The sequence below is a fragment of the Nostoc sp. FACHB-152 genome (assembly GCF_014697475.1).
GTDB lineage: Bacteria > Cyanobacteriota > Cyanobacteriia > Cyanobacteriales > Nostocaceae > Nostoc_B.
In genome coordinates, this window is record NZ_JACJRV010000003.1 from 115,343 (window position 1) to 173,013 (window position 57,671).

Consider the following 57,671-nt stretch of genomic DNA (forward strand, 5'->3'; position numbering starts at 1 on the left):
AAATGCCAGCAATCAAGCCAATAACTATTGAACTAGGAATGCTGACGTAAGCACAAGATGCTGTAATGCCTACCAAACCAGCCAAAATACCGTTAATAATCATCGATAAGTCTGGCTTACCTAAGTACAACCAAGCGGTGATAGTAGCTGCAATCCCACCAACTGCACCTGCCATGTTGGTTGTTAAAGCAATGTGAGTAATTGCACTTGGGTCAGCAGCCATGACAGAGCCAGGGTTGAAACCAAACCAGCCCAACCACAAAATCAAGCAACCCAGGGTGGCAATACTCATGTTATGCCCTGGTAAGGCCACCACTTGTTTATCTTGATATCTACCGATGCGTGGCCCAAGAAATGCGGCTCCCATCAATGCAGCCCAACCTCCAACGGAGTGAACTACTGTAGAACCAGCAAAATCCCAAAAACCCCTATCTGCCAGCCAACCAGCGCCCCAAATCCAGTGTCCAGTGATGGGGTAGGCAATACCTACAAGTAACAGGCTGAAAATTAAGAAGTCAACAAACTTAATACGTTCGGCAACTGCACCCGACACAATTGTGGCTGCGGTTCCAGCAAATACTAACTGGAATAAGAACTTGGCAGCTAAAGGAACCCCTGCCCAACTGAGTGCGCTAAACACACCTTGATAAGCATCTCCGGTTGCAGGACTGTTATCTGCTCCTGATAGGAACAAGCCATTCAGTCCGATGAAGTCATTGCCGTCGCCAAACATTAAGCCAAAGCCAATCGCCCAAAATGCTACGGTCGATAAGGCAAATACAATTAAATTCTTGGCGAGAACGTTAACAGCATTTTTCTGACGGCAAAACCCGGTTTCTAACATACAAAAACCGGCGTTCATAAAGAATACTAAAAAGGCAGCGATCGCTACCCACAATGTATCAATAGCAACTTTAAGTTCTGCTGTTGTTGGGCCTGCGGGTGCAGGGGTTTGAGCAACGGCTGCATAACCCCAACCTAATACAATTAGACAAGCTAAAGGCAAACAAGCTTGCCAATTTGGAGAAAGTTGCTTAATTGCTAAATTTATTCTCTTGACTTTTGAGTTAAATTGTGTTTTTTTGGCAGAATTTCTGGCAGATAATCGCCTAATTTTTGTTCTCGATTTATTTCTTTGCATGAGTTTGAACACCATCCTCCAAACTATCCTGAAAGTAAAAACATATCGAGCAAAAAAAACTAATGCTCGAAGTTAGATGTAATGGTTTTTGATATTTATCCTTAAACCACTTGTCTCCACGCCAGAAAGCCACATAACCCAAATAGGACTTTAGAAAATTAACGGCACTCTGTAAAATTTGCTTACTGTTATCCTTAAGCAATTATTATGTATTATCCGAAACAGTCAAGTATACTTCACCTAATCTTTAATTATTGGGCTTAACTGCTTAATGGCTGACAACTGTCAACAGAATTCCTGACAAAAATTACAGAAAAAGTGGCACATTGGCGGCACAATACATCAAAACTATTGAAACTTTATACTATGAACTTATTAAGCATTAGCTGAGAATAATTATTAAAATGCATCTAAATTGGCAACATTGGTGAACTCATGAATAAATTTGATTGATTTTCTATTTATCAATAAGGCAATTCTGTATCTTTAGATACGGTTTTCTGAAGCTAGTTTTTTTTATTACTCTGAAGTGATTAGAGTCAGCAACTACATCCTTTACCATGAAGGGTTTTATCCTCATCCATAAGGAGTTTTAACAAAAAATATTAAGTTTTCATACAAAAAATAAATTGATTGTTACTTTAATTATGTAGTAACAATCATTGCTTAAATATATTTATCAGGGTTTATGCACGGATATTGTGTGTCAAAACTCAGTGCATAAATATCAAGGTTAATGCACTCAAATCACGTCTAAATGCGCTTATAATTCCTCTTTTAAATATTGTTCATAGCCTAGCTGTTCTAATTTGGCTTGTTTTGACATAACTAATTGGGATAGAGATTGGCGATATTGCTGTACTTTTTCGAGTAATTCTGGTTGGTGAGTGGCAAGAATTTGCACAGCTAACAGCCCCGCATTTTTAGCGTTACCAATCGCTACCGTTGCTACTGGGATACCTGCTGGCATCTGCACGATAGAATATAGAGAATCAACACCTTGTAAATTACGGGTGGCAACAGGTACACCAATTACAGGTAAGGGTGTGAGAGAGGCTACCATTCCGGGGAGATGAGCGGCACCGCCTGCACCTGCAATAATGACCTTAATACCCCGTTGATGGGCTGTTTGGGCATATTGCACCATCCGTTCTGGGGTACGATGGGCAGAGACTATCGCCACTTCCGTTTCGACACCAAACTCTGCACAAACTGCGATCGCATCTTTCATAGTGGGCAAATCAGAATCGCTGCCCATGATAATACCGACAAGGGGAGACATAAAATTTTGGCTTTTTGATTTTGGATTTTTGATTAGAGGCTGATTGCTAGATCTACAATCGTTTCAGACTAAGCTACTTTCAGTCCAAAGTAATGACTCAAGCAAAAACACCTATCGTTACAAACGTAGATATTATCAATGCGCGTGTACCTGGTTATCAAGATTTACAGAGGCTATTAGTTAATCACGAAGGTGTAATTGAACAAATCTTGCCAATGGGAACAGTATTTAAACGGGTTCCTACCCCTGATTTACAAGTATGGGATGTAGCTGGGGATTGGATTTCATTAGGTGGCGTTGATTTACAGATTAACGGTGCGTTAGGTTTGGCTTTTCCAGAATTAACAAAGAAAAATGCCCAGAAATTGCCGGAAATATCTCAATATTTGTGGGATTTAGGGGTTGATGCTTATTTGCCGACATTAGTAACTACTTCAGTCGAAAATTTAGGGCGATCGCTTGCTATTATTGCTGATTTTGCTTCTAGTCAAACAGCAGGCGCGAAAATTTTAGGCGCACATCTGGAAGGCCCATTTTTGAATTACGGAAAGCGCGGCGCACATCCGGCAGAGTATCTCTTACCTCTAACAATTGACGAAATAAAACGGGTATTGGGTGATTATGCCTCTGTGGTGAAAGTCATCACCCTAGCACCAGAATTAGACTCTACAGGCAAAGTCATACCATATTTGCGTTCTTTAGGAATCACCGTCAGTTTAGGACATTCTCAGGCAACAGCAGCCCAAGCACAACAAGCTTTTGATTTAGGCGCAACGATGGTGACTCATGCTTTCAACGTCATGCCGCCTTTACATCACCGTGAACCAGGATTATTAGGGGCAGCAATTGTGAATCCCAATGTAATGTGTGGTTTTATTGCCGACGGACAACACGTTGCACCGACAATGCTGAAAATTCTGCTGCGGGCTACTGAAGAACTTTTTCTAGTCAGTGATGCCCTCGCGCCACTAGGATTACCTGATGGTTTGTATCCTTGGGACAACCGCCAAATTGAAGTGAAAAACGGTACAGCCCGACTGCGAGATGGCACATTATCAGGCACAACTTTATCGTTATTAGTGGGGGTACAAAACTTGGTGAAATGGGGAATTTGTGACGTAGAAAAAGCGATCACGCTGGCTACTAACGCACCTAGAAAAGCCATAGGTTTGCCAATAATTTCCCCACATCAACGCGCCAATTTATTACGTTGGCATTGGGATGACTCCACAAAAGCACTAACTTGGCAACGATTATAGTTCTACAAATTTGAAGAATGATTTTGATATATGGATTGCTTAAAAAGTTATAAATTAACTTTCTGGCAATCCAAAATCTTAAATCAACAATTTTAATAGCCCCTTAGTTTGGGATCATCGCATCTTGTATCTGTCTCAGTTGGCTGCCAATCCAACTACCGCCTCTACTTATACATTCAGGACAAACATCGCCATAGCTATCACCCTGATTGCTACACACAACTAATCTTGCTGCTCCCATCTGAAACGGGTGATGACATATTAAGCACATTTGCTGTTTTTTTAAAGTGTTACATTCAATTGCGAATTGCATACTTTCTTATCCTAAAAAATTCGCTTTGATTTATGAAAAAAATATTTCTTAGTTTTTAAAATATATCTATGGCTATTAAAAAAGCATCTATCAAAGGAAGTGAAGCTAATAAGTTGAACTCGCTTTAATTAACAGAAAAAACCCCATCATGAAAATGATGGGGTGCTGAGGTTTGTATTTGCTATAAAGTGGTAATATTAAATTTAATTTATGCTTGAACTAATTGTATCTTCCTATTTGAATTATTATTCTCTACATCTAGAATGGTTCACAGTAAAATTTATAAGTTATCCAGAATACAATAAAGTACACCAGACAAATTGGTTTGTATCGATTTAGATAGTCAATCAACTGGTGAAATTGCTGTGTCTTGAAAACTATTCTAAAAAATCTGTGGAAGCGATCGCTCTTGTCGGTTCGCTTCAATGATAACTTTAAGGATCGGGAACCCTTAAAAATCGAAGTTTATGAACGCAGCCGACGATAAAACGATTGTACGCGAATATTTCAATTCCACAGGGTTTGACCGCTGGAAGCGGATCTATGGTGATGGCGAAGTCAACAAAGTTCAACTAGACATTCGCTATGGACACCAGCAAACAGTGGATAAAGTTATCGGCTGGCTGAAAAATGATGGCAATTTATCTGAGCTATCAATCTGCGATGCTGGGTGTGGTGTAGGTAGTCTGAGCATTCCCCTAGCTACAGAAGGCGCAAAAGTTTATGCCAGCGATATTTCCGAAAAAATGGTGGAAGAAGGCAAAAAAAGAGCCTTAGAAACCTTGGGTAACTCCACAAATCCTAACTTTGCCGTACAAGATTTAGAATCTTTAAGCGGTAGCTATCACACTGTGATTTGCTTGGATGTTCTTATCCACTATCCCCAAGAAAAAGCTGATGAGATGATTTCTCACCTTTGTTCTTTGGCACAGTCACGGATAATTATTAGCTTTGCCCCAAAAACCTGCGCCCTCAGCCTACTCAAAAAAATTGGCAGTTTCTTTCCGGGAGCAAGTAAGACAACTCGCGCCTATTTGCATCGGGAAGCTGATGTGCTGAAAATTTTAGAAAAGAATGGCTTTGCAGTGCAACGCCAAGAAATGACTAAAACGCGCTTTTATTTCTCCCGCCTACTAGAAGCGACTCGTCAGTAAAATCTTAAGGGTAGTGAAATTATTCTTGAGAAGATAGATCCCCGACTTCTTTGATAAGTCAGGGATCTGGACACCTTTAATCGCTGCTATATAAATTTCGCCGCCCTTTAAATCTCATCTGGGTTAATACCCAACTCCCGTAATCTTTGCGCCAGTCGTTCAGCACGTTGTTGTTCTTGTTGTGCGCGTTCCCTTTCTTGCTGCACTAACTCCTCTGGTGTGGGTAATCTCTGTTCAGCTTCGTCATACCAATATAACCACTCGCGCGTTCTTCCCAAGTAAGTACCGCGTTCTCGACCAAGTGCTAAACCAATTTCTGGCATCCACACCCGCGAACCTGGTTGTAAGATGTATTCACTATTTTCTAAACGATAAACTTCTAAAGGTTCTCGTTTACGCCGATATCTACGGCTGGGTACATAAATTGCATAATATAAAATCCCTAATTTCGCGTAGTCGATTTTTTTCTTTTCGTATTCGCCGCCGTAAGTTTGCGAAACAACTTCTAAGGCAAAAATAGGAACAATCCCATCTTCTTCCCATAGGACATAGCTTAAACGCCCCTCTTCACCAATAAAACGTTCTACACCCAAGCTGAGGAACCCATCAGGTACTAATTGCGGAGTGTTGGGTGCATAATAAATCCCCATATCAACACCGAAAAACCAATCGGTGCGTTGACTCCAGGCTAAAGCTAAAATGGCATCCAGTAAATTGGGAATCAGGTTTTGTAGTTCGTTATCCACTGGTGTATCATCAGAGTCGGGCAATTCTGCCGAGGATGGAAGACAGCTGAGGGGGTTGTACTGTACCATGAAATTCCTCAGTTAGATTAGCTAGTTATATTTTAAGGCTAAAATAATCAAGCCTTTGGGAATCTCTTTCTCAACAGCCACATTTCGCCTGTGACAGATAATATTTATATGAACGCTACACAAGAACAACTAAAGGTAAAATTTGGGCAGGCAATGGTTGCTGCTTTTGGCGATGATTACGCCACAGTAGATCCGATTTTAGTTCCTGCTAGTAATCCTAAATTTGGTGATTATCAAGCGAATGTTGCTTTGTCACTGAGTAAGAAATTAGGACAGCAACCAAGAGCGATCGCCTCTGCTATTGTTGAGAAATTAGATGTCTCGGAACTCTGCGAACAACCAGAAATAGCTGGCCCTGGATTTATCAACCTGAAACTAAAAACAGCATATCTCGAAGCGCAACTGGAGGGAATTTACACAGATTCACGCTTGGGAGTACCTAAAGCGAAAACACCACAAAAAGAAATTGTCGATTTTTCCAGTCCGAATATTGCGAAAGAAATGCACGTCGGACACTTGCGATCGACAATTATTGGTGATTCTATCGCTCGGATTTTAGAATTTCGCGGCCATGCTGTATTGCGGTTAAATCATGTAGGTGATTGGGGTACGCAATTTGGAATGTTAATTGCTTATCTACGCGAAGTTTACCCAGAAGCATTAACCACCGCCAACGCTTTAGATATTGGCGATTTAGTTAGTTTTTACCGCAAAGCTAAACAGCGATTTGATGCGGATGAAGCTTTTCAAGAAACGGCCAGACAAGAAGTTGTCAGATTACAAGCAGGTGCAGAAGATACGCTTCATGCTTGGAAATTGTTGTGTGAACAATCGCGGCAAGAATTTCAAGTTATTTATGATTTGCTGAATATTCAAATAAATGAACGCGGCGAATCTTTTTATAACCCCCTGCTATCTACAGTAGTGGAAGATTTAGAAAAATCTGGCTTACTAGTAGAAGACCAAGGCGCAAAAGTTGTCTTTCTGGAAGGGTTTACTAACAGAGAAGGTGAACCTTTACCATTAATTGTGCAGAAATCTGATGGTGGCTATAACTACGCGACAACAGATTTAGCTGCGTTGCGCTACCGGATTCAACAAGATGAAGCAAAACGCATCATTTATGTCACCGATGCGGGACAAAGCAATCACTTTGCTCAGTTCCTCCAAGTTGCGCGCAAAGCTGGCTGGATTCCTGATGATGTGGAATTAGTTCACGTTCCCTTTGGTTTAGTATTAGGGGAAGATGGTAAGAAGTTCAAAACTCGTTCTGGTGACACAGTACGGCTACGAGATTTGCTAGATGAAGCCGTTGTTCGCGCCCGTGCTGATTTAGAAGCAAGATTAGAAGCAGATAGTCGCCCAGAATCACCAGAATTTATTGCTAATGTTGCCGAAGTTATTGGGATTAGTGCGGTTAAGTATGCTGATTTAAGCCAAAATCGCACCAGTAACTACATTTTCAGCTATGACAAAATGCTGGATTTGAAAGGTAATACTGCGCCTTATATGCTTTATGCTTATGCCCGGATTCAAGGTATTAGCCGTAAGGGTGAAATTAACTTTGAGGAGTTGGGTGATAATGCTCAGGTTTTATTAGAGCATGAAACAGAATTCGCTTTAGCAAAGTATTTAATTCAATTTGGTGAAGTGATTAGTACAGTGGAGGAAGATTTATTGCCGCATCGTTTATGTGAATATCTTTACGAGTTGAGTAAAAAGTTTAATGTGTTCTATGATCGCAATCACGGTGTGCGGGTGTTAGATGCAGAAGAACCACAACGCACATCCCGCTTAGTTTTGTGTAATTTGACGGCTAGAACTTTGAAACTAGGATTGTCTTTGTTGGGGATTGAAGTACTGGAGAGAATGTAATTAATGGAATAACGAACCACAAAGGGCGCAAAAGACGCTAAGAAATGAGAGTTTGAGAGAGTTTTTGCGTAATACCAATTCTCTATCAAGATACGCCTAATTATTTTGGACAGAGCGAATAAAACCTCCGCGCAACTCTGCGTTAACCTCAGCGTACCTTTGCGTTAAAAAACTACGATTTGGCGTAGCTTCACACAGAAACGCCATACACTCTATCTCCCCAACAGATTGGGAATATCCCCACAACCACCAGGAATGGTAGACCTAGTTTTTTCCCCACCCCAAGCACAACAATAATAACGATTAGCCTCAGACATCCGTTGTACATCGCTGAAATCAGCATTCTCGATGACAGCACCAGTATGTTCACCAGTTTGGTAATTTGGTGCTTGGGTGCGGCTGCGGGGTGAGGCTTTCTCTACAGAAGCATAAAATAGACGCACCCCATTTAAGTCAGCACCGTTGAGATTGGCATCATATAGAATGGTACGGGAAAGGTTGGCTTTTACTAAATCACAACCACTCAGGTTTGCGCGCACAAGATTGGCTTCGCTGAGGTCAGTCCAACGCAAATCTGTATTAGAAAGGTCGGCGGCGGCTAACATGACACCTAAATCAATGACGCGCACCCCTTCTAAACGGTCTTCTGCATAACCACCCACACCATTGAGAATCGCTCGACCTAAACGCCGATCGCGTTTTAGGGGTGTCAGCAATTTAGAACGGGAGAGAAAGCGGAGAATTTTGGCTTTACCATTGCCATCAACACTACTAAAAATGGCTGCTGTACGTCCTTCAGCGATCGCTCTTTCTTGCGGCCAGTCTTCTAGTAATCCTTCTTCATCTAAGACTAAATCAGAAATCCCTTGAAAATACGAATCTATTGTCTGCTGTTGGGTAATGATGTTTTGTTGAACTGTCAGCAGGTTTTGTTGAATTGTCAGGTCTTTGGAAATTACATACTGTCGCCACGCTACGTAAACGGCAATAATTGCAATTGAGATTTGTCCCAACGCCCCAAACCATTCTGCTAGAGTCCCCGAAGCTTCCCAGTTAATTTTGCGTCCTAAAATTAACAGGCGATCGCCAATACCACTAAATTTAATTACGCCCACAATAGCGGCGATGATTCCCAAGAAGCCCACAAACACACTTCTATCTTCCGGCGAGAACCATTCTTTGAGGACATACTGTAACCAAGGTAACAAGATTACAAAAGATAACACCACATCCAGCAGAGTTCCACAAATACCAATGATCCAGTTATTGAGGATAACTCCTACTAAAGTAATGGCGATCGCTACTAGCGTAATCAACAAAGCCCTGGGCTTAACTATAAGTTGAAAAGCTGGGCGTTGCTGAATACCACGGGCTTGTTGCATGGCTGCGTTACTCTGCGCCGACTGCAACGATGAAATCGCAGCTAAAGCCTGTTGTGCTGCCAATGCTTCTGAACTTAAGCGATCGTTATTATTACCGTTATCAAAATCATCTGGTTGCTGTTCGTGTTCTGGTAACGGTTCTGGGGTTGGTAGATTAGGAGAGTTAGATTCAATCGTCATGCTTTCTATTTTGCCCCAGTAGGCTCAGGTCAACAGCTGTTCTATGTTAACCGCTACTAGGTAAAAAGTTGCCTTTAATCAACAGTTATCATACAGCAGCCACAATAATTAGTGGCACTAGTTTCACCATTGTCATCCACAAATTGTGATAAATCAAACTGTAAAATTTACCGAAATTTGGGGATAAATTTTTTTTCTAAACCTTGACTATGTTATGAATAGTAGACCTTATAAGATATTTAAAATATTAATCATTCATTTATCTTGATTAGTATTAACTTTTAGGCAATGATTGGTCATGATAAATCACAACCGCGAATTATTCATTATTCTGGAGGGTTGAATTCACCTATAACTTCTATATCTTAGGTATTAATTCATTATATAAATGTAATTTTTAGCCGGATTTGTGCAGATGAATGAAGCGAAATCAAAGTAATAATTTAATTTTTATCAACCTCATGTGGTAAAATTTTGCACAATCGCTTTGAAAATAGCTCAATATAGCCAAATTATGGTTATCGAAGTCATAAGCAAATTAATCAAAAAAAAGAGTGTTTCCTGATACTATTAGGAAATATCAAAATGATTTAACATCAAACAAAGGGTTCTGTAGGTATAGCATGGTCTTTTGGCGCTGCTTCGCTGCATCTAGCTTAATTACTGGCTTACTATATGGCTGCGGTAATGGGACATACTTATCAACAGAAAATACCAAACAGGTAGTGCAAGAAATCAATGTTTCGCAACTACTAACAGAAGCAAAAGCTAGTCAGAAAGCAGAAGATTTCTTTAATCAGGGCAATAGATTATTAGATGAGCAACGCTATCAAGATGCGATCGCATCATATGACAAAGCGATCGCTTTTAAACCAGAAAGTGCTGATGCATGGATTAACCGAGGCATCGCTCTCACAAAATTACAAAAACATACAGAAGCATTAGCATCATACGACAAAGCGATCGCTATCAATAACGATAAAGACGAAGCTTGGTATAACAGAGGCAATACCTTAGTTTCCTTGCAAAGATACACAGAAGCATTAGCATCATACAATAAAGCGATCGCTATTAAACCAAACAAGCACGAAGCCTGGATTAATCGCGGTATTGCTTTGACAAAACTGCAACGCTATTCAGAAGCACTAGCATCATACGATAAAGCGATCGCCATTAAACCAAACAAGCCAGAAGCTTATTACAACAGAGCTTGTACTTATGCCCTGCAAGGCAAAGTAGAATTAGCAATTAAGAACTTGAAAGCAGCAACACAGTTAGTTCCCAAAAAATTCCAGAAGTTAGCTAAAACTGATCCAGACTTCAAAAAAGTACGTAGTGATCAAAGATTTCAGGAATTAATTCAATAGCCGATTTTCATCGCTATCAAGCAGAAAGCAAGATACAATCTCTGTCAACTTCTAAGGTATGATTTGGATTAATTTAATCTAAATATCTGCATTAGACTCATCCGCAAATGGCAAATGCTTACGGGTACAGGGTTTGACAAATTTGGTTAGAATAGGCGATCGCTAAAAGTAGTGACGAAAAAATCGGTCTTTGAGAGCATTCAGAGGCAAAAAATTAACTTGCTTGAAACTCCGTTCTTAAGAACGGAGTCCCTACACCCCACATCCCTTCATCTTCCCACTGTAAACAAATATTTTTAATCTTGACTAAATACTAGTATTTACCGGAGAATAAATCTCACTTATACAAATAAGCAAGGAGCTATACCTTGAGTAACACAAATTTGGCACTCAAGAAAATTACGAATGAGATTAGTGGGACAGTTTTTTCACTGCCTTACTATGTAGCTCGCGATCAAGGCTACTTTGCGGAAGAAGGGCTAGAGATCGAATTTATCAAACGGAACTATGGCGATCGCCCTCCCAATATCACATTAATTGAAGATCACCGTCTGGTCAGTTCTTTTGGTGGCCCCTCTCTTTTTGAGCAAGGACAAAGCACCCTTTATCGCGCTTGCGAGTGGGGACAAGTACGCCGCACCTACGACAGTTCCCGTGGTGGACAGGTAATAGCCAAGCGTGCTGCGATTGCAAGCCAAGCCATCATTGTACGTCCAGACTCGCCCTATAACATTCCTCAAGACCTAGCTAACGTCCCCGTTGGTGTGAACTTCCATCACGGTTCTCACTATATCGCTATCCAAACTCTTGAAGGTTTCCTCCCACAAGAAGAGATAAAAGTAGTACACATTGAGGGTGGTAGTCAACCCAAACAATTCAACCGCTTTGTGGCTTTGCGTGATGGTCTTGTTGATGCGGTTGCTGTGATGGAACCTTGGATTACAGTTGCCGAAAAACTGGGCTACAAGATTATTGCCGAGGCTCATTATGTAGGTCTAGAAATTGCTAGTCCTGACCTAGATAAAGAAAGCTTCGAGGCTATTAACAAAGCCATCCGCCGAGCAGTTCAGGATCTGCAAAAAGACCCAATCCGCTACGTACAATATCTAATAGATGACGTATCTGACGAGATTGTACACTTAGAGCCATCGGACTTCCGCAAGAATCGCCTGCGCTACGCAGACCCCGCACCATATTCAGAAAAAGACTTTTCTCGGACATACAATTGGATGGTGAAGTGGGGACTTATTCAACCTGATGCTACATTCCAACAAATAGTTGATAACCGAGTTTTGACAGTTGGTTAAGTGTTTAATTTGCCCTACAAACGTGGGCTTACCCGAATCCGGCAAACCCACGTTTTTTGTTGATTGGGTAGTGCTGATTGAATAAATCTTGGATAAGCAAATGCACACACGTAGAGATTTTTTAAAATATGCTTCTCTAGGAGTCACAACTGCTCTAGCTACACAAGCTTGTAATAGCATTAATCAGCCTGCTGCTAGTCAAGGAACTATCAGCATTAAATTGGGTGCGGTGAGTGGGATTAACTCTATTGATGTTTGGATTCCAGAGGATTTAGGTTATTTTGATGCGGCTGGTTTGAATGCGGAAGTAATTACTTTTCAAAGTAGTGCCAAAATGCGAGATGCGCTAATTGCTGGAGAGATTGATTTCACAGCCCAAGCACCTTTACACGTCTATCTTTCTCGGTTAAAAGGAGTGCCTTTAAATGTTGTAGCCAATCGGCGTAATCTTGTTGATACTTCCTTAATTGTCCGTTCTGATTTACGTTCTCAAATTAAGAGCGTAGCTGACCTCAAAGGAAGAAAAATTTCAGCAGGTGAAATTGGTACTTGGAGTTGGGCTGTGTTCGTCAAATACCTGCGCCAAAATGGTCTGAGCGATAAAGATGTTGAATATCTTCAAAGTACAACCGCTTCTACTTATACATTAATCAAATCTCGTCAGGTTGATGCAGCGATCGCAGGTGCGCCCGACCTTCATAAACTACTTAAAGAAGGAACTGTTTTTCAACTATTGAATGCGTTAGATCCCAGCGTACATAAAAAATATTTTGGTGCTAACGAGGCGATGACTCGTGCGTGGCTTAGTCATGAGCGCGTTACTTACCAGAAGCCGGAAGCTGTGAAAAGATTGGTCGAAGTTGTAAATCGCACTTTTACGTATATGCATCAAACCCCACCAGAACAAATTCTCAAAGTTGTGGGCAAACATTTTGATAGCCAAAATTTAGACGCTATTCTCACAGGACTGAATACAGAACTTAAACGCTCAGTTCCTAAAGATGCTTCAATCAGTCAGGAAGCTTATCTTGCAGACCAAAGAGTATTTTTTGACACAGGAATTATTAAGAAAATAGTTCCATATGCTGAAGGGGTATTTGACAAATTTTCAGGTCGTCGTGCTTAGTTAGCTTGATAGAGTAATAGGGAGAATAATATGTCAGTCCCGACAATCAATACTCAAAATCTCTGCATTTCTTATTGGAGTAAGAATAAGCGAATTGAAGCCTTACAAAATGTCAGCTTGACTATAAATGCTGGTGAATTCGTGAGCTTAATTGGCCCTAGTGGTTGTGGCAAGAGTACATTACTAAATGTGATTGCAGGACTAATTGGTGTTGGTACAGAAATAAATGGTAGTTTTAATACGAGTGGTATTAAAGAAATAGGTTATTTATTTCAAAAGCAAACTTTGTTACCTTGGCGAACAGTCATCGATAATGTGACTGCACCTCTGGAAATTCGTGGTGTACCTCGGACGGAAAGAAGAAGAAAAGCCTTGGCAATGTTAGAAAAATATGGCTTATCAGGGTTTGAAAATAGTTTTCCTAGAGAACTATCGGGAGGAATGCAGCAGCGCGTGTTGCTAATTCGGACGTTGATTTATGAACCCGATGTAGTATTACTTGACGAGCCTCTGAGTAGTTTGGATGCCCAAACACGCGCGCTCTTACAAGATGAATTTCTGCGATTATGGCGTGATACGGGATGCACCTTTATTTTGGTAACTCATGACTTGGATGAAGCGATCGCACTTTCAGAGCGTGTATTTTTACTAAGTGCGCGTCCTGGCAGAATAGTTAAGGAATTTAAGATTGATTTACCCACAGAACGATCTGCGATCGCAATTCGTACCGATCCTAGATTTCAGCAAATCCAGCGTGAAATGTGGTCAGAGTTAACCACACAAGTATTACAACAACAAGATCGAGGATTTGCTATTTTTAAAACTTAATTGAATAATATGAAAACTACCCGCCATAAAACATTAACAATCGGACAGTCGGCTCTTTCTGCTAACAATAACAAACCAAAAAATTACAGTTCTTTACCCAATCAAGTTAGTTGGAAAAAGCGCATACTTCAAATAGCAATTCAGCTAACACCTCTGGCTGTGATTTTGCTGGTATGGGAAATTGGTACAGGCGCATTTAATAGTCCTCCGTTTATTGAACCGTCCCTTGTCGGTAAGCCGAGTGCTATTGTTCAAGAAATAGGGCAACTATTAGCTAGCGGTAGTATATTTCAACATATCTTTGTTACCTTTCAAGAAGCGATGACTGGACTAGCCTTAGCAATGTTTGGTGGTATCAGTCTCGGAATTGTTTTAGCATATTCTCCATCAGGAGCAAAAATTACTCTTCCTTACGTTCAGATATTTAATTCTCTTCCTCGCATTGCTCTAGCTCCTTTTTTTATTGTCTGGTTTGGCATAGGATTACTCTCAAAAGTATTATTAGCAGCTTTAGCCGCTTTTTTTCCGATATTTTTTACAACTTATCAGGGACTCCAAAGTATTGAGCGCGAGTTAGTTTCGGCTTTTCAAGTCATGGGTGCAAATCGTTGGCAGATGTTGTATATGGTTGTATTGCCTTCAGTTCTGAGTTGGGTAATTGCCGGAATTCGCACAAGTTTGGGTATGGCTTTAGTGGGGGCTTTAGTAGCTGAATATATCGGTTCAACCCAGGGGTTAGGTTATTTATTAATGGCAGCACAGGGAACTTTGAATGTTGATAAAGCTTGGGCAATATTGGTAGTTTTGGCATTCATTAGCGTATTCCTCGATTGGGGCGTACGTGTTCTAGAAGCTTACGTTTTACGTTGGCGACCCAATCCTAAACAATTATAATCACTCCGATAAAATTATTAGTTTTAACAAGTGCGATCGCTAAAAATCATACTTGAATCTCCAAAAATAGTTTCATCAAAAAAATGCCCTCACCAAAAGGCAAGGGGCTACGCTACGCGCCTAGGAAAAGAGAACGCTGACTATAAGATTCAAATTTCAGATTTATCACCGATTTTATACTCCTTATAATATATCGGAATACCGGAGTTGACAATCTATAATTTGGATGAAATTTTAGTAAAACCCAAGCCCATTAAACTTCGATGTTGTAATTGAGTTGATGCTCATCTCCTGGTAGACCTCGAAAACCCCAGTTGTGTTTAGGAGTTTCAAAAATAGTTATCTCTAAATCTTGTGTAGATATTCCTAGTGGCTGTACACGCTCAAATAGTAAACGAATCAACTGCTTTTTCGCTTCAACACTGCGTCCCTCGATCATACTAAATTCAATGATTGTATAACGCTCGGTTCTCCCCTGTGGATAGAAAAAATCATCTCTTTCCAAAGGAAAAAATCGGTGTGCGCGTTTTTCTGGGGGATATTTAAGTGCATCTATTATACAGGAATGAATAATATCGGAGAGTTTTGGCTTAATCGGGTTAAGATGTTCTCTCAATCCATAAATTTTGGTCTGTACCATAATATGAATAACCTCTTTTAGCAATGGGAACGGCAATTCTACCTGTACCAATACCAGTTTCATAAAACTTAGTTTCTGGTGTTGGCGAAACTAAGTTCAAAATAAAGTCAGTCACCTGCTCAGAAACCCCTGGTGGAAAGCCTCTGGTAGCATCGTAAATATCAGAAACTCTGTCAAAGGAAACAGTCGTGGTCATATATATCCTTAATACAGCTTGCTTAGAAATAAGTTAAAAATGCCATCATCATCCGGCTTCGGAATAAATTTCAAATCTTGTAGTGCAACCTATTGGAAGTGGAGATAACGAAAAATTATATAGATTTTTGATTTAATTGCACATTAGATAAATTAATTAGCAACTGGGTTTGTTCCTAATTGGATTAATTTCACCATTTGGGGCAATTGTTGTATGAATAGCAATGAACCTGAAATACAGACTACACCACCTAAAATCAACGTATTGGGAGCCTGAAAGTAATTGGCGAGAGTTCCTGCTAAGAGATTACCGAAAGGAGCCATACCCATAAAACACATAGCATAAAAACTCATTACTCTGCCCCGCTTGCTATCTTCCACAATAAATTGCAGCAATGTGTTACTTGCAGCTACCTGAAGTGTAGAACTCCAACCAACTAATACCAAAGCTAACTGAGAAATCCAAAAGACTTGAGAGATAGAAAAAAAGATAAATCCAATTCCCATCATGCCAGGGCAGAAGGCAATTAGACGCTCTAAACCTGCCACATTTTGCCGAAAACTCAGATAAACACAGGCGAAAACCGAACCCATAGCTGCGGCGGCAGAGAGAAACCCTAATGTTTCTGAGCCTCCGTGCAGAATTTCGACGGCAAAGATGGGTAGAAGTGTTGTATATGACATACCAACTAAACTAGCTGTTGCCAGTAACAGCAGGATAGAACGCACAGGTAGAAAATGGTAAGCATATTGAAACCCTTCTTGCAAATTCCGCCAAGGATTACTTGTCTGTATTGCTACTGTACGAGGTGTAATATCCATTGTAGCGATCGCCCAAATAGCCACAAGATAGCTGAGACTATCGTAGAGAAAGCAATAGCCTGCGCCAAACTTAGCAATAAAAATCCCACCCAGAGCAGGGCCAATCAGACGCGCTCCGTTCAGAAAGGCTGCATTGAGCGCGATCGCATTTGCCATCAGTTCACGACTAACCATATCACTGACAAATGCGTGACGAACAGGAACATCTAACCCTTTGAGCAACCCTAACAATGTACTCAGGATCAGCAATGTCCAAAAATTTGCCCATCCCAAAAATGTGATGACTGTCAAAATTACAGATAAAGAAATCCCCGCCACTTGAAGCAACAACAACAGGTGATGACGGTTGTAGCGATCGGCTAAAATTCCGGAAATTGGAGCTAAAGCAAATACTGGTAACTGCCCAAAAAATCCTGCTATTCCCAGTAGTAAAGCCGAATCTGTTAAGCGATAAATCAACCACAGAACCGCTACTTGTGTCATGAAGTTACCTGTCATCGACAAGGCTTGTCCTGCAAAGTAGAGGCGATAATTACGCGATCGCCACGCAGGCAAATCGAGATGCAAATTTAATCTAAATTTAGACAATAATTTCATGTATAAGATTTCACAACTTCTGAACTCTTCAATTCTCTGCGCCCCTCCCTTCGGGTTCGCCAGTCCCCCATCGTGACGGAGACCGCCAAGACGGGGGCTGGTCTCACCGCGCTAACCTTGCGTACCTCTGCGTTGAAAAAAGGAAGAAATCAAGCAACAGCCTCATTTCTTCCTCAAAACTTACACTGTTACTAATTCCCGTTTTCCAACCACAGACTCAGGCTTAACCCAAATCTGATCTAAACCACCACTCAACAGGCGATATTGTTGGTCGGGGTCTTGTTGAGGAAAATCCATGCGCTTGTGCATCCCTCTAGTTTCTTGGCGTTGCAAACCACTGTTGTACATCCAGCGTGCAGTCGCAACCATCGCCGCCGCTTCACGCGATCGCACAATTTGGCTATCATCTGGTGTGTGGCTATGGCGGATTTCTTGCCAGAGGTTATCTAGTCTTTCTAAAGATTCACCCAATACGGATTCACTGCGGAAGAGGTTGCGGTCATAGGGGAAAACTTCTGCTTGGGTTGCGGCGATCGCTTCATCAGGAGAAAATTTATGATCACCTTCACCACGTAATCCCGTTGTACCAACTGAGCTAACACTGCGCTGGCTGGCTTTTTCACCTAAACTTAGCGCATAGTTAGCCGCAGATTGTCCAGACCAATAGCCAGAAGACATTGCCCAAGCTGCGTTATGGCTACCACCACCCGTAAAACCGCCACAGATTAACTCTCTAGTAGCTGCATCCCCCGCAGCATAAAGTCCGTTCACTGAAGTAGCACAGGTATGCTCAGTAATCCGAATCCCACCAGTACCGCGTACAGTTCCTTCTAAACGCAAAGTTATCGGGAATCGTTGCGTGAAGGGATCAATACCAGCGCGATCAAACACTACAAAGAAGTTAGGCTGAGAGGCTCGCATCCATGCTTTTGTTGCCTCATCCATATTTTGGTCGAGACGTGCATACACTGGCTGAGTCAGCAATGTTTTGGCAATCACTGAACGACCACGCTTAGAACCTGCACCTTCAATAACTGTGCCATCTTCATAGGTGAAAGAAGCCCAATCGTAATAACGTGTCTTCGTGACAGAAGAAAACGCCGGAGAAATCGCATAGGCATTAGAAAATTCCATCCCAGAGAAGTCTGCACCAGCTTCGGCTGCCATTAAATAACCGTCTCCTGTCAGGACATTACAACCCAGAGCCTTACTTAAAAAAGCACAACCACCAGTCGCAATCACAACTGCTCCGGCTCTAACTTTCCAACGTTCCCCAGTTTGGCGATTAACGCCCTTCGCACCAGCTACTGCGCCTTCTGCATCCACTAATAACTCTAAAGCGGGACTATGGTCTAAAATTTTTACGCCTGCTTGCTTAATCTTTCTCCGCATAAAGCGCATATACTCTGGGCCTTGCAAGGAGCGACGAATCACTTTTCCCTCAGCATCCACACTAAAACGGTAGCCTTCATCGGCAAGGGAATTAATGTTGTCGTAGGTACGATCTAATACCCTTTTCATCCACTGCCGATCTGCTAGGAAACCTCCCATCGCTTCTCGGCTTGCCATTGCGGCTTCTCTTTGTTCGGGGTCTGGTGGCACATACCATACACCATTTCCAGATGCGGCAGCTGCACCACTTGTACCGCAGTAACCTTTGTCTACTAAAACAACTTTTGCGCCACTAGTAGCTGCACTCCAAGCTGCCCAAGTTCCAGAGGGGCCACCACCAATAATCAAAACATCAGCAGCCAGATTCAAGTAAGAAGCATTTTGATGAGAATCATTCATGATATTTACTCCTGTAGAAGTAAGAAATGGGGAATGGTGATTCCCCAAAGAGCGAGGTTAAACCGCATATATGACTAGCCAGGTGCATCTAGGCATAACTTTAAAAGACCTGAAAGGCTATTTTTTCATTTAGTACAGAGGGTTTTAGATAAAATACTAATTATTGACCGATTTAATGGGTTTAATTTAGCAGTATTGCATTGCACTCCAGAAAATTCAAGTCCTTAGCGATTTAAATATATGTATCACAAATATTTAGAAAAGCTAAGTATTAAGAACCGAGTCAAGTTAGATTCCTTAATAAGAATGTATATAAGCGTCAGATGTTGAAAACAAAAGATATTTTGCGTAATTCAAGCTTATAGCTAGATTAAATCCGAAAAACAGATATTCTAACTTATAAATGTTTCAATTTAACTTAGGAAGAACTGGTTGATTTTTTTAAAATTATGTGACATTATACTTAACACGACAAACAACGGTATTTCGATAGACTTAATGTAGTTACTCCTCTACTGGCAATTCTGATTTAACTAACTATTTATTAGTTGGTTTAATCAGAACCCCTTCCATGCCTGCGGTTTAAGTTGAAAAACACAACCTATGAGGAATTTTCCTCTCAGTTGAACATTGACCTCAAGAAAGTGAGTTTGGAGAATTTTGTATGGCAGCTATAGCGTTGAGCGTATCTACTGTTAAACCCCTGGGCGATCGCGTTTTTATTAAAATTAGCGAGTCGGAAGAGAAAACTGCGGGTGGCATTCTTCTGCCTGATAGTGCTAAAGAAAAGCCGCAGGTGGGTGAAATTGTCGCAGTCGGCTCTGGTAAACGCAACGATGACGGCACCCATCAATCTATTGATATTAAGATTGGCGATAAAGTTCTGTTCTCTAAGTACGCTGGCACCGACATTAAGCTAGGTACAGAAGAGTATGTCCTATTGTCGGAAAAGGATATTTTGGCAATTGTGTCATAGGCCGCCATATCAAGGAAGTCAGGAGGCAGGAAAGAGGAAAACAGCATAGCTGTAACAGCCCGTACCATCACAACAGGGTGAAACACCTCATCAAATTTTCAATTTGGTGGCTCTTATTAAGGAGGGATCTGAATCTCCTTCTTAATAAAGCCTCCTGCATCCTTCAATATTACTCCCCAAACCAAATAACAAATAATTAACCTACACACTCTAGAGAGAACTGAAATTACTATGGCTAAACGCATCATTTACAACGAAAATGCTCGTCGTGCATTAGAAAGAGGTATTGACATTCTGGCGGAAGCGGTAGCTGTTACCCTTGGCCCTAAAGGTCGTAACGTTGTTTTAGAAAAGAAGTTTGGCGCACCACAAATTGTAAATGATGGAGTCACAATCGCTAAAGAGATTGAATTAGAAGATCATGTGGAAAACACAGGTGTATCTCTAATTCGTCAAGCTGCTTCTAAAACTAACGATGCAGCTGGAGATGGCACAACTACCGCAACGGTTTTGGCTCACGCCATTGTCAAAGAAGGCTTGCGAAATGTTGCGGCTGGTGCGAATGCGATTCAACTCAAACGTGGTATCGACAAAGCTACAGGGTTTCTAGTCGATAAGATTAAAGAACACGCGCGTCCAGTGGAAGACTCAAAAGCGATCGCTCAAGTTGCGGCTATCTCTGCTGGTAATGATGAAGTAGTCGGTGCTTTAATTGCCGAAGCCTTAGATAAGGTTGGTCGTGAAGGTGTAGTATCTCTAGAAGAAGGTAAATCAGTTACCACCGAACTAGAAGTTACAGAAGGATTAAACTTCGACAAGGGTTATATTTCTCCCTATTTTGCTACTGATACGGAACGGTTGGAAGCAGTGCTAGATGAGCCTTTTTTGCTGTTAACCGATAAGAAAATTGCTTTGGTTCAAGACTTAGTGCCGATTCTTGAACAAGTAGCGCGTCAAGGCAAACCCTTAGTAATTATTGCCGAAGACATTGAAAAAGAAGCCCTCGCCACCTTAGTTGTTAACCGTTTGCGTGGTGTGCTGAATGTCGCAGCTGTTAAAGCACCTGGATTTGGCGATCGCCGCAAAGCTATTTTAGAAGATATTGCCATTCTTACAGGTGGACAGCTAATTACTGAAGATGCTGGTTTAAGACTCGATGCAACCAAGCTTGACCAACTCGGTAGAGCGCGCCGCATCACCATCACCAAAGACAGCACCACCCTCGTAGCTGAAGGTAACGAACAAGCTGTTAAGGCCAGAGTCGAGCAAATCCGCCGCCAAATCGAAGAAACCGAGTCTTCTTATGATAAAGAAAAACTGCAAGAACGTTTGGCAAAACTAGCAGGTGGAGTTGCAGTGGTGAAGGTGGGCGCAGCCACAGAAACCGAACTCAAAGACCGCAAACTACGCCTAGAAGATGCTATCAACGCTACAAGAGCAGCTGTTGAAGAAGGTATTGTTCCTGGTGGCGGTACGACATTAGCACATCTAGCACCTGAGTTGGAAAACTGGGCAAAGGCTAACCTAGTGGATGAAGAATTGACAGGAGCATTAATTGTGTCTCGCGCTCTGGCTGCACCTCTAAAACGGATTGCTGAAAATGCAGGACAAAACGGTGCGGTAATTGCAGAACGAGTCAAAGAGAAAGAATTCAATGTGGGTTACGATGCAACAACTAACGAGTTTGTTGATTTGTTTGCCGCCGGAATTGTTGACCCCGCCAAGGTAACTCGTTCCGCCGTACAAAATGCTGCTTCCATTGCAGGTATGGTATTAACTACCGAAGCCATTGTCGTTGACAAACCAGAACCAAAAGATGCTGCTCCTGCTGCACCAGGTGGTGGTGGCTATGGTGGAGACTTCGATTACTAATCCATATTGACTAAATTATAGAGAGGCGATCGCAACATCTCGTGATCGCCTCTCTTCTGTCCGACTTTTCCCGTTCAGTCTCGAAAAGCTTGCTGGCAAAGGCTAAATTCATTTTCTTAATTAATCAGCAATACAAAATTTCTTTTTGTGTCTGTACCTAACATGAAGACAAAACACTTCCCAGTTTTTCACGTCCCAAGCGATCGCAAACTTTACCCTGATCAACAACTCTAACTCCATTAATATAAACTGCTTGCACAATCTCATCTGAACCCCGCTTCACCATCCGAGGTTCCCCATCCAAAATTGGATCTGATATCTCCACTTGCGGACTGATTGGTTGATTTAAACCATTGGGGTTGAGTAAAACTATATCGGCTTTAGCACCAACTCTCAGCACTCCTGTATCCAAACGAAACCATTGGGCTGGTTCTCCCGTAACCCGATAAATCGCCGCCTCCGGTGCAAGGAACTTCGTTGACACCGCTTGTTTGAGTAAAGACAAAGCCCCATCGTAGTAGCCAAGATTACGCACGTGTGCGCCAGCATCCGTGAAGCCAGGGAAAATATAGGGATCTCGCATCATAGCCAAACGTGGTTTTAAGCGATCGTTAGCTCCGGTTGCCACCCAGCGCAAATCTGTATCGTAAGTCTGCAATGCTTGGATAAAGAAATCAACAGGTTCCTGTTGCTTTTTGCGCGCAATCTCTGCAAAGCTTAAACCTCGCCAACTATTTTCAGGACAATCAACAACTTCCATTAAATTTAACTGACGATGGAATGATTTACGCCACTTACTGAGCCATTCTTGACGAAACTGGCGGCAAAAACTGTTCGATTTCCAAAGTTGTTGGCGTTCCTGTCGTGACTCGCAACCATTCAGCTGTGCGCCTGTGGAGAATTCTTCAAATAAAGGTGTGACAGGGCCATCTGAGTAAATCGTAAAAGGTTCAGTCAGAGTTTGAAAGCGTACATTACCATTGAGTATGCGGTTCCAAATAAATAGAATTGGAGAAAATACTCGCCATAGTTTGCGATCGTGTACAGCATCCAAAGCTGAGAGAACAGTTAGCCGCAGAGGCCGTTTTCCAATCCCCAAACCCATCCGCAGAATATCTACAAAGGATGTGAGCTTTTGTAAGTTGGGAGTGACTTGAAAAACGCGATCGCTTTGCCGACAAAGTTTAGCTAACATCGCATATTCTTTAAATTTCGCGTGTTGTGAGGGAATTGTGTAACCTTGCCATTCTCCACTCATCCGATGCCAAGGAAACATATCAATAGAAACCCCAACAAATCCAGCCTCTAAAGCATCTGCCGTAATTCGCTGCATGAGTTTTAGCTCAAATTTGCTGGGTTGAACTGTTAAGCTGCGTTCCAATCCCATAACATGAGCGCGCAAGGCACTATGACCAAACAAAGGCGCAACATTGGGGCCAAGGGGTAACTGTTGCAAATGCTGTAAATATTCTGCTGGTGTCTGCCAAGAAAGCGATTTTTTCAGCCATTTGGCAATCAGACGGTGAGAAAGTGTCTCTACTCGCTGAAAAATATCTGCCAGCATTTGCGGCTCACCGATCGCAATTGATAAACTACAGTTACCAATCACAACACTGGTTACACCATGACGCACTGACTCACTCAATCCTGGTGCAATCTCTAACTCTAAATCGTAGTGGGTGTGAATATCGATGAATCCTGGTGTTACCCACAGATTGGAGGCATCAACCACTGCATGGGCAGGTAGAGTTAATGATGGTGCGATCGCTACAATCCGGCCATTTTGAATCCCAATATCTCCGCGCACAGGTGCAGATCTTAAACCATCAAAAATCAACCCGTTTTGAATCAGCAAATCCAACATGATTCTTTATTGCCCCTTAGTTGTGATTGGATCTGTATTATGGTCAAATAGAAACTCCAATTAATACTAAGCTGTTAAATGACCCGCAAAAATTAGGCGCACTATTACAAAATATTCCGCTTGGTCGTTTGGGTCAACCAAAAAATGTTGCTTCCTTAGTGACGTTTTTAGCTTCTTCTGAAGCTGACTATATTACAAGTAGCACTTTCTTTATGGATGGTGGTCTACTTTGGAACTATCAAGAACAATAAGGGGAAAAATGTGCTAGATTCATCCTTATTTATTCCACTTATTCTTGGCACTGCTCGTCAAAGGCGGCAAAGTGAATATGTTGCGAAAATTATTGTTAAACAAGTTGCCGCACGCAATGGCCTATAAACCGAACTCATCGATATTATAAAAATGGCGATCGCAAGTCAGTCTAGGGAAAAAAGATAGTGCATAAACCAGCATTTACTTACCAATCTTTTTATCAAGTTTAATCAAAACCTCAGCTATACCTAGGAGAAGAACGAGATACTCCAGATAGCAAATGAATAAAAATGCAGTGCTATGATGACACATCTTACCCAAGAAGAAATTAGATTACAAGAAGCCTTGCATCACGTAGCTCATTGGCGCAGATGGGGGCCTTATTTAAGCGATCGCCAGTGGGGAACGGTGCGCGAAGACTATAGCCCAAATGGTTCTGCATGGGACTATTTCACCCATGACCAAGCACGTTCTCGCACCTATCGTTGGGGTGAAGATGGGCTTTTTGGGATTTCTGATAATCATCAACGTCTTTGTTTTGCGATCGCGCTTTGGAATGGCGAAGATTCTATTATCAAAGAAAGGTTTTTCGGCTTAACTGGTAATGAAGGTAATCACGGCGAAGATGTCAAAGAATATTATTTTTATTTAGACAGCACTCCCACCCATTCTTATATGAAGGCGTTGTATAAATATCCTCAAGCCGCCTTTCCCTACTCGCAATTAGTTACAGAAAATCAATGTCGCAATCGTCGAGAACTAGAATTTGAACTTTTAGATACAGGTATATTTGATGACAACCGCTACTTTGATGTTTTTGTGGAATATGCCAAGCATTCTGCTGAAGATATCCTCATTCAAATTAAAGTAGTTAACCGAGGAACTGAATCTAAGACGCTGCACTTATTACCTACTCTCTGGTTTCGTAATACTTGGTGTTGGGACGGAGATACAATTAAACCTACCCTACAACAGATTAAATCAGATAATAGCCTTAACATCATTGAAGCATCTCACCCAACATTAGGAAATCGATGGCTGTATTGCCAAGCAGCAGACGAAATTCTGTTTACAGAAAATGAGACAAATACAGAGCGATTGTTTGGATATTCAAATACGTCACTTTATGTCAAAGATGGCATTAATGACTATATCGTAAATGGTAAACTCTCAGCAGTAAATCCTGACCAAATTGGGACAAAAGCAGCTGCTAATTATTTGTTGACAGTTGGTGCTGGCGAAACTAAAGTTATCAAGTTACGACTTAGTAATGCATCAAATATGATTGCGCCACTGGGCAAAGATTTTGATGCAATATTTGGGAAACGGCAACAAGAAGCAGATGAATTTTATCAGCGCATTACTCCATTTAATTTAAGCGAAGATATGCGGAATGTGCAGCGTCAAGCATTTGCTGGAATGTTGTGGAGTAAGCAATTTTATCATTATATTGTCGAGGATTGGCTTAAAGGCGATCGCAACACGCCACCCCCACCGCCAGAACGTCAAAATGGCAGAAATCAAGAGTGGTTTCATCTCTACAATGAAGACATTCTTTCAATGCCTGATAAGTGGGAATATCCCTGGTTTGCGGCTTGGGATTTAGCATTCCATACGATTCCGTTGGCAATGATTGACCCAGATTTTGCCAAATACCAATTGGATGTTTTAACACGAGAATGGTATATGCATCCCAATGGACAAATTCCTGCTTATGAGTGGAAGTTTAGCGATGTTAATCCACCTGTTCATGCTTGGGCAACTTGGCGCATTTATAAGATTGAACAAAAGATGTATGGACGGGCAGATCGGCAATTTTTAGAGCGAGTATTCCAAAAGCTGATGCTCAATTTTACTTGGTGGGTAAATCGTAAAGATGCCGAGGGTAACAATGTCTTTCAAGGCGGATTTTTAGGATTAGATAATATTGGCGTATTTGACCGGAGTGCAGACCTGCCGACAGGTGGGCATATTGACCAATCTGATGGTACTAGTTGGATGGGAATGTATTGTTTAAATATGCTGGCGATCGCTTTAGAATTAGCTAAGACTAATTCGGTTTACGAAGATATCGCTACTAAGTTTTTTGAACATTTCCTCTACATAGCTGATGCGATGAACAAAATTGGCGAAATGGAAGCCAGCTTATGGAATGAGTCAGATGGTTTTTATTACGATGTATTGCATTTACCAGAAAAGCAAATTACCTTAAAAGTCAGGTCAATGGTAGGCTTAATTCCCTTGTTTGCCGTTGAAACAATTGAACCAGATATTTTAAAAATGCTTCCTGGTTTTAAAAAGCGTTTAGAATGGTTTATCCAAAACCGCCCTGAGTTAAAACAAAATGTAGCTTGTATGGAAACAAAAGGCACAGGTGCTAGAAGATTACTGGCGATTGTTTCCCGCGATAAGCTCAGAAGTATTCTGCAAAAAATGCTAGATGAAAGTGAGTTTTTTAGTCCCTATGGGATTCGCGCTCTTTCTAGATTTCATGCCGAACATCCTTATACTTTTAATGTTAACGGTACTCAATTTCGTGTAGATTATGAACCGGCTGAATCTAGTAGTGGCTTATTTGGTGGTAATTCTAATTGGCGCGGCCCGATTTGGTTTCCAGTTAACTTCTTATTAATTGAATCTCTGCAAAAGTTTCACTATTATCTGGGAGATGATTTTAAAGTAGAATGTCCTACAGGTTCTGGGCAAATGATGACACTTTGGGAAGTCGCATCAGAATTATCTCAAAGGTTAACTAGAATCTTTCTCAAAGATGATTCTGGTCAACGGCCTGTTTATGGTGGAATACAGAAGTTTCAGACTGATCCACACTGGCGAGATTTGATTTTATTCTATGAGTATTTTCATGGTGATAATGGAGCCGGAATTGGAGCCAGCCATCAAACTGGCTGGACAGGTTTAGTTGCTAAATTAATTCAGCAATTTTGTGAATATGAAGCAAAAAACTACGAACCAGAAATTGAGCAGGATAAAGAAGCGATCGCTCTAGTTAAAAGTCAGGCAAAAAGCATAATTAGTTAATTGTAATAAGTACTCAACCTAAAAAATATAAAATGTAGGATGTGTTGTCGCACAGCGCAACGCACCATATCGTCTGCAAAATAAAAACTTACCTAACTGTCAAATTCTCTAGGTTGAAACAAGAAGTAGATGCAAAGACCCTATCGTAATGCTGTTTTCACCTCTAGCTGGAAAACAGGCACTCTAGTATTAAATCGCACGAGAGAATTGTTTATCTCTTGTTTGATTATGAGCATCAAAAACAACGGCAATATTTCTTACTAGCAATCTGCCGATATCTGTAATTTGTATGTGGTTGGAAGTTAACTTTAGCAACCCATCTGCTGCTAAAGGTTGTAATGCTTCTAGTTCGTGGGAGAAATATTGATCAAAATCGATGTGATATTTCTCTGCAATATCTTGTTTATACAGTTGGAAATGAGACATAATACACATGATGACATCTCGGCGGATAATGTCATCTTGAGTTAGTTTGATACCTTTACTTACAGGTAAAACATTATTGGCAACTGCCTGATAATAATCTTTTAATTGTTTGTGGTTCTGGACATAGGCATCGTTTAACATACTGATAGATGTTGCACCAAACCCAAACAAATCTGTGCCAGCGTGGGTAGTATAACCTTGAAAATTACGCTGGAGGGTGCGATTACGTTGAGCGATCGCTAATTCATCGTTAGGTTTGGCAAAGTGATCCATGCCAATAAATAAATACTGACTACTCGTTAATTCCTCAATGGTCATTTTCAAAATTTCTAACTTTTCTTGAGGTTTTGGTAATGCTTCTTGAGGAATATTTTTTTGTGCAGGCTTCAGCCAAGGAACATAGGCAAAGTTAAACACCACAATTCGGTCGGGATCTAATGCAACGGTCTTTTGGATTGTGTCTCGAAATGTTTGCAGAGTTTGATAGGGTAAACCATAAATTAAATCTACATTCACACTGTCAAACTTGGCTTCTTTAATCCAGTCCATGACATTGAATAACAATTCTTCTGGCTGGATACGATTGACAGCTATTTGGACTTCATTATTAAAGTCTTGGATACCAAAACTAACGCGATTAAATCCCAGTTCTCGCAAAAAGAAAATATACTCTTTATCAACGTAGCGGGGATTAATTTCAATGGAAATTTCTGCTTGAGGGTCAAACTCAAAGTGTTGTGTAATCTTCTTCCACAAAAATTCTACTTGCTTTAGTTCTAAGTAATTAGGTGTACCTCCGCCCCAGTGCATTTGTAATACTTTTCTCTCTGGAGAAATCAAGGTAGCCATATTCTTGATTTCTTGAGCCAAGTGTTCTAGATAAGGTATGGCAATATTCTTGTTGTTGGAGATTACTGTATTACAGCCGCAGAAATAGCAAGAACTTTGGCAAAAAGGAATGTGGAAATAAAATGATAGCGGAGAATTTCTTTGATTAGAAGCGGCGATCGCCGCATGAAAATCACTAGTTGTAAATGATTCACTTAACTCTGTAGCAGGCGGATAACTGGTGTATCTCGGTGCAGCCGTATCGTATTTTTTGATCAAATCCAGATCAAATTTGACACCAGGTGATACAAATACCATTAAAACCTCCAATGTATTAGGTAGACTGGATTTTCAAACTTGAAAATCAGCCTGAGTGGTTGGTTGTATTGCAAATAGAGGTTAGAGACTAGAGAAGAACTTTTTGCTGGCATTGCATAAATTCGGGATTAATTTTCTCACGCAGAGGAGCCAGTGCGTTGGGGAGGCAGCGCGTTGGACGGGTTTCCCGGCTTGAAGCGACTGCCGTCGGCTTTGCCGACTTGAAGCAACTGGCGTAGCGCAGAGGCGCGGAGAGTATCAGGAATTTTACATTTGAGTACCTGGAATTTCATCCCTTTTTCCTGTAATTACTTTTTTCCTGTAATTAATTACCTTGAAAGTGCCGAGTACAAATACTAGTCTCTAGTCCCTAGCCTAAGCGTCTCTAATCTCTTTTTCTTCTAGCTGCTGTCTAGTTTAGATATCAGTTGCAGCGCATGATGTGTTGACTCAAACCAAACAGCTTAATTTCGAGAAAATTAATTAGTTGCAGCTGCTTCAGTGCTACCTTGGTTATGAGAACGAGTCAAGTTATTAAATAATACTTGACCGATCGCTTTAATTAAACTTCCTTCTAATTCTTCAGCCATTTGCATATTGAAACTAAAAGCATTATTGGCTTCAACTACAATTTTGTCGGCTGTAACATCATCAACAGGTACGGCGTTTAAAGCATCACGGTATTTATCTTTGAAGGCTTTTTTGTCGGGAATTTGCTCAAAGTTATAAAACGATGTACCTTCGTAGTCAGAAAGCTTGAGGGTTGACTGGGCAATTTTTTGTAACATCTGACCACCAGACAGGTCGCCCATGTAGCGGGTATAAGCATGACCGATTAATAAGGCAGGTTCAGATGCAGATAATTGTTGAATGCGGGTGATATATTTCTTGGCATTGGTGGAAGGCGCGATTAAATTTCGCCAGTCGCTGCCATAGTAAAATACCATGTCTTTTTCTAAAGACGCGCGGCGATTTAATTCGGGAAAGTACACTCCACCAACTACAGGATTGTTTTGATGACTGGCTAATGCTGTTTCTAGTTCGGTGTATACAAAATACAAGTTACCGAGAAACTTCGCAAAGCAGTCTTTATCGACAACACCTTTCAGAAAACATTTCATGAATCCGACATTTTCTGCGGCTGTGTGAGCTTTTTGTGTACCAGCACGCAGTTTTAGGGCTAAGTTACTACTCATTTTTAGTTCCTTCATCACCGACTTACACTAAATCGAGAGGCTAGAGGCTAGGGATTAGAGATTAGGGGCTAGTCTTATTGCACGGGCTAAACGCCCCGCTACCGCTAACAGCACTTTGAAGAGAATTCACGCCAGAGTTAAAGGATTGTTATTCTAGATGGAGAGGGGAAAAGCATCGGCAGCACTTCAGCTAGCACATACCACTGCCGACATAGTTCTTGAGGATTTTTATTCTCCCAAAATTATTTAACTATCAATACTTGTATAACTATACAGCTATTAATATTTCTTTATATTCCTCTATTGGCAAAACGGAATTTCTATAGCAAATTCACATCCTTTACCGCATTCCGACACCAAATTCAGTTGTCCTCCATGCTTTTCTTCAATAATCTGCCGAGCAATTGATAGTCCTAGTCCTGTGCCTTTGCCAGGTGGTTTGGTGGTAAATAACGGCTCAAACAATCGTGACTTAACTTCCTCACAGATTCCCTTACCATTATCTGCAATCCGAATCAAGACCCGTTCTTCAGGAAGTATTTCTGTACAGATGCGGATTTGTGGATTGGGTCGTTCTTCCACAGCATCAACAGCATTAGCTAACACATTCATAAATACTTGATTCAGTAGACTTGGATAACACTCGACTTCTGGTATATTGCTATATTCTTTGATGATTTCAATTGCCGGACGGCAACCTACAGCTTTGAGGCGATGGTGTAAAATTAATAACGTGCTATCAAGTCCATCATGTAAATTTGTTAGCACTTTTGTATTAGTATCCAAGCGAGAGAAATTTCGTAATGATGCTGAGATTTCTTGAATGCGCTTAGTACTCAATTCAATAGTATCGAGCAGCTTCAAAAAGTCTTCTAAGATAAAATCTATGTCAATGTCTTTTAACGCCTGTTTAATTTCTGGTGTCAATGAGACGGAAGATTGTTGATAGAGTCGAATAATTGTAGTTATATCTGTCAGGTATTCGTGAGCGATAGGAATATTACTATAAATACAGCCCATCGGATTATTAATTTCGTGGGCTATTCCTGCCACTAGTTGACCTAGTGTAGCAAGCTTTTCTTGTTGTACCAATTGTATTTGTGCTTTTTGCAGGGCGCTGGTACGCTCTGTAACTCGTTGTTCTAATTGCTCGTTCCATTGCTGGAGGGTTTTGTTAAGAAGACGCATTTGCAAATGGACTCGCACTCTGGCTAAGACTTCTTCGCCTTCAAACGGTTTAGTAATGTAATCTACAGCACCCAGTGACAGCCCTTTGACTTTGCTTTCGGTATCTGTTAAAGCAGTCATAAAAATGACTGGAATATCTTGCGTTGTAGGATTTGCCTTGATTTGGCGGCAGGTTTCAAATCCATCAATTCTTGGCATCTGGACATCAAGGAGGATCAATTCGGGGCGATCGCAGTTGTCTGCAAGTTGTTCCAGCGCACTTTCGCCATCTGTGGCAATGCGGATAGATAAGCCTGCTGCTTTCAGAGTTTGAGCTAATACTGATAAGTTAGTTGGATTATCATCGACGATCAGGATAAAGCTAGTTTCTAAATTGGAAGCGAGCATAAATTTATAGCAGTAAACAGTAAACAGACTGGAGAGTCTTTTAACCTGAGGACATCTGAAGAATTAGGAACATTTAGGGATTAGCCAAATATTCTTTGATAAACTCCCGTAATGGATTAAGTTGAAAGTTCTCTGCTAAGTGAATTAATTTCTGAGCGAAAGGAACCAAAGTATGATCCTGCTGTTTCATTTGATTGGCTTGGTCTACAATTCCGTAAACATCGCCTTTTTTTACCAACTGATACAGATGGTTTAATACTTCTAGTGCTGGCGGGGCGATCGCTTCTGCTAACATCGGATCTGGTGAGGAGGCGATCGCTTGGTCTGATATTTCTTGATACACCCATTCCAATTGTAGATACTTGCAAAGCAGATCTAGCAGACTGTCCATTTGCACAGGTTTTGGCAAAAAGGCATTCGCTCCGACATCCAAACTTTTGTATTGATCTGTCTCAAACACACTGGCAGAAGAGGCAAGAACGACCACATTCTTGAGTTGGGGCGACTGTCGCAGATGTTTGATTAATTCCAAGCCATGCATCACAGGCATTATAAGGTCGGTAATAATTAAGTCAGGTTGCCATTGCATCGCCTGATCTAACCCTTCTTGACCGTTACTTGCCTCAGCGAGTTCAAAACCAATCGGTGCAAGCAAATTCACAATTACAGAGCGGTTTTCCCATTTGTCATCCACAACTAAGATTTTTTGCTTTCTGCCTTGATATCCCGAAATTATGCCTTGCTGTGATAACCTTGCTGCTTCTGCCCAATCAGGAACATTAGGTAACTCCACCTCAAACCAGAAACTAGTGCCTTTACCTAGCTCACTTTGTACCTCAATTTGGCTGTTCATCAACGAAACAATTTTTGAGCTAATTGCCAATCCTAAACCTGTACCTTCAGCTTGTTTCTTAATATCTCCTACTTGCTCAAAAGGTAGGAAAATTTTCTCTACTTGTTCTTTTGCCATCCCCACCCCTGTGTCTTCCACCTCAAACCGAATTTTGTAAATTGCAGATTGTTCTTGGGCTTGGTTGACAACTGGTTGAGATGTGATCCGAAAAACTACGCTGCCTTTATCGGTAAACTTAATAGCATTTCCAAGCAGGTTGATTAAAACCTGTCGCAGGCGCTTTTCATCAGCCCGAACGCCTACAGGTAGTCGAGCATCGCCTTGGTAAATAAATGAAATACCTTTTTGTTCGGCACGGATGCGACAAATTTCAGTAACGCCTTCAAGAAAGGATGGAAAATGAAACTCAATAGGATGGAGTTCCATTTTTTGGGCTTCGATTTTGGAGAGATCTAAAACATCGTTGATCAGGGTTAACAGGTGGGAACCACACTGATAGATGATATCGATGCCGTGAAACCCAGGCTCTGTTAAGGGTTCTGAACGACGGAGAATTTGAGCATAGCCAAGTATACCGTTAAGTGGAGTTCTCAACTCATGGCTCATGTTGGCGAGAAACTCGCTTTTGGCTTTATTGGCACTATCGGCAGCGACTTTAGCTGCATCGGCAGTTTCTAATGCTTGACTTAGCTGTTGGGTGCGTTCTTGTACCCTTTGCTCTAGGTCATCATTTGTCCTTTTGAGTGTTGCTTGTGCTTTGCGGTTTTCATTAATGACAGCGCAAAGGATAAAGGTAGTGATGGCCACAACGCCAATAAAAGATTGTAATAGTAACAGCGATTGATTGACCGACCCCAGTTTTGCAAATGCTCCTACACCACGAGCCGTAGTAAAAACTGCGATCGCTGACACAATAACTACAAGTAAAGTCGATTCTCGTTGTCCAAACCGAAACGCTGACCAAATTAACAGTGGAACTATCATGTACTCTACAGGATACCCTTGCCAAAAGGTAATTCGACTGATGGTAATTAAAGATAACAGCAGCAGTGCTAATTCAATAATTTTGTCTCGGTTGAGCCGTTCTTGTTTCCCTGATTTTTGGAACCATGTTAATAGCATTGGTGTGACAACAAGTGCGCCGCCAATAAGTGCTGTAAACCAACTCCGCCAGAGTTCTGCATAAGCAGTCCAAGGAGTGATGTTACGTAGACAAAGTGTGGTTGCGGCAAGGGTGGTTCCTACGACTGGAGTAGGCACTAAAAGTACTAAAAATTTGAAAGTATCACCAGATCGCTCTAATATATTGCGGTGTTTAATCAAACGATTGATCAAAAAACTTGCTACCAAGGAGTCAACGGTATCCCAAACAGAGATAAGGCTACTTGCCAGAAGGTCATTAGGATACAAGTGTACATACTCGGCAATGATGTCGCCGAAGAAAATTACAGGCCAAATTCGATATCCCAGTAATAAAAAACTAGCTAAAAAAAGACCTGCTGAAGGCCAAATAGCGGCTGATCCATTTTCAAAGGACATCGACACAGATACTTTGCAAAGGTAGAAGTGCATCAAGGGAATTATCAAAGATGCTATAAGTATTTTCCGCCCTGAGAACAATTTATATTTCCACTTCATGAGGCTGAGGCTGCACAAGAACAACTGATAGCGAATGTAGTAAATTTATAGTTCCCAAAAATAAATACAGTGTTTAACTATGATGTAAATTTAGTTACAGATACTTAAAAAGATATTTTTTTAGTTAGCAAATATACATATTAATTCTGTAGAGATGTAGCATTGCTTAGTCTCTCTTGAGCAAAAAATATGTTTTTCTTTTAAAAGAAATTGGTATAACCAGGACTTACGCAGAGAGGCGAAAAATCACCTTTTTGGGAAAGAGTTCAGGTGTGTAGAACTGTAGGTATTTCAAATACTTACACCCTGACGCTAGATTTCAAAAACTAATATTTGTGCGCCAGCCCTGACTTATACAAACTCTACGCAAAAGGTCTTTCAAGTCTGTTTACTGCTATATACCGCTTTTCAATAATTTAACTGATGTGGAATTAATAAAATTTATGCTTATATAACTATTGAAAGATAAAACAACATAAGGAGTCTCATGGTCAATACAGTTGCAACTCCAGAGCCTCAATTGCTGAAGCCAGGTATTAAAGCACCTGTTCAAGAAACATTATTAACACCTCGGTTTTATACCACTGACTTTGATGCGGTGGCGAAATTAGATATATCGACCAATGAGACTGAAATCAGGGCTATTATTGAGGAATTGCGTGCTGACTACAACCGCCATCACTTTGTACGTGATGATGAGTTTAAGCAAACATGGGATCACATTACAGGGGAAAAACGCCGCGCGTTTATTGACTTTTTAGAACGCTCTTGTACTTCGGAGTTTTCTGGATTTCTGCTGTTTAAAGAATTATCCCGTCGTCTGAAAAAAAATAACCCTCTACTATCCCAAGCTTTTGAATACTTGGCGCGAGATGAAGCACGCCATGCAGGATTTTTGAATAAATCAATGGCAGATTTGAACCTTTCTCTAGATTTAAACTTTTTAACTAAGAACCGCACATATACCTTTTTCCCGCCAGAGTGGATTATTTACACAGTTTACCTATCGGAGAAAATTGGTTATTGGCGGTATATTTTAGTGCATCAGCATATGCAGGAGCATCCTGAATATCAGTTTTATCCGTTGTTCCGGAAATTTGAGAGTTGGTGTCAAGACGAAAATCGCCACGGAGATTTCTTTAAAGCATTGTTGCGATCGCAACCCAAACTATGGAAAGATTGGAAAGCAAAACTCTGGGTGCGGTTTTTCTTATTAACTGTGTTTGCTACCCATACAATGACAGTATTTGAACGGGCATCATTCTACGAAACTATTGGTATTCATCCCCGCAAATACAACAACAGAGTTATTCAAGAAACCAACAACACCTCTGCACGGGCGTTTCCCCTCATCTTAAATACAAATCACCCCGAATTTTTCTGGCGTTTAGAACAGTGTTCCGAAAATAACTTGAAAATTGCGGCAATTCAACGAAATAACTTACCCGGTTTTGTGAAATTCTTCCAAAAAATTCCGCCAATTATTGCGATCGTTTGGCATATGCTACAGCTATATCTGATCAAGCCAATTGAAACAGAAGCAACACGCGGCACAGTTCTTTAATTGCTGTATAGCAGGTAACAGGTGATAGGCAACAGGTTACAGGGTTAAAAGCCTATTGGTGTCTGAGTTTTATCTTCTGTTAATGTTCTAACCACCTTGGCTATTTTTATATATTTCACTCTGCGTAAATCATACATTAGCGATCGCTGCCTAAATATATCCACATTGGTTCGGTTTTACCAGCACGCTGAAAACCACATTTTTTATAAAAATAGAGGGCGTTGCTATCTGCAATTAAGATTTGTTGATGAAAGCCTGCGTAACGTGTTGTTAGACGCTGGATAATGCCACTACCGATACCTTGTCGTTGATAATCAGGCAAAACTAGCAAATGTGGGTAATAAACAACTAAAAAACCGTCAGAAATAGCATTACCCAAACCAACTAACTTGTCTCCATCCCAAGCAGAAATCAGCGAGTCAGAGTTCATTAAACCTTTGTAGAGTAAATCTGGCTTTTCTGAGGATGACCAATAATTAGCTTTATACAAAGCAATAATACTATCTTGCTCAATCTCGCGCGTATCTTTAAACTCAATTTCTGCTTGGGCTGTCTTCATTGCTAGATATTATTCGATATTGATGTGTCCTTTCTTATGGCAAACTTCTGTTCCATTTGCAGAAATTGCGGAACGCCGACAAGTTCTTGAAAATCTTGAAAGTTCACCAAGTCAGTAAAATTAGCTGTAGTTCCCTGTTCTTTGAGTTGGCGGAAGCAAGTTGAGATGACTTGTGTGGCTGCAAACAAACCAGTCAGTGGGAAGAACACAATTTTGTAACCTAACTGTTGTAACTCAAAAGCAGAAAGTTGGGGAGTTTTGCCACCTTCAACAATGTTGGCTACTAATGGGATATCAGGAAAAGCAGAGGCGATCGCTTTTAATTCTTCCACAGATTGCGGTGCTTCTACGAATAGTATATCTGCTCCGGCGGCAATGTAAGCACGACCACGGGCGATCGCTTCCTCTAAACCCAGTGGCGCACGCGCATCAGTCCGAGCGATAATTACCAAGCCGCTATCACCACGCGCCTCAACAGCAGCACGAATTTTTCCGGCGTGTTCTGCGGTGGGGATGACTCGCTTTCCTTCAAAATGACCGCACTTTTTTGGCCATTCTTGGTCTTCCAAGAGTACCCCAGCCACACCCAACTGCACAGCATCCTTAATAGTCCGCATCACATTCAGCGCATTGCCATAACCAGTATCCAAATCAGCAATTAAGGGTACACTTACTGACTGAGCAATTCGCCCTACACTATAAAGGATTTCTGTAGCTGTGAGGAAACCGTAATCAGGCACACCTAAGGTAGACGCAGCAATCCCAAAACCACTAGTAGCAATCACATCAAAACCGATATTTTCTGCCAGTTTGGCACTTAGACAGTCATAAACACCAGGAATGATCATAATTTCAGGACGTACAAGTAACTGCCGCAGTTTTTGGCTATGAGACATAAATTAGATAGGTAGTTGGACAAAATTTAATTTTTTGGAATAAAAAATCAACAAGAAGCAATGTATGTAATCAATCAGATGTTCCAGATAAAGCTTGCATATTTAGTGGTGTTTACTGTTGACTGTAAATTCTAATTTATTACAGTCCTGAGCAAATAAAAGCTAAATTTTATTTTTTGAACAGATAAAATATATTTGTCGCGCTTGCGTTCTACTCAAAGCACCACAAGGGTTTTGATTCCCTATTTGCAGCGATTTTATGTAAATTAATTTACTTTTTTAGGAACCAACTATATTCGACTACGGCTTTTTAAACATCCTCTAAATTTTCTCAGTAATTTCTCACTAAAAATATTCATTTCCAGGCTGGCATAAGCTTTTATCTATCATTTTTATAATTAATTTTAATTAAAATCAAACAAATACTGATATAACTCTTCTTAACTGAAAACTTCTAGAGAATCTCTTATGTATTTTCACTATATTTAGTGTCTAACCATTTGCCAGAAAATAATAATTGCATCAATTTTTTTTATTCTCAGACTCTTTTCCGCTCCATTAATAAAGAGTTTGCAAAAACTAATCTTAACTGTAGACGTTCAAAACATAATTGCGTTACAAAGTATTTACCCAGAAAAAAGCCGCTCCCATACAACCAGTTTTATCCAATACTTATCAAGTTAATGATTTTTAGTTCATGACTTGAATACAAAACAAAAAATAACATCAGGTGCAATTACTTAATAGGACATTTATGAACAGAATTTGCGTTGGGTTGATGGCTGCTACTTTCAGTTTTACGCTTTCCACGGTAGCTTCAGCAAGTGCAACAACTTCTAATACTACATCTACAAAAGTCACTCCAATTCAAGAAGCTATCAAAGAAGCATCAGTGGCTGCTCAAAAAGTAAAAGAAAGTGCAGAAGCTCTTAAAAAAGCAGAAGACGCTCTCAAAATTGCTACCCAAGCTGCAACAACGGCTAAACAAAGTGCTAACAAAGCTCTTAGTGTAGCAGAACAGGCATTCCAAAAAGCAGACGCAGATTTTAATACAGCTAAATTAGCTGCTGATACTGCTGCAAAAAATCTAGCTGATGCTAAAACATCTGTTGATACTGCTACCAAAAATTTTGCTAATGCAAAAACACTAGAGGCGGCTGCTAAAACTAAAACTGAAAAAGACTTAGCACAAAAAGCAGTTAAGGATGCAACTACAAACTTGAATGCTGCTAATACAAAGCTGAACGATGCTAATAACAAATTTAATTCTGCAAATACTAAGTTAAATGACGCGACAACTAAGCGTAGTGCAGCTGAACAAGTTAAAAATCAAGCCAGCTTACAAGCAAAGACAGTGACTGAGAACGCAGATAACTCTGTTAAAGCGGCAGATGATTTTAAAAATCAAGCTAAATTAACAGCAGATAACGCCGTTCAGTATTTTTTAAAAGCCCAAGAAGAGGCTAAAAAAGCTAGTGACTGGAGTACAATGAAGCGGCTGACCATTAAAGATAGGTCAGAAGATAAAAATTTCTTACCTTTAATTCCTCAGTTTCAAGCTTTAGTTCAAAAAGAAAGAGTCGGAATTTCTGCTGATAAAGTAGAGGCACAAAAATTAGACTTTACTCAGCTATTTCTCAAACAAAAACACAATGTGCGTGTTTGGTTTATCAATGAAGGTGCTAGCTATAGAAATCAGTTAGCTTATGAAGCAATTAAAGGTGAAAAATATGATAAAGGCATGATTTTTGAAGATGTCTCTTGTAACAGCACAAGAAATAAGTGCCAATTAGGAGAGAAGGATGGTGTTTTAGATATTGGTGATTTTGTAGACTTGGGTAGTTTTAAGGCTGGTACACAGCTGAATTTCTTACTCAAAGCCGATGGTTATAGCAAAACATCAAGAAATGGCGATATTTATGGTGCAGATGCTTCTCTCAACCCAGATGGTTTACAGCACCTAATGGCTTGGAAAGTGGGCAATTACTTGATGATGGGTTTTGAAGATTTACGCAAGGGTGGCGATAAAGACTATAACGATACTGTATTTGTTATGGACTTCGGCAAAAATAATTTCAAAACTGCTGCGGTACCAGAACCTTCAGCTACACTCCCACTATTAGGTTTAGGCGCATTGGGGATGTTGAAGTTGCGTCGTCGTCGAGTTAATTAGACTTCTTGCAGAAGTCGGGAAAAGGGTAAGGGGGAAAGGGGAAAGGGATAAGACAAAACCCTTTCCCTTTTACCTTATCCCTTTCCCCCTCTTGGTTTAATGTTGAGGTATTTCTTGGTCTTCTTCAATGGAAGGAGAACGTAATTCTTCTACCATCGCCTGAATCTCTTCTGGTGGCGGTGGTGTGAGGCGAGACACAACTAAGGTTACTACTAAGTTTATTAGCATCCCCAAAGTGCCGATGCCTTCCGGAGAAACGCCAAAAAACCAAGGTTGCATACCAAAAAACTTCACGCCCATGATGTAGATAATTGTAAAAATTAAACCTGTTAACATCCCAGCGATCGCACCTTCTGCATTGGTACGTTTATCAAAAATACCCAGGACAATCACCGGGAAGAAACTAGCAGCAGCTAACCCGAAAGCAAAAGCTACCACCTGACTCACAAATCCTGGTGGATTTACCCCAAAGTACCCAGCCAGAACTAGGGAAAAACCAACCATGATACGCCCAACAAATACGCGTTTGCGTTCCGAAGCACCGGAATCTAAAATCCGGTAATAAATATCGTGGGCGACAGAACTGGAAATTACCAACAACAAACCTGATGCTGTAGACAAAGCTGCTGCTAAACCACCAGCCGCAACCAAAGCAATTACCCAAGGCGCAAGTTTAGCAACTTCTGGAGTAGATAGCACAATGATATCAGGGTCAATCTTAATCTCACTGGTATCTTTATTTGGCGTTAATTGCAGACGACCATCTTTATTTTTATCGTCAAAAGCCAACAGTCCTGTTTTTTCCCACTTATTTGCCCAGTCTAGCTGTTGCACTTCTGCTACTGTTTTATTTTGCAGGGAATCTATTAAGTTATAGCGTGCAAACATCGAAAGGGCGGGAGCCGTGGTATAAAGAATTGCTATAAATAACAATGCCCAACCTGCCGAAAAACGTGCCGCACGTACACTTGGTACAGTGTAAAACCGGACGATGATATGGGGTAAACCAGCAGTACCTACCATGAGTGCAATAGTTGTGAACAATACATCCAGCATGGACTTGTTCACAAATGGCTGGGTATACTCTTGAAATCCTAAATCAACTTGAATTTGATTGAGTTTGCTGGCAACATCACTAAAGGTAAAGGCTAATTGCGGAATCGGATTACCAGTTAATAACCAAGCGATCGCTACAGCCGGAATCAAGTAAGCCAAAATTAATACAAAATATTGGGCGACTTGCGTCCAAGTAATGCCTTTCATCCCGCCTAGCACTGCAAAAAAGCCGACAATCACCATACCGATGATTACGCCTGTGTTGATGTCTACTTGTAGGAAGCGGCTAAACACAATGCCTACACCGCGCATTTGACCGGCAACATAAGTCAGAGATACAAAAATCGCCGCAACCACAGCTACCAACCGCGCCACATTTGAGTAATAGCGATCGCCTACAAAATCCGGTACTGTATACTTACCAAATTTTCGTAGGTAGGGAGCCAATAACAACGCCAGCAGCACATAGCCACCAGTCCAACCCATCAAATAAATTGAACCGTCGTAGCCCAAAAAAGAAATTAGTCCCGCCATTGAAATAAACGAAGCAGCCGACATCCAATCGGCGGCGGTAGCTGCACCATTAGCAATTGAAGGTATCCCCTGACCAGCAATAAAGAAATCTTTACTATTTTCGACTCGTGATTGCCAACCAATATAAATATAGAGGAGGAAAGAAAGTCCAACTATTAAAATCGTCCAAAGTTCAACTGACACTATTTTTTCTCACTTTTTATTATATTTGCGGTCTATCTTGTCCATTTGAAAGGCGTAAATAAAAATCAATGCCACAAAAATGATGATTGACCCCTGCTGCGCCATCCAAAAGCCAAAAGGTACGCCAAAAAAACGTATTCCATTTAACGGTTGAACCAATAAAATACTAAAAACTAGAGAAACCAACGCCCAAACAATTAAAAGATTACGAATTAAAGCAGTATTAGCACGCCAATAAGAACGGCGTTGATGATCATCCATTGTCGTTTGCCGTAAGTGCATCAAAATGATATCAAGATGTCACCATACTTCTTTCTAATACTTAATATTATTTTTACTAAATTCTCAGTATTTCAAGCTAATGGTAGTGAAAATTACTTATATACGCAGTAATTACAAAAAATACCATTAGCTATTATTGTCTAACTTTAGTTTGCTATTTTATAATAAATATTACCTAAAAATTTAACAAATTGCGTATTTATAACTAAGTAAAAAAATAAATATATTATATTAAATGCTTAACGAAATAACAGTTTTAGCATATTAGCTAATTAGATAAATTCTGGTTATCACAAAAAATATACTAAGAAATACAGTGGTTGTTTAAGTGTCTTTTTAATAGCATTTGTATCAATAGACTGATATAACTACAGACGGTTTATCACAAAAATATCATGATTTGCGATCGCCTGTTTTGGGCTAAAAATCACCTTATTTTATTCATGTAGCCATTAATTAGCGTCTATTTCAGCCTTACTCATACCACAAACCATCATTTATGTTTATCAGGACACTCACCACCGACCCAATTTATTTTTTTCGCATAGTTGCAATTCTCATATTTTCTATCTGTTTGCACGAACTTGCTCACGGTTGGGCAGCGATGAGTCAGGGAGATAACACCCCGCAAAAAACTGGTCATCTCACCCTAAACCCTGTTGTTCATATGGGTTGGGAGTCTATTATTTTTCTTTGCTTTACAGGTATTGCTTGGGGTCAAATGCCCGTTAACCCCTCTAAATTTCGCTTTGCAAAACTCAGCAATATTTTAGTATCCGCAGCTGGGCCACTATTAAATCTTGCACTAGGTCTTGTATTCGTAGTGCTATTAAAAATTTTTTCTCACTCTAATGCGTCAGAACTATTAAGCTTAGACTTTCTTTATTTAGCAGCGCGAATAAATTTGGCATTATTTCTGTTCAACCTTCTACCAATTCCACCTCTTGATGGCTTTCATGTTTTTAGCGAAATTTTTCCTCAATTGAAGCCTTTAGAAAATACCAATTTTGGGATATTTGCAATGATGCTACTCTTCTTGATTCCTGGTGTGGGTATAGGCCTCAGCACTATTGCCAATTTATTTATATATGCAGTAGTCGCTATTTAAATATTTTTAAAACCTCCTCTTAAATTAGACTAGCTATTTAGTCTTAATAACCATTTCCCTGAACGCCACCTGTAGACTGACCTGGAACGTAAAAATTAGACTGTCGTAGCTGATTTCTTATATAGTCATATCTTGAGTTTGTATAACTGGCTGGTGTTGGTGGTGTAATTTGATTTGAATTGATATTTGGATAGACAGGCTGGACAGAGTAAGGTTGAGTATTAGTAGGTGCAGATGGAGTAACAGGCTGTGTTACAGCCGATGCTGGTACTTGGTAAGGTAATGGCTGAACAGGATTGTTGTAAGAATTCGGTAAATAGTTTGGTACAGTTGGCTGAATATAGCCTGTGCTGTTATTTAAGTTTGTGTTAGGTATATAAGTTGGGTTATTAGTAGATAAATTTTGGGGAACTCCGTTATAAGAAGTTTGCCCTGCTGGGTTACTCAAAATTGCAGTCCCACTATTGTTAGATAAATTCTGGGGAACTCCGTTATAAGAAGCTTGCCCTGCTGGGTTACTCAAAATTGCAGTTCCACTATTGTTAGATAAATTCTGGGGAACTCCATTGTAGGAATTTTGTACCAAAACATTACTAGGAGTAGAAACTCCACCATTTGAGTTAGAAAGTGTTGGCGTTGACGATGGTGGCAGAATTGAAGTTGAAGAACTAATTGAGTTGTAGGAATTTGTTGGGCTTTGATTAACTCCATTACTTACTGTGTTGGGGCTTACTGTAACTCCTTGAGGCTGTGACGACGTAGTTAAAGACTGAGTGTTGCTATTTTGTGTGCTGAACTTTAACAGGTTTTCGGTTTGTGTAATAAAAGGATTTCTCTCATCAGATGAAGATGAGTTATTGTTGATGTCTAAACTAGGAGTTAATTTAGTATTTTTAGCAGACTTTTGTTGACTCATTAAATATTGTAAAAAGTCCTTACCCTGATTTGTCTTGGAGTTGTCTTTAGGGGAAAGAATTTTGATTGGCCCAGTTGCTTGTTGAACATCATTATAAAGAACTGGTAAATTATCAATATCTGCTGCGATCGCTTTATCTTCAGCCGACAGGGAATCATCGGTTTTCTGTGTAGTAACTTCGCTGTTTTGCTTACCAATAAACGCATCTGGGTTAGACCAGTATTCTCTAATGACCAGCCCTAGCACAGATAAAAAAATTGCTGTTCCCCAAAAGGCAGGTCTGCTAAGATTCCGTAACCTGGCTTTGAGATAACGTAAGTTGGCGGGTGGATAATGACGATTTGACATGGCCGAGTTTCAAGGATTACTGGTAGATGTTATACCTGAGTGCAAACTTACAGCAAGCATCAATTGTGTAGTGCTTTTGCTTGACTGTTAGCAGAACGTTTTAGCCGCAGTTAGATGCTGCTGTGATCATCGTAGCTTGATCACGGATAAACTATGACATCTAGAGAATAAAATTTCATACTTTACATTCCATATTGTTTTGCTCACTAACACCTGCCACCCATATACCCCTACACCTAGTCTCAACCTTTGATTTTTCGTTTCACTGCGTAACTCCTAAATATGATTATCACGATATTTTACGCTTCGGTTACTTTCGATAACATCATGAATTGAAACCTGGACTAATTTATTGTTGTGGCTGGGCAATTTTCAAAACAAGGGAATAGGGAGTGGGGAGTAGAGAGTAGTGGCTAGGGAATAGACCCCTATTTCCTCTGCACCTTGTCTACCCTGCCTCTTCTACCTCGCCTGATATTTACCAGGAGACTACAGCAATGATGAAAGCTGAAGATATCATGACCAAGGATGTAATTACCATTCGCGGGTCGGCAAGCGTCGCTGAAGCAGTTCGGCTGATGAAGGAAAAAAACTTGCGTGCCTTGGTTGTGGATCGTCGCTATGATAATGATGCCTATGGCATGATTAGTGAAACAGACATTGTTTATAAAGTAATAGCTTACGGTAAAGATCCCAAGCAAGTACGGGTTTATGAAATTATGAGCAAACCCTGCATTGTTGTCAATCCTGAGTTGAGCGTGGAATATGTGGCGCGGTTATTTGCCAACACAGGTATCCGTAGAGCACCAGTTATTCAGGGTAAGCTGTTAGGCATTATCTCAATTACCGATATTCTAACCAAGAGTAATTTTGTGGAAGCTCCAACAGCACCTAGGTTGGAGGAAAAAATTCAAAAATCTATAGCAGCAGCACGGGCCATTTGTACCCAATATGGTGCTTATTCTAAAGCCTGTGCTGCTGCTTGGGATGAAGTAGAAGAGTTACAGGCAGAAGCCGCCCATCAAAAAGCTGAGGGCATGGTTTCGGCTAAAGTTTCTTTTGAAGAATACTGTCGAGAAAATCCCAATGCGCCTGAATGCCGGAATTATAAACCTTGAAATTATGAAGTCTGAAAAATAAATTTCATACTTCATACTTTCCTACTTTCCTACTCTTCGCTGTTGAGGATTTTCGGGACTTTAAAAAATTCACCTTCTTGTTCAGGCGCACTGTTGAGAATGGCATCGCGCTCAGGATAAGGCTGCAATTCATCCTCTCTGGTTACATTGCTGACATCGATTGCTCGTGTAGTTGGTGGCACATCGCTAACATCTAATTCACTCAGCTGTTCTACATAATCCAAAATATTTCCTAGCTGAGTGGTAAATTGCTCTTCTTCTTCTGGTGTTAAGTCTAACCGAGCGAGAAGAGCTACTTTATGAACTTGGTCACGATCAATCATGGTTTGGTTATAAGTCAATAGTCAAAAGTCCATAGTCAAGAGTCAATAGTCTATTGTTTTCGCTGATTATTAACAATTGACCATTGACTAATGACCATTGACTAAAAGAATACGTCAATTTGCATCCGCCCAGTGGTTTTCAGCCAGTTTTGAGCTTCAATATAGTTATTGGGAGCCATACGAATGGCTCTAATCCAATAATCTGCGGCTTGGTCAAACAGGGCTTCACCACCGTCATGATCTCCAGCTTCTTTAGCTTTTTCGCCTTGGTAATGATAAATTACGGCGATGTTATTCAAGGCTTGGGGTATGCGTGGGTTGATTTCAATTGCTCGGTGATAAAGTTCTAAAGCTTTCAGATGATCACCGTTACTGGCGTAAATTAGCCCCATGTTATAGAAAATATAACTGCGATCGTTAGGGTCTTCTTCTAGGGTTAGGGCTTCTTCATAATACTCTAATGCTTCGGCGTATTCTCCTTCTGCCTGTGCCGACATTCCATCTCGGTAATAAACAAATGCTTCTTTAGCTTTTCTGTTAGTTGGCAGAATCTTCAGAATGATATCCGCCATTACTGTAAAAGATTTGTCAATAAAGTTATCGTTTTTCTGTGTTCTTGGCATAACTGCCTCTATGGTTGTACAGCTACTAGCTCAAAAGATGCTCTTGGGAATTTAGTAACCCCAGACAAAAACTTCTGATATTAATTTTCGCTTGTGTGCCATCAGCACTCAATAGTTAATTTAACTGATTTGGCAGGTCATTCTCCTGACTAAGGGGGATAATACATTCTGGGCTGTTATGCTGAGGGCTGTTAACCAAGCTACTAACTGGGTAGGCTGTCATGGCCTCAGCCGGATAGGAATCTAGTAGTGACTGTAGTTTCTCTGGTGTTTGCACTTGAGTATCTAACCATAAATCATAATCTTCGGGAGCCAGAATAACTGGCATACGATCATGGATTGGTGCTAGTAATTTATTAGCTGTGGTTGTCATAATCGTACAAGAGGCAATTTCTTCTCCTTCTGGTGAGTGCCATATATCCCACAACCCGGCAAAACCAAAAGGTTGCCCATCTTGAAGCCGAAAATAAAAGGGCTGTTTTTTACCTTGTTGCTTTTGCCATTCATAAAAGCCATCAGCGATTACTAAACAGCGTCGGCGTTTAAAAGCGGATCTAAATGCTGGTTTTTCTGCCACTGTTTCTGCCCTAGCATTGATCAGCTTTACTCCCATTTTTGCATCTTTTGCCCAACTAGGAATCAATCCCCAACGTAACTGTTGAAATTCATACTGCTTACTTGTGGGGTTTTGTAGTACGGTTGGCACGATTTGTGTAGGTGCAATGTTGTATTGGGCAGCTAAATCTGGAATTTGCTGGATATGGAAAACCTTCTCTAGAAGGGCAGTTGGCTGATTTAATGTAAATCTTCCACACATATTTTTATGTTAACCCCTTGAATTAAATTAAACATTTGAAGTTTATAAAGTCTAGTAATTGTTAACTTTTTGTTTTTTATTTATTCAGATAAATCTAGTTTTTATGAAGATGCATAAAAGAGAGATGATGATCCTGTTTCTTGGAAAAAATTTTGTAAAATATTGTATTCTAGAGCTTAATTTTTCCCAATAATCTTCATCATATTTTTGACATGGAAACGCTACGTTTGTACGATTTTTTACCGTCTGGCAATGGTTATAAGATACGTCTTTTATTATCACAAATGGGGATTCCCTTTGAAAGAATCGAAGTGAATATTTTAAAGGGAGAAAGTCGAACACCAGAATTTTTAAGTAAAAATCCTAACGGCAAGATACCTGTTTTGGAAGTTGAACCAGGTAAATACTTAACAGAATCAAATGCTATATTGGTTTACCTGAGTGAATATACAGAATTTTTACCTTACGATCGCTTCCTAAAAGCCCAAGTTTTTCAATGGTTATTTTTTGAACAATATAGCCATGAACCTTTTATTGCTACATCCAGATTTTGGATTTCAATTTTAGGTAAAGCCGAAGAATATCAGGCTGCTTTAGAACAAAAGCGTGAACCTGGTTATGCAGCATTAAGAGTCATGGAAAATCATCTGCAATCTCATCTATATTTTGTGGGCGATCGCTATACTATTGCTGATATAGCCTTATTTGCTTATACCCATGTAGCTGATGAAGGTGGTTTTGACTTATCAAAATTTACAGCTATTCAAAGATGGATAGAACGAATCAAAGCTCAACCTGGATATATAAGTATTACACAAGAGCCAATGCCACAAGAAGCAGAATACTAAAATCAGTAAATAGTAATCAGTAAAAAAGCCTGAACGTTTTATATGATATGCCTTCATAAGGCGTTAATGGACTAACATATCTGATTACAGATATAGTAATTTTATTTGATTTGTGAAAATTGAGAACCTCAAATCCCTGACTTCTTAAAAAAGTTGGGGATATAGCAATCATAAATGAATTATAAACAAATCTACTCCCTATTACCTCACTGCCTCAACCAGTACTTTAGAAATCAAATAGGATTGCCATATATTTATTGACAAAGCTGATTTGTACATCATTAGTATAGGTGTTTTGATGGCGATAAACTTCTAATCCGCGTCTTGTTAAAAATTTACAAAATATTAGTCTAACTCATCATCTTCTAAATCTTCTAAATCATCATCTTCTAAATCCTCTAACTCATCATCTTCTAAATCTTCTAACTCATCATCTTCTAAATCCTCTAACTCATCATCTTCTAAATCTTCTAACTCATCATCTTCTAAATCCTCTAACTCATCATTTTCTAAATCTTCTAACTCATCATCTTCTAGATATAATTTTTGATTGCGTTTTTTCTCAAGATAAGAAAAGCATTTGTCACTGCAATAGTAACAGTCATCTTGAGGGCAAATCAGGCGACCACATCTTGAACAATTTTTATGTAGACCCATAACAAGAGGAGAAAATCCACATTTTCCTTTCCCCTCTACCCATCCACCGCAATAAGCTAAAATAGTCGTTAACAATTTTTCTGATTCTGACCTTTTGGCTTGTAGTAATCCTCTACCATTAAACTTAAAAATTTTAAACTCCGACAATCTTCCTTTTTCTCGATGTTGCCAAAGGATGTTTAAAGTATCAATAAAACTATCTATTATATGCAAAGGGTCATAAATTTTTAAAGGATACAATATTTTTTTATAAACTTCAGGAGTAAAATCATTACTTTTGTAAGCCAGCATAGATAAAAAATGTTTTAGCAATGCAAGAAATAGATATGGTAGCGATAAGTAGTCTACAGGTATTTCTGTTAATACATTTATAAAACTAGCTTGCCATTTAGGAAAATCAGCAAGCCATTTCTGTGGTAACTTGCGTCTAGCAGTTATGAACAAAGGCAAAGGATTTTCATCGTCTACCAATGATATATCTTCCCAGTCAGGAATATGCTCTTCTTGCAATGCTCGAAACTTTTTTGCTATTTCAAGCTGTTGAATATAGAAATATTTATTATAATCAAATACCCAAGGTGGTAAATATCTTTTAGGATCAAAATCTCTAGACACATCAATACTAAAAAAGTTATCGCTAAAAATATTTTCTAAATTTTCTAATTTTCTTTTATTAAATTCGCCCAAAATTTTAGGAGACTCAACAGAAAAACGAGGTGTTTCTTCTCCTATCATGTATTTTATTTGAAGATAAGGAGATAAAACACCAACTATTATCACATCAAAACCGCGCTCTATTTTAAAAGCAGGAACACAAAATTCAGAATAAAGTTCAGAGTTAACGGAATTACGAGTATTCTTGACATCAATTAAGTGTTTTGAATTTAATCGAATATCTGCTTTTCGCCAATATTGGCTTTCTTGTGTAATTTGATGAATAGAAATATCTTCTGTTGCAAAATTTAACGATTTAAAATATTTGATTACTAACTTCTCTGCACCACGAGCAGAAATCATTTGAGCTTCTTTAAATGAATCACCAGTAGGATTCCATTCTCGGATTAATTTCTTATCTGTTTTATCTAAATTATATAATTTATGCCAGCTTGAAGTGATAGCTTCACTATAAGGATAGTCAGAATCGTTGAACTGAGAGACTAGAGCAAAAAAAACTTTATATTTATTTTTTATATACTGTTTTTGATATTCAATCGGAGCAAGATTCCAGAGGAAATCCTTATATCTTAATTTTTCTTGGAGATATTTAATTTGGCTCCAATAAATTTTACGTTCTGAACTATTAGATTCTTCTAATTTTATTAAAACTTCATTTAATAGTTCTTGTTTTAACGAAGAATCTACTATATCAAGATATTGATTGATATAACTGCTATATGATTCTAAATCATATAAGCTAAGAATATTCCTAAATTCCAAAGAAGAAACAATAATATTGGGTACTTCTTTCAAAAATGTACGCAATAATTCTTTTTTTTGATAATTATTTAAGTTATTTATTTTGTCTGTTATTAATTTAACCAACTCTTCATTTGAAAGATTATAAATATATCGATCTAAAAAAATCTTAAAAATATTGTAGTTGTTACTATTAATACATTTATTTATAATATTAATATCAGTAGTATTATTATCTATTTTTTGTAAATTAATAGTATTTAAATCATTATATTTGTAATGTTGACGAATTCCAAAATAAACAATATCTCCTAAATTTATAACTTCATTAGATATAAAATTTATATCAGAATATCCTTCACATTTAATATATCCGCGTCCTCTTTTAACAGTATCAACAATACCAATACAAGTTTTTAACTCAACGTTAATGGCTCGTTGACGTTCTGTATCAATATCAAATTGAACATAAACTCCTTTTCCTTTACTCCCTTCTATTAGTTCTTGCAAATATTTCGGTACATCATCTCGATGCACATAAATACCTTCTTCAGGATTATTATTTTCAATGGGAATGATAAATCCGTAGTTATTAACTTTCTGATTTTTATTATTGATTCCACCAAACCAATCAATTTTACCTATAACCATAATTGATAAATTGATAAAGTATTTAATTACCAAGGTTTTTTATGTTACCAAGTATAATTATTTTCAATAATACCATTACTTAAAGCGATATCTCTAGTCTATATGGTGTAACTTAAAACACACCCCAATATTCGGCAGGTTCATTTAGTTAAAGGTTTATATAAATGAAATTCTTGATTGAGATTCAACAGAGCCAAGAATAAATATTATATATCCTCAATTTCAATCAGCTTTTGTCGAGAAGATAAACCTAATTTGATGGTAATACAAGATTTCGGCACATCAAATTTATCAGCCAATAATTTAATTAACTCTTCATTGGCTTTACCATCTACTGGCGGCGATTTTAAATGTACGGTCAAACTACCATCAGATTCTTCGACAATTTTTTGTTGTTTTGAATTAGGTTTAACTTTCACTCTTTTTTGCATTGCCTATTTCCCATAATTTTTGTAGCCACAACCAACCTAAAATAGAACCCAACACATAATAAACAAAGTCCCACCAAGAAAAAGTAGTGCCTAGCAATAATTTACCTATCAATGTGGCACGTATCGCATCTAGTATGGGTGGATGCCAAAGTTGCAGAAACTCTAATATACAAGTGATGACAAAAACCCAAATTGGAATTTGTACCACTGCTTTACGACTCTTGAAAAACCAAAATCCAAACAAGCACCAAAATATTTCATAAAATATTGCTGCGCCTGAGTTGTTAAACCACTGACGACCAGGCCCAGCGTAATATTTAAACAAAAAGCCCATCGCTGTAACGATGAGCAAAGACATGATGATGGATATTTTTAAGTTACGGTTGTGGCGCATTTTCTAAAAGCTAGAGACTAAACAAGATTTTAGCCTTCGTATCTCTAGCCTCCAAGAAAATTAAGGGTATCTTTTACTGCCTGCACCTACTACACCAATTTTGTGGCGATAGGAAAGTTCTGCACCAAACCAGCCAGAAGCACTAGTCAGTGTCCCAACTACGAGGGATATTAACAATCCCCAAGGTAAGATGCGGGCTTCAGCGTCACCCATACGCAGGAGGAAGTTTACCAAGGTTAAAACTAGGATAGAAACATTGAGAATCATGTGTACCCAGCCAGCAGTGCGCTTGCGGACGCGCTCAATTCTTAAAAAGTCGCTCATCCCAATAGCAGCTGCAATTAGTCCTCCACCTAGCCCAAGTCCAATCAACCATAAGGAAGCCCGCGCCCAGAAGAAATCACGAGTTAGCCAGTAGCCAAAATCGCTACCCAAAGCTGCGGCTAAAAAGGCGATAGGAAATATGACGCTGAGAGGATGTAAGGGATGTCCGGCGATCGCTACTGTACTAGGTACACCTGTATCACGATATTCTCTATCGTCACTTTCAATAATTGGTGGAATATTAGGAAATGGTGTAGAAGCTGATGATGTTGTTTCTGTAGTTTCCATAGTGTCCATGATTTAATATTTACGTTTTAAGCTGAGGGTATTTGTTCGACATACGCGTCTGCTTGCAGCGTTAGTTTGCCTGGTGCGACTAGAAGTTGCTTAACTCGCAGGCTCATTCCTTCTAAATCGAAGTTACTTAAATTTAGAATTTCACTGGTTTGCTCAACCAGAGCTTTTGTTAGTTCTGGCGATATTTCTTCACCTTCACCATACTCAACGTTATCTAAAGAAACACTTTGTCCATTAGTATTTACCTTAGGTACCGCTGTAAAAGCAATTTGTTGAGTTTCACCTGTTTCTTTGAGTTTTATATTTGCATTTAGCCCTATTTTCTGATTATCAAGTAAACGGAAATCTACTTGTTGGGTTTCTATACTTGTCGATTGCCCATTGATATGTACTTGCTGATTTTGAAGTTGCGATCGCACATATTCAGAATTAAAAGCACGGTTGATATCACTTTCAGTCAGAACCACTCTGGTGCTAGCTTCTGTAGGTTTAGTAAGTTCAATTTTGCCAAAAGCTACGCTTAAAGGATTGATGGCAACATTACCCATCTGCATATCCAATTTTTCCATGCGGAGGTCTTTCTGCATTATTAAACCTTCGCCTTCAATTTGCACTGAATCTACTTGTCCCTGAACAAGTTTAAGCGGGTCAGTTTGAATATTGACATCCAAGTTTTCTACTTCATCTAATTGGCTAGATAAGCCTATTTCGGCAGCTTTATTTAAAGCCTGCTCTCCTAGTCCAGGGCTTTCTGGCATTGTTCTTTGATTTCCTGATTTGACCATCTTTCGTCAATCTAGAAAATTAATTTTTAAAAGTTATCTATCTAACGATGGAGTGAAGTTTTAATACTTGTATATCTAAAAGTGTAATTAGAAAAATTTATATCTAAAAATTTGGCTTTCTACCCAGAGAAACGCACTTAATCGCTCAAAAGAAAGAGGAAAGATGTTTAACTCTTGTGACAAGCTGTGCTTAGTAATAATACGATTACTTTTTCGAGGAGAACTTCAAAATGGTATCAACACTAGATGATACAAAGCGTAATGCTATTGCTGCTAAATTAGCAGCAATCAGATTAGTTCAACAGCTACTTATTGAAAATGAAGAACAGTTTTTAAAAGAATCTACTGACAGCGAAATCTCCAAACGCCTTCAAGATTTCCTCGAAGACGATCGCAAAAACTTGGGCATTATCGAAACTGTAATTGTGCAGTATGGTATTCAGCAAGAGCCGAAACAAACAATTCGAGACATGGTTGATCAAGTTCGCAAATTGATGCAAGGCTCCCAACTGAGTTTCTATGAAAAAGTATCTCAGCACGAATTATTAAAGCATCAGCAAGTTATGAGTGGCTTGCTAGTACACAAAGCAGCACAAAAAGTTGGTGCTGATGTAATGGCAGCAATTGGGCCTATCAATCCTGTTAACTTTGAAAACCGCGCCCACCAAGAGCAACTCAAAGGTATTCTAGAAATCCTTGGTGTACGTGAGCTAACTGGACAAGACGCTGACCAAGGTATTTGGGCAAGAGTTCAAGATGCGATGGCAGCAGTTAGTGGTGTAGTTGGTAGTGCTGTTACCCAAGGTACTGACAAACAAGATATGAACATCCAAGATGTTATTCGCTTGGATCACAACAAAGTAAATATCTTGTTCACCGAATTGCTACAAAGCAATGATCCTCAAAAGATTCAAGAGTACTTTGGTCAAATCTACAAAGACCTAACAGCCCACGCGGAAGCTGAAGAAGAAGTAGTTTATCCCAGAGTTCGTTCCTTCTATGGCGAAGGCGATACCCAAGAACTCTATGATGAACAAGCTGAAATGAAGCGGCTTTTAGACCAAATTAAGGCTATCAGTCCTTCTGCTTCTGAATTCAAAGATAGAGTCAGAAACTTGATGGATATTGTTGGCGACCATGTTCGTCAAGAAGAAAGCACCATGTTCGCAGCTATTCGCAACAACTTGAACACTCAACAAAGCGAGCAACTAGCTACAGAATTCAAAGCAGCTAAGGCTAAAATTCAACAAAAATTGGGTGGAACTGCAACTGGCGCAGGTGTGTAATCTCAAATTCTGCTGACTTGATGTAAAAAACTCCAAAGGGGAAATGATTAAAAGGGAATTGGTGTAATGAGCCTTTCCCTTGCCCCATTCCTCACATCAGAGAAACATACGACTAATGCTCAATTACAAAGGGGATAGGTATATCAACCATCCCCTTTTTTGTTTAGTCGATTATGAGTAAGAAATTATTGTACTGTTAGCCTGATTACTTTAAGTGAGATGCAAAAATTGTAATCTAAAGAGCGATCGCTCTGTATCAAGACAATATAGTTAAAAACAGCTTGAGTATAATGCTATCACTCTCTGAGCGACAATATTTTAAACCTAACCTCCAGTACTTTCGCTAGACCCTTAGATTAGAGTAAAGTAAACAAGTGTAAAGAACTATCACTTTTCTCTCTTAGTTTTTAAAACAACTTGTTCACTTTTACTGTTGATTTTTGTATAAAAACATCCATGCAGTCTTGTATTTGGCGACGAATTCTGGTATCTTTTGCGGTATTTTTCTTAGCTGGGTCAATTTGGATAGCAAATCCCTCCTCCGCACTGGCATATGACAACCCCGACTTGCTGCCTAATTTTCAAACTCCAGTTGTAGATTTGGCTAAATCTCTCACTGATGTTCAAGAAGAACAGCTGGTTTCAGATATAGAGCAATTTGAAACCGACACTGGCTGGAAACTGCGAGTGTTAACCCAATATGACCGCACCCCTGGCCGGGCAGTAATTAATTATTGGGGTTTAGATGACAAAAGCATTCTGCTAGTGGCTGATTCTCGTGGCGGTAATATTCTCAGCTTTAGTGTCGGTGATGCAGTTTATGAACTTCTACCCCGCACATTTTGGATAGAACTACAAACTCGCTTTGGGAATTTGTACTTTGTACGTGAACAAGGCGAAGACCAAGCCATTTTACAAGCCCTAAACTCAGTTAAAGGCTGCTTACTCAAAGGTGGTTGTACTGTTGTACCTGGACTACCAAGAGAACAGTGGATTCTTACCCTCATTACCTCAGTTATTGGTGGGATCGTTTGTGGTTTTGCAGCTCAACCCCGTAATGATAAACAAATTTTTGCTTGGCAGTGGGCATTAATTTTTTCACCTCTATGGGGAATTTTATTTATCGCCTTCGGAATAGGGCCTGTAGTTACACGCACTAGTGATTGGCTGCCTCTAGTTCGTAATATTTCTGGCTTTTTCATCGGTGCTTTAGTTGCTTACCTATCTCCTGTTTTCAGCCGTCCTTCTTCTAGTGCTGAGTTATAAATTCTGAGTGGGAAGAGGAAATGAGGCGGGGGCAATGGGAAAATCTCACAGTACGTTTCTCCCCCTTGCTCCCCTGCGGCCTAAAAGAGCAAATAAAGTGTTTCACATCTGAACTAATTACTCAGCACTCACCTAAGCTGATAAGCTGAAAGCTGGTATATCAGCACTTAATAGTGATGGAATGGCACGTAACGGATGCTCAAAGTTTAGCAATCATTGATAGTGAAATTGGCGATCATGTCTTTTCACCCGCAGAGTATGAAATTGTCCGGCGGGTGGTATATGCCACAGCTGACTTTGAATATAAGTCTTTAATTCGTTTTTCGGAACAAGCTTTGCAAGCTGGGGCAGCAGCGTTAGCAGCACGCACCACAATTGTGGTAGACGTGCCAATGGTACAGGTAGGTATTGCCTACGACATCCAAAATACGTTCGCTAACCCAGTCTATTGCAGCATGGAAACTGTCACACGTCCCCAAAAGGAAAAAACTATGGCAGCTTGGGGAATTGAAACCTTAGCCAAGCGTTATCCTGAGGGAATATTTGTGGTTGGTCAAGCACAAACAGCACTGACAGTACTGGTTGATTTAATCGAAACTGAGGAAATTCGACCAGCTTTAGTCATTGCTACGCCAGTAGGATTTGTAGATGTAGATACTGCGAAAAGCCGCTTGCAAGACTCTCTAGTTCCTCATATTACAATTGACAGCCGCAAAGGAAATGCCGTTGTAGCAGCTGCAATTGTTGATGGCTTGGTAGATTTAGCTTGGCAAGCTTACGGACAGAATGCGAATCGGGGAAATTAGGGGTGAGAGGTTAGGGAAAGGAGAGACTTAGGGATTCGTCATGAAACATTAGAGTCTAGAAATAGGTGGTAAACATTTTTAGATATAAACAATGAAAAAATTAGTTTTAATTTTTCTAGCCCCTAATCCCTAACCTCTAATCCCTTCTACTCGTCATACTTCCGGCGACGGCGGCGTGGTCTGTCTCGTTGGTCTTCACGGAGGCGGCGACTGACTTCACCAAAGAAGTCGCGGCGGAGATAGGGATAATCATTTACCCAAAAATCACGGCTGGGGATGTAAACATCGCTAAAATCTTCGATGGTGCTTAAATCGGGGCGGTTTGACATGACTATCATTTCCGCTATTTGACCACGGGCGATCGCTTTATGAAAAGGACGTAGCGGTGCATCTAACTCGACGCTAAATCCGGTATCATCACCCACTTCTAGATTTATCCGTTTCTCCCGATTCTCAACAATTACCAATTCCCCTTTGCTATTGACAGTTTCTTGTTTTCCCATTACCTGGTCTGTAATCCACCAATCTAAAATTCGACCACGGAAAAAGCCGCTGTACTTATAACGGCGGCATTTTGCATTCCGTACACTTGCCTGAAACACTGGAAACCATAGCCAAAAAAGCGCGCCAATGACACCCAGAAAAAATAGGATGGGGCCAAACTCTAGCCCAAACAAGGCTTTAGTCAGTAATATTACAACTACAGAAACTACAGAAACTAATAGTCGCTGCAAAAAATTAGAAAATTTCCCCCAGTAGTACTTGTACTGCTGACCAGTAGCAATCAGGGGGATAATTTGTTCAAATTTCTGGCGCGTCAGTGGAACAAGCATGGGTGCTGGGTATTGAGTACTAATGTTTAGAGTATCTTTTCTAAACCATACACTAACGACTTTAACTGTGAGACCTTGCGAATTGCCAGTAGTACCCCAGGCATATAGCAGGCGCGATCGCTTGTATCATGGCGTAATGTATAAATTTGACCAGCTGCGCCAAATATTACTTCTTGATGGGCTATCAGTCCTGGTAGACGCACGCTATGAATTCTAATACCTTCGTCTGCTAGACTGCCTCTAGCCCCTGGTATTTTCTCTGTTTCATGTACAATTGCTGGGTTAAAAGTTTTACCCAATTCTGCTAATAACTGCGCGGTTTGAATTGCTGTACCACTGGGTGCATCGGCTTTTTGGTTGTGGTGCAGTTCGATAATTTCTACATGGTCAAAATACTGCGATGCGGTGACTGCGGCTTGCTGTAACAACACCATCCCAATGGAGAAGTTAGGGATAATCAAGCAACCTGTGCTGGCTTTTTCGGCAAAGTCTGCTAAATTTTGAATTTGTTCTGGGCTTAACCCGGTAGTCCCGACAACTGGACGAATACCATAGGCGATCGCACTCCGCACGTTGTCATACACTGAATCAGGATGGGTAAAGTCTACTATTACCCCTGGTGGTAGCTGTCGCTCCCCAGCTACATATCCCAGCATTGGTTCTAATTGGTCAGTAACAGGTACTTCCAAAGGTTCGCTTAAACCTGCTAGTTCCCCAATATCTTTACCTTGATGTTCCGGGTTGCGGTCAATTGCACCCATAAGAGTTAAGTCTGGTGCTTGCGCTACGGCTTTGACTACTTCACGTCCCATTTTGCCAGCAGCACCGTTAATAATTACCGGAATCGGAGCTTGATTTGTCATAGTTACAAAAATATTTTTTAGCCAACAAGGGTTTTATTGTAGAGAGTTTCGTGACCCGGTAGCTAGTCTTAATTTCGATATGGAGTTAATAGAGCGATCGCTACTGAAATACTTAATGGTAATAATTTAAACTATAAAATTTTACAACTTTTAACCTAGATAAGTTGATTTTTTGTTGAATAAAATAAACTTTCTGTATAAAAAGTAACTTTTTAATGGTTAAATATCAAACTAATATCACCATTTGAAGGTTCAACTTGAGAACCTGCTATTAGCTAGGTGATTAATTGAGGGTGGAACTAATAAAAATATGAGTAGACAATTTAACCGCCGGAGATTTTTAATTTTCAGTTCTGCAACTATGGCCAGCAGCATTTTGCTGAAGGCTTGCGCTAACAACTCTCCAAGTACAACAACCACTCCAGCCGCAAATAATACGTCTCCTATTGCAGCGACTGGTGGTAACACTATCAAAATAGGTTTGTTGC

Annotated in this window: 50 protein-coding genes and 1 pseudogene (2 of these 51 running past the window's edge); 21 read left to right on the plus strand and 30 right to left on the minus strand. The window is 39.9% G+C overall.

The annotated features are described in order from the left end of the window. Together H6G76_RS04335 and purE are read right to left on the minus strand one after the other, a co-directional pair. A protein-coding gene (locus tag H6G76_RS04335; RefSeq protein WP_190695867.1) for an ammonium transporter crosses the window boundary here: on the minus strand, positions 1-1,141 show its 5' portion. Its footprint begins 452 nt before the window's first position; 1,141 of the gene's 1,593 nt are visible here — the first part of the coding sequence; it begins with the start codon at positions 1,139-1,141; its stop codon lies beyond the left edge, outside the window. 763 nt (positions 1,142-1,904) lie between these two features. Next, positions 1,905-2,423 carry a 5-(carboxyamino)imidazole ribonucleotide mutase gene (purE, locus tag H6G76_RS04340; protein ID WP_190695869.1) on the minus strand — a complete coding sequence of 173 codons (519 nt, stop codon included), beginning with the start codon at positions 2,421-2,423 and terminating at the stop codon, positions 1,905-1,907. Between the two features lie 92 nt (positions 2,424-2,515). On the opposite strand from purE, the gene nagA reads away from it, so the two are divergent. Beyond that, the gene (nagA, locus tag H6G76_RS04345; RefSeq protein WP_190695872.1) at positions 2,516-3,682 is read left to right on the plus strand and encodes an N-acetylglucosamine-6-phosphate deacetylase; all 1,167 of its coding nucleotides are present in this window, start codon (positions 2,516-2,518) and stop codon (positions 3,680-3,682) included. 103 nt (positions 3,683-3,785) lie between these two features. Here the strand turns inward: nagA and H6G76_RS04350 are convergent, their stop codons facing one another. After that, positions 3,786-3,995: a hypothetical protein gene (locus H6G76_RS04350; protein ID WP_190695874.1), complete on the minus strand. Its 210-nt coding sequence runs from the start codon at positions 3,993-3,995 to the stop codon at positions 3,786-3,788. Positions 3,996-4,462: 467 nt separating this feature from the next. Here H6G76_RS04350 and bchM point away from each other — a divergent pair, with 467 nt between their 5' ends. After that, on the plus strand, positions 4,463-5,149 hold the full coding sequence (gene bchM / locus H6G76_RS04355) for a magnesium protoporphyrin IX methyltransferase (protein WP_190695877.1): 687 nt from the start codon (positions 4,463-4,465) through the stop codon (positions 5,147-5,149). 107 nt (positions 5,150-5,256) lie between these two features. On the opposite strand, the gene H6G76_RS04360 is transcribed toward bchM, so the two are convergent. Beyond that, positions 5,257-5,964: a Uma2 family endonuclease gene (locus tag H6G76_RS04360; protein ID WP_190695880.1), complete on the minus strand. Its 708-nt coding sequence runs from the start codon at positions 5,962-5,964 to the stop codon at positions 5,257-5,259. A 108-nt stretch (positions 5,965-6,072) separates the two neighbouring features. Here H6G76_RS04360 and argS point away from each other — a divergent pair, with 108 nt between their 5' ends. Next, entirely contained in the window at positions 6,073-7,839 is a 1,767-nt protein-coding gene (argS, locus tag H6G76_RS04365; RefSeq protein ID WP_190695882.1) for an arginine--tRNA ligase, read from the plus strand. 212 nt (positions 7,840-8,051) lie between these two features. On the opposite strand, the gene H6G76_RS04370 is transcribed toward argS, so the two are convergent. After that, positions 8,052-9,401, minus strand: a complete 1,350-nt coding sequence (locus H6G76_RS04370) for a pentapeptide repeat-containing protein (RefSeq protein WP_190695885.1) — start codon at positions 9,399-9,401, stop codon at positions 8,052-8,054. A 623-nt stretch (positions 9,402-10,024) separates the two neighbouring features. Between H6G76_RS04370 and H6G76_RS04375 the strand changes: the two genes are divergently transcribed. The 5 genes from H6G76_RS04375 to H6G76_RS04395 all read left to right on the plus strand — a co-directional run bounded on the left by H6G76_RS04375 (position 10,025) and on the right by H6G76_RS04395 (position 14,923). Then, the gene (locus H6G76_RS04375) at positions 10,025-10,768 is read left to right on the plus strand and encodes a tetratricopeptide repeat protein (protein ID WP_190695888.1); all 744 of its coding nucleotides are present in this window, start codon (positions 10,025-10,027) and stop codon (positions 10,766-10,768) included. 368 nt (positions 10,769-11,136) lie between these two features. After that, positions 11,137-12,075, plus strand: coding sequence for an ABC transporter substrate-binding protein (locus tag H6G76_RS04380; protein ID WP_190695891.1), 939 nt, complete (start codon positions 11,137-11,139; stop codon positions 12,073-12,075). Positions 12,076-12,175: 100 nt separating this feature from the next. Continuing rightward, entirely contained in the window at positions 12,176-13,201 is a 1,026-nt protein-coding gene (locus H6G76_RS04385; RefSeq protein WP_190695894.1) for an ABC transporter substrate-binding protein, read from the plus strand. Positions 13,202-13,231: 30 nt separating this feature from the next. Then, the gene (locus tag H6G76_RS04390) at positions 13,232-14,029 is read left to right on the plus strand and encodes an ABC transporter ATP-binding protein (protein ID WP_190695897.1); all 798 of its coding nucleotides are present in this window, start codon (positions 13,232-13,234) and stop codon (positions 14,027-14,029) included. A 9-nt stretch (positions 14,030-14,038) separates the two neighbouring features. Further along, positions 14,039-14,923: an ABC transporter permease gene (locus H6G76_RS04395; RefSeq protein ID WP_190695900.1), complete on the plus strand. Its 885-nt coding sequence runs from the start codon at positions 14,039-14,041 to the stop codon at positions 14,921-14,923. Positions 14,924-15,176: 253 nt separating this feature from the next. Here H6G76_RS04395 and H6G76_RS04400 read toward each other — a convergent pair whose 3' ends face one another. The 4 genes from H6G76_RS04400 to H6G76_RS04415 form a co-directional block, all read right to left on the minus strand. After that, entirely contained in the window at positions 15,177-15,563 is a 387-nt protein-coding gene (locus H6G76_RS04400; protein ID WP_190695905.1) for a tautomerase family protein, read from the minus strand. Then, complete coding sequence (locus H6G76_RS04405; protein ID WP_242056308.1) at positions 15,523-15,759, minus strand: hypothetical protein; 237 nt, start codon at positions 15,757-15,759, stop codon at positions 15,523-15,525. Before H6G76_RS04405 ends, H6G76_RS04400 begins: the two co-directional genes overlap by 41 nt. 152 nt (positions 15,760-15,911) lie before the next feature. Beyond that, on the minus strand, positions 15,912-17,177 hold the full coding sequence (locus H6G76_RS04410) for an MFS transporter (RefSeq protein ID WP_190695909.1): 1,266 nt from the start codon (positions 17,175-17,177) through the stop codon (positions 15,912-15,914). Positions 17,178-17,357: 180 nt separating this feature from the next. Then, positions 17,358-18,968, minus strand: a complete 1,611-nt coding sequence (locus H6G76_RS04415; RefSeq protein WP_190695912.1) for an FAD-dependent oxidoreductase — start codon at positions 18,966-18,968, stop codon at positions 17,358-17,360. 664 nt (positions 18,969-19,632) lie between these two features. Here H6G76_RS04415 and groES point away from each other — a divergent pair. Together groES and groL are read left to right on the plus strand one after the other, a co-directional pair. Then, complete coding sequence (gene groES / locus H6G76_RS04420) at positions 19,633-19,944, plus strand: co-chaperone GroES (protein ID WP_190695915.1); 312 nt, start codon at positions 19,633-19,635, stop codon at positions 19,942-19,944. Between the two features lie 231 nt (positions 19,945-20,175). Beyond that, positions 20,176-21,816, plus strand: a complete 1,641-nt coding sequence (gene groL, locus H6G76_RS04425; RefSeq protein WP_190695918.1) for a chaperonin GroEL — start codon at positions 20,176-20,178, stop codon at positions 21,814-21,816. A 157-nt stretch (positions 21,817-21,973) separates the two neighbouring features. Here the strand turns inward: groL and H6G76_RS04430 are convergent, their stop codons facing one another. Beyond that, positions 21,974-23,680: an amidohydrolase family protein gene (locus H6G76_RS04430; RefSeq protein WP_190695922.1), complete on the minus strand. Its 1,707-nt coding sequence runs from the start codon at positions 23,678-23,680 to the stop codon at positions 21,974-21,976. 41 nt (positions 23,681-23,721) lie between these two features. On the opposite strand from H6G76_RS04430, the pseudogene H6G76_RS04435 reads away from it, so the two are divergent. Together H6G76_RS04435 and H6G76_RS04440 are read left to right on the plus strand one after the other, a co-directional pair. Beyond that, positions 23,722-23,931: pseudogene (locus tag H6G76_RS04435) on the plus strand (SDR family oxidoreductase); the annotation flags it as partial. 304 nt (positions 23,932-24,235) lie between these two features. Then, complete coding sequence (locus H6G76_RS04440; RefSeq protein WP_190696437.1) at positions 24,236-26,971, plus strand: MGH1-like glycoside hydrolase domain-containing protein; 2,736 nt, start codon at positions 24,236-24,238, stop codon at positions 26,969-26,971. Between the two features lie 189 nt (positions 26,972-27,160). Here the strand turns inward: H6G76_RS04440 and hemN are convergent, their stop codons facing one another. The 5 genes from hemN to H6G76_RS04465 all read right to left on the minus strand — a co-directional run bounded on the left by hemN (position 27,161) and on the right by H6G76_RS04465 (position 33,805). Then, positions 27,161-28,543 carry an oxygen-independent coproporphyrinogen III oxidase gene (gene hemN, locus H6G76_RS04445; protein ID WP_190695925.1) on the minus strand — a complete coding sequence of 461 codons (1,383 nt, stop codon included), beginning with the start codon at positions 28,541-28,543 and terminating at the stop codon, positions 27,161-27,163. A gap of 137 nt (positions 28,544-28,680) precedes the next feature. Then, a complete protein-coding gene (locus tag H6G76_RS04450) occupies positions 28,681-28,836 on the minus strand; it encodes a hypothetical protein (protein ID WP_190695928.1) in 156 nt (51 codons plus the stop codon). Between the two features lie 186 nt (positions 28,837-29,022). Beyond that, complete coding sequence (locus H6G76_RS04455) at positions 29,023-29,739, minus strand: heme oxygenase (biliverdin-producing) (protein ID WP_190695931.1); 717 nt, start codon at positions 29,737-29,739, stop codon at positions 29,023-29,025. A 300-nt stretch (positions 29,740-30,039) separates the two neighbouring features. Next, the gene (locus H6G76_RS04460; RefSeq protein ID WP_190695934.1) at positions 30,040-31,314 is read right to left on the minus strand and encodes a sensor histidine kinase; all 1,275 of its coding nucleotides are present in this window, start codon (positions 31,312-31,314) and stop codon (positions 30,040-30,042) included. Between the two features lie 73 nt (positions 31,315-31,387). Further along, positions 31,388-33,805 (minus strand): MASE1 domain-containing protein, encoded by a 2,418-nt coding sequence (locus H6G76_RS04465; protein WP_190695937.1) that lies wholly within the window; start codon positions 33,803-33,805, stop codon positions 31,388-31,390. Between the two features lie 487 nt (positions 33,806-34,292). On the opposite strand from H6G76_RS04465, the gene acsF reads away from it, so the two are divergent. After that, complete coding sequence (gene acsF, locus H6G76_RS04470) at positions 34,293-35,369, plus strand: magnesium-protoporphyrin IX monomethyl ester (oxidative) cyclase (protein ID WP_190695940.1); 1,077 nt, start codon at positions 34,293-34,295, stop codon at positions 35,367-35,369. Positions 35,370-35,505: 136 nt separating this feature from the next. Here acsF and H6G76_RS04475 read toward each other — a convergent pair whose 3' ends face one another. Next, positions 35,506-35,928, minus strand: a complete 423-nt coding sequence (locus tag H6G76_RS04475; RefSeq protein ID WP_190695943.1) for a GNAT family N-acetyltransferase — start codon at positions 35,926-35,928, stop codon at positions 35,506-35,508. 2 nt (positions 35,929-35,930) lie between these two features. Then, positions 35,931-36,824, minus strand: coding sequence for an oxaloacetate decarboxylase (locus tag H6G76_RS04480; protein WP_190695946.1), 894 nt, complete (start codon positions 36,822-36,824; stop codon positions 35,931-35,933). A 754-nt stretch (positions 36,825-37,578) separates the two neighbouring features. On the opposite strand from H6G76_RS04480, the gene H6G76_RS04485 reads away from it, so the two are divergent. Further along, positions 37,579-38,997 carry a DUF4114 domain-containing protein gene (locus H6G76_RS04485; protein ID WP_190695949.1) on the plus strand — a complete coding sequence of 473 codons (1,419 nt, stop codon included), beginning with the start codon at positions 37,579-37,581 and terminating at the stop codon, positions 38,995-38,997. Positions 38,998-39,093: 96 nt separating this feature from the next. On the opposite strand, the gene H6G76_RS04490 is transcribed toward H6G76_RS04485, so the two are convergent. After that, positions 39,094-40,770, minus strand: coding sequence for a sodium:solute symporter family protein (locus H6G76_RS04490; protein WP_190695953.1), 1,677 nt, complete (start codon positions 40,768-40,770; stop codon positions 39,094-39,096). Positions 40,771-40,779: 9 nt separating this feature from the next. After that, on the minus strand, positions 40,780-41,031 hold the full coding sequence (locus H6G76_RS04495; RefSeq protein ID WP_190696440.1) for a DUF4212 domain-containing protein: 252 nt from the start codon (positions 41,029-41,031) through the stop codon (positions 40,780-40,782). Positions 41,032-41,551: 520 nt separating this feature from the next. On the opposite strand from H6G76_RS04495, the gene H6G76_RS04500 reads away from it, so the two are divergent. After that, positions 41,552-42,160 (plus strand): site-2 protease family protein, encoded by a 609-nt coding sequence (locus tag H6G76_RS04500; RefSeq protein WP_190695956.1) that lies wholly within the window; start codon positions 41,552-41,554, stop codon positions 42,158-42,160. 43 nt (positions 42,161-42,203) lie between these two features. On the opposite strand, the gene H6G76_RS04505 is transcribed toward H6G76_RS04500, so the two are convergent. Next, entirely contained in the window at positions 42,204-43,424 is a 1,221-nt protein-coding gene (locus H6G76_RS04505; RefSeq protein ID WP_190695959.1) for a hypothetical protein, read from the minus strand. A 497-nt stretch (positions 43,425-43,921) separates the two neighbouring features. On the opposite strand from H6G76_RS04505, the gene H6G76_RS04510 reads away from it, so the two are divergent. After that, positions 43,922-44,542: a CBS domain-containing protein gene (locus H6G76_RS04510; protein ID WP_190695972.1), complete on the plus strand. Its 621-nt coding sequence runs from the start codon at positions 43,922-43,924 to the stop codon at positions 44,540-44,542. Between the two features lie 50 nt (positions 44,543-44,592). Here H6G76_RS04510 and gatC read toward each other — a convergent pair whose 3' ends face one another. The 3 genes from gatC to H6G76_RS04525 form a co-directional block, all read right to left on the minus strand. Then, the gene (gene gatC / locus H6G76_RS04515; protein WP_190695976.1) at positions 44,593-44,886 is read right to left on the minus strand and encodes an Asp-tRNA(Asn)/Glu-tRNA(Gln) amidotransferase subunit GatC; all 294 of its coding nucleotides are present in this window, start codon (positions 44,884-44,886) and stop codon (positions 44,593-44,595) included. Between the two features lie 101 nt (positions 44,887-44,987). Next, positions 44,988-45,509: a photosystem I assembly protein Ycf3 gene (locus tag H6G76_RS04520; RefSeq protein ID WP_190695979.1), complete on the minus strand. Its 522-nt coding sequence runs from the start codon at positions 45,507-45,509 to the stop codon at positions 44,988-44,990. A gap of 115 nt (positions 45,510-45,624) precedes the next feature. Beyond that, positions 45,625-46,326 carry an SOS response-associated peptidase gene (locus tag H6G76_RS04525; protein WP_190695982.1) on the minus strand — a complete coding sequence of 234 codons (702 nt, stop codon included), beginning with the start codon at positions 46,324-46,326 and terminating at the stop codon, positions 45,625-45,627. A 212-nt stretch (positions 46,327-46,538) separates the two neighbouring features. Here H6G76_RS04525 and H6G76_RS04530 point away from each other — a divergent pair, with 212 nt between their 5' ends. Continuing rightward, complete coding sequence (locus tag H6G76_RS04530) at positions 46,539-47,174, plus strand: glutathione S-transferase family protein (RefSeq protein ID WP_190695985.1); 636 nt, start codon at positions 46,539-46,541, stop codon at positions 47,172-47,174. A gap of 345 nt (positions 47,175-47,519) precedes the next feature. On the opposite strand, the gene H6G76_RS04535 is transcribed toward H6G76_RS04530, so the two are convergent. The 5 genes from H6G76_RS04535 to H6G76_RS04555 form a co-directional block, all read right to left on the minus strand. Further along, complete coding sequence (locus tag H6G76_RS04535; protein WP_190695988.1) at positions 47,520-49,898, minus strand: hypothetical protein; 2,379 nt, start codon at positions 49,896-49,898, stop codon at positions 47,520-47,522. Positions 49,899-50,104: 206 nt separating this feature from the next. Continuing rightward, positions 50,105-50,329 (minus strand): DUF167 domain-containing protein, encoded by a 225-nt coding sequence (locus H6G76_RS04540; protein ID WP_190695991.1) that lies wholly within the window; start codon positions 50,327-50,329, stop codon positions 50,105-50,107. Further along, positions 50,307-50,723: a DUF2809 domain-containing protein gene (locus H6G76_RS04545; RefSeq protein ID WP_190695994.1), complete on the minus strand. Its 417-nt coding sequence runs from the start codon at positions 50,721-50,723 to the stop codon at positions 50,307-50,309. Before H6G76_RS04545 ends, H6G76_RS04540 begins: the two co-directional genes overlap by 23 nt. A gap of 60 nt (positions 50,724-50,783) precedes the next feature. Beyond that, positions 50,784-51,335 carry a DUF2231 domain-containing protein gene (locus tag H6G76_RS04550; RefSeq protein ID WP_190696443.1) on the minus strand — a complete coding sequence of 184 codons (552 nt, stop codon included), beginning with the start codon at positions 51,333-51,335 and terminating at the stop codon, positions 50,784-50,786. Between the two features lie 26 nt (positions 51,336-51,361). After that, positions 51,362-52,102, minus strand: a complete 741-nt coding sequence (locus H6G76_RS04555) for a DUF2993 domain-containing protein (RefSeq protein WP_190695998.1) — start codon at positions 52,100-52,102, stop codon at positions 51,362-51,364. Positions 52,103-52,359: 257 nt separating this feature from the next. Between H6G76_RS04555 and H6G76_RS04560 the strand changes: the two genes are divergently transcribed. From H6G76_RS04560 to H6G76_RS04570, 3 genes are all read left to right on the plus strand, one after another. Then, the gene (locus tag H6G76_RS04560; protein WP_190696014.1) at positions 52,360-53,415 is read left to right on the plus strand and encodes a hemerythrin domain-containing protein; all 1,056 of its coding nucleotides are present in this window, start codon (positions 52,360-52,362) and stop codon (positions 53,413-53,415) included. 456 nt (positions 53,416-53,871) lie between these two features. Beyond that, entirely contained in the window at positions 53,872-54,681 is an 810-nt protein-coding gene (locus H6G76_RS04565) for a TPM domain-containing protein (protein WP_190696017.1), read from the plus strand. A 176-nt stretch (positions 54,682-54,857) separates the two neighbouring features. Then, positions 54,858-55,487 carry a precorrin-8X methylmutase gene (locus H6G76_RS04570; RefSeq protein WP_190696019.1) on the plus strand — a complete coding sequence of 210 codons (630 nt, stop codon included), beginning with the start codon at positions 54,858-54,860 and terminating at the stop codon, positions 55,485-55,487. Between the two features lie 146 nt (positions 55,488-55,633). Here the strand turns inward: H6G76_RS04570 and H6G76_RS04575 are convergent, their stop codons facing one another. Then, a complete protein-coding gene (locus H6G76_RS04575) occupies positions 55,634-56,320 on the minus strand; it encodes a phosphate ABC transporter permease (RefSeq protein WP_190696022.1) in 687 nt (228 codons plus the stop codon). 26 nt (positions 56,321-56,346) lie between these two features. Then, entirely contained in the window at positions 56,347-57,183 is an 837-nt protein-coding gene (gene dapB, locus H6G76_RS04580; protein WP_190696024.1) for a 4-hydroxy-tetrahydrodipicolinate reductase, read from the minus strand. Positions 57,184-57,493: 310 nt separating this feature from the next. Here dapB and urtA point away from each other — a divergent pair, with 310 nt between their 5' ends. Further along, positions 57,494-57,671, plus strand: partial view of an urea ABC transporter substrate-binding protein gene (gene urtA, locus H6G76_RS04585; protein ID WP_190696027.1) — the 5' portion only. Its footprint extends 1,136 nt past the window's final position; 178 of the gene's 1,314 nt are visible here — the first part of the coding sequence; it begins with the start codon at positions 57,494-57,496; its stop codon lies beyond the right edge, outside the window.

Bases quoted from the DNA above. Each gene is read 5' to 3' on its own strand.
- purE (WP_190695869.1), bottom strand. From the start codon at position 2,423: ATGTCTCCCCTTGTCGGTATTATCATGGGCAGCGATTCTGATTTGCCC.
- nagA (WP_190695872.1), top strand. From the start codon at position 2,516: ATGACTCAAGCAAAAACACCTATCGTTACAAACGTAGATATTATCAAT.
- H6G76_RS04350 (WP_190695874.1), bottom strand. From the start codon at position 3,995: ATGCAATTCGCAATTGAATGTAACACTTTAAAAAAACAGCAAATGTGC.
- bchM (WP_190695877.1), top strand. From the start codon at position 4,463: ATGAACGCAGCCGACGATAAAACGATTGTACGCGAATATTTCAATTCC.
- H6G76_RS04360 (WP_190695880.1), bottom strand. From the start codon at position 5,964: ATGGTACAGTACAACCCCCTCAGCTGTCTTCCATCCTCGGCAGAATTG.
- argS (WP_190695882.1), top strand. From the start codon at position 6,073: ATGAACGCTACACAAGAACAACTAAAGGTAAAATTTGGGCAGGCAATG.
- H6G76_RS04370 (WP_190695885.1), bottom strand. From the start codon at position 9,401: ATGACGATTGAATCTAACTCTCCTAATCTACCAACCCCAGAACCGTTA.
- H6G76_RS04375 (WP_190695888.1), top strand. From the start codon at position 10,025: ATGGTCTTTTGGCGCTGCTTCGCTGCATCTAGCTTAATTACTGGCTTA.
- H6G76_RS04385 (WP_190695894.1), top strand. From the start codon at position 12,176: ATGCACACACGTAGAGATTTTTTAAAATATGCTTCTCTAGGAGTCACA.
- H6G76_RS04390 (WP_190695897.1), top strand. From the start codon at position 13,232: ATGTCAGTCCCGACAATCAATACTCAAAATCTCTGCATTTCTTATTGG.
- H6G76_RS04395 (WP_190695900.1), top strand. From the start codon at position 14,039: ATGAAAACTACCCGCCATAAAACATTAACAATCGGACAGTCGGCTCTT.
- H6G76_RS04400 (WP_190695905.1), bottom strand. From the start codon at position 15,563: ATGGTACAGACCAAAATTTATGGATTGAGAGAACATCTTAACCCGATT.
- H6G76_RS04405 (WP_242056308.1), bottom strand. From the start codon at position 15,759: ATGACCACGACTGTTTCCTTTGACAGAGTTTCTGATATTTACGATGCT.
- H6G76_RS04410 (WP_190695909.1), bottom strand. From the start codon at position 17,177: ATGAAATTATTGTCTAAATTTAGATTAAATTTGCATCTCGATTTGCCT.
- H6G76_RS04415 (WP_190695912.1), bottom strand. From the start codon at position 18,968: ATGAATGATTCTCATCAAAATGCTTCTTACTTGAATCTGGCTGCTGAT.
- groES (WP_190695915.1), top strand. From the start codon at position 19,633: ATGGCAGCTATAGCGTTGAGCGTATCTACTGTTAAACCCCTGGGCGAT.
- groL (WP_190695918.1), top strand. From the start codon at position 20,176: ATGGCTAAACGCATCATTTACAACGAAAATGCTCGTCGTGCATTAGAA.
- H6G76_RS04430 (WP_190695922.1), bottom strand. From the start codon at position 23,680: ATGTTGGATTTGCTGATTCAAAACGGGTTGATTTTTGATGGTTTAAGA.
- H6G76_RS04440 (WP_190696437.1), top strand. From the start codon at position 24,236: ATGACACATCTTACCCAAGAAGAAATTAGATTACAAGAAGCCTTGCAT.
- hemN (WP_190695925.1), bottom strand. From the start codon at position 28,543: ATGGTATTTGTATCACCTGGTGTCAAATTTGATCTGGATTTGATCAAA.
- H6G76_RS04450 (WP_190695928.1), bottom strand. From the start codon at position 28,836: ATGAAATTCCAGGTACTCAAATGTAAAATTCCTGATACTCTCCGCGCC.
- H6G76_RS04455 (WP_190695931.1), bottom strand. From the start codon at position 29,739: ATGAGTAGTAACTTAGCCCTAAAACTGCGTGCTGGTACACAAAAAGCT.
- H6G76_RS04460 (WP_190695934.1), bottom strand. From the start codon at position 31,314: ATGCTCGCTTCCAATTTAGAAACTAGCTTTATCCTGATCGTCGATGAT.
- H6G76_RS04465 (WP_190695937.1), bottom strand. From the start codon at position 33,805: ATGAAGTGGAAATATAAATTGTTCTCAGGGCGGAAAATACTTATAGCA.
- acsF (WP_190695940.1), top strand. From the start codon at position 34,293: ATGGTCAATACAGTTGCAACTCCAGAGCCTCAATTGCTGAAGCCAGGT.
- H6G76_RS04475 (WP_190695943.1), bottom strand. From the start codon at position 35,928: ATGAAGACAGCCCAAGCAGAAATTGAGTTTAAAGATACGCGCGAGATT.
- H6G76_RS04480 (WP_190695946.1), bottom strand. From the start codon at position 36,824: ATGTCTCATAGCCAAAAACTGCGGCAGTTACTTGTACGTCCTGAAATT.
- H6G76_RS04485 (WP_190695949.1), top strand. From the start codon at position 37,579: ATGAACAGAATTTGCGTTGGGTTGATGGCTGCTACTTTCAGTTTTACG.
- H6G76_RS04495 (WP_190696440.1), bottom strand. From the start codon at position 41,031: ATGGATGATCATCAACGCCGTTCTTATTGGCGTGCTAATACTGCTTTA.
- H6G76_RS04500 (WP_190695956.1), top strand. From the start codon at position 41,552: ATGTTTATCAGGACACTCACCACCGACCCAATTTATTTTTTTCGCATA.
- H6G76_RS04505 (WP_190695959.1), bottom strand. From the start codon at position 43,424: ATGTCAAATCGTCATTATCCACCCGCCAACTTACGTTATCTCAAAGCC.
- H6G76_RS04510 (WP_190695972.1), top strand. From the start codon at position 43,922: ATGATGAAAGCTGAAGATATCATGACCAAGGATGTAATTACCATTCGC.
- gatC (WP_190695976.1), bottom strand. From the start codon at position 44,886: ATGATTGATCGTGACCAAGTTCATAAAGTAGCTCTTCTCGCTCGGTTA.
- H6G76_RS04520 (WP_190695979.1), bottom strand. From the start codon at position 45,509: ATGCCAAGAACACAGAAAAACGATAACTTTATTGACAAATCTTTTACA.
- H6G76_RS04525 (WP_190695982.1), bottom strand. From the start codon at position 46,326: ATGTGTGGAAGATTTACATTAAATCAGCCAACTGCCCTTCTAGAGAAG.
- H6G76_RS04530 (WP_190695985.1), top strand. From the start codon at position 46,539: ATGGAAACGCTACGTTTGTACGATTTTTTACCGTCTGGCAATGGTTAT.
- H6G76_RS04535 (WP_190695988.1), bottom strand. From the start codon at position 49,898: ATGGTTATAGGTAAAATTGATTGGTTTGGTGGAATCAATAATAAAAAT.
- H6G76_RS04540 (WP_190695991.1), bottom strand. From the start codon at position 50,329: ATGCAAAAAAGAGTGAAAGTTAAACCTAATTCAAAACAACAAAAAATT.
- H6G76_RS04545 (WP_190695994.1), bottom strand. From the start codon at position 50,723: ATGCGCCACAACCGTAACTTAAAAATATCCATCATCATGTCTTTGCTC.
- H6G76_RS04550 (WP_190696443.1), bottom strand. From the start codon at position 51,335: ATGGAAACTACAGAAACAACATCATCAGCTTCTACACCATTTCCTAAT.
- H6G76_RS04555 (WP_190695998.1), bottom strand. From the start codon at position 52,102: ATGCCAGAAAGCCCTGGACTAGGAGAGCAGGCTTTAAATAAAGCTGCC.
- H6G76_RS04560 (WP_190696014.1), top strand. From the start codon at position 52,360: ATGGTATCAACACTAGATGATACAAAGCGTAATGCTATTGCTGCTAAA.
- H6G76_RS04565 (WP_190696017.1), top strand. From the start codon at position 53,872: ATGCAGTCTTGTATTTGGCGACGAATTCTGGTATCTTTTGCGGTATTT.
- H6G76_RS04570 (WP_190696019.1), top strand. From the start codon at position 54,858: ATGGAATGGCACGTAACGGATGCTCAAAGTTTAGCAATCATTGATAGT.
- H6G76_RS04575 (WP_190696022.1), bottom strand. From the start codon at position 56,320: ATGCTTGTTCCACTGACGCGCCAGAAATTTGAACAAATTATCCCCCTG.
- dapB (WP_190696024.1), bottom strand. From the start codon at position 57,183: ATGACAAATCAAGCTCCGATTCCGGTAATTATTAACGGTGCTGCTGGC.